The organism is Ectobacillus panaciterrae DSM 19096 (genome assembly GCF_000430785.1).
GTDB lineage: Bacteria > Bacillota > Bacilli > Bacillales > Bacillaceae_G > Ectobacillus > Ectobacillus panaciterrae.
In genome coordinates, this window is record NZ_AUMR01000014.1 from 57672 (window position 1) to 108976 (window position 51305).

The 51305-nt window shown below is 42.0% G+C and carries 45 protein-coding genes, 1 rRNA gene and 2 pseudogenes (1 of these 48 only partly in view); 33 read left to right on the forward strand and 15 right to left on the reverse strand.

Going from position 1 to position 51305, the window contains the following annotated elements:
* Together H540_RS0105785 and H540_RS0105790 are read left to right on the forward strand one after the other, a co-directional pair.
* Nucleotides 1-1554, forward strand: the 3' portion of a protein-coding gene (locus tag H540_RS0105785) for a YhgE/Pip domain-containing protein (RefSeq protein ID WP_028399828.1). The gene continues 1068 nt to the left of window position 1, outside the view; the window shows 1554 of its 2622 coding nt (coding positions 1069-2622); the start codon falls outside the window, past its left edge; the stop codon is at nucleotides 1552-1554.
* Nucleotides 1554-1814 carry a hypothetical protein gene (locus H540_RS0105790; RefSeq protein ID WP_028399829.1) on the forward strand — a complete coding sequence of 87 codons (261 nt, stop codon included), beginning with the start codon at nucleotides 1554-1556 and terminating at the stop codon, nucleotides 1812-1814. Before H540_RS0105785 ends, H540_RS0105790 begins: the two co-directional genes overlap by 1 nt.
* A gap of 38 nt (nucleotides 1815-1852) precedes the next feature.
* Here H540_RS0105790 and H540_RS0105795 read toward each other — a convergent pair whose 3' ends face one another.
* A complete protein-coding gene (locus H540_RS0105795) occupies nucleotides 1853-2467 on the reverse strand; it encodes a PH domain-containing protein (protein WP_028399830.1) in 615 nt (204 codons plus the stop codon).
* Nucleotides 2468-2703: 236 nt separating this feature from the next.
* On the opposite strand from H540_RS0105795, the gene H540_RS0105800 reads away from it, so the two are divergent.
* From H540_RS0105800 to H540_RS0105830, 7 genes are all read left to right on the forward strand, one after another.
* Entirely contained in the window at nucleotides 2704-4161 is a 1458-nt protein-coding gene (locus H540_RS0105800) for a spore germination protein (protein WP_051317006.1), read from the forward strand.
* A gap of 16 nt (nucleotides 4162-4177) precedes the next feature.
* Entirely contained in the window at nucleotides 4178-5266 is a 1089-nt protein-coding gene (locus tag H540_RS0105805; protein WP_028399832.1) for a GerAB/ArcD/ProY family transporter, read from the forward strand.
* Nucleotides 5263-6330 carry a Ger(x)C family spore germination protein gene (locus H540_RS0105810; protein WP_028399833.1) on the forward strand — a complete coding sequence of 356 codons (1068 nt, stop codon included), beginning with the start codon at nucleotides 5263-5265 and terminating at the stop codon, nucleotides 6328-6330. Before H540_RS0105805 ends, H540_RS0105810 begins: the two co-directional genes overlap by 4 nt.
* A gap of 175 nt (nucleotides 6331-6505) precedes the next feature.
* A complete protein-coding gene (locus H540_RS33995; protein ID WP_169729569.1) occupies nucleotides 6506-6664 on the forward strand; it encodes a hypothetical protein in 159 nt (52 codons plus the stop codon).
* Between the two features lie 284 nt (nucleotides 6665-6948).
* Complete coding sequence (locus H540_RS0105820) at nucleotides 6949-8880, forward strand: IucA/IucC family protein (RefSeq protein ID WP_028399834.1); 1932 nt, start codon at nucleotides 6949-6951, stop codon at nucleotides 8878-8880.
* A complete protein-coding gene (locus H540_RS0105825) occupies nucleotides 8877-10856 on the forward strand; it encodes an IucA/IucC family protein (RefSeq protein WP_028399835.1) in 1980 nt (659 codons plus the stop codon). Before H540_RS0105820 ends, H540_RS0105825 begins: the two co-directional genes overlap by 4 nt.
* Nucleotides 10853-12076 carry an MFS transporter gene (locus tag H540_RS0105830; RefSeq protein ID WP_028399836.1) on the forward strand — a complete coding sequence of 408 codons (1224 nt, stop codon included), beginning with the start codon at nucleotides 10853-10855 and terminating at the stop codon, nucleotides 12074-12076. Before H540_RS0105825 ends, H540_RS0105830 begins: the two co-directional genes overlap by 4 nt.
* A gap of 66 nt (nucleotides 12077-12142) precedes the next feature.
* On the opposite strand, the gene glsA is transcribed toward H540_RS0105830, so the two are convergent.
* Entirely contained in the window at nucleotides 12143-13072 is a 930-nt protein-coding gene (gene glsA / locus H540_RS0105835) for a glutaminase A (protein WP_028399837.1), read from the reverse strand.
* 112 nt (nucleotides 13073-13184) lie between these two features.
* Between glsA and H540_RS29060 the strand changes: the two genes are divergently transcribed.
* The 3 genes from H540_RS29060 to cstA all read left to right on the forward strand — a co-directional run bounded on the left by H540_RS29060 (nucleotide 13185) and on the right by cstA (nucleotide 17597).
* Nucleotides 13185-14915, forward strand: coding sequence for a sensor histidine kinase (locus tag H540_RS29060; protein ID WP_081415028.1), 1731 nt, complete (start codon nucleotides 13185-13187; stop codon nucleotides 14913-14915).
* Between the two features lie 11 nt (nucleotides 14916-14926).
* On the forward strand, nucleotides 14927-15667 hold the full coding sequence (locus H540_RS0105845; RefSeq protein ID WP_028399838.1) for a LytR/AlgR family response regulator transcription factor: 741 nt from the start codon (nucleotides 14927-14929) through the stop codon (nucleotides 15665-15667).
* 127 nt (nucleotides 15668-15794) lie between these two features.
* The gene (cstA, locus tag H540_RS0105850; RefSeq protein WP_034670439.1) at nucleotides 15795-17597 is read left to right on the forward strand and encodes a carbon starvation protein CstA; all 1803 of its coding nucleotides are present in this window, start codon (nucleotides 15795-15797) and stop codon (nucleotides 17595-17597) included.
* Nucleotides 17598-17644: 47 nt separating this feature from the next.
* On the opposite strand, the pseudogene pyk reads toward cstA, so the two are convergent.
* Nucleotides 17645-19054 (reverse strand): annotated as a pseudogene (pyk, locus tag H540_RS0105855) (pyruvate kinase); the annotation flags it as partial.
* Between the two features lie 176 nt (nucleotides 19055-19230).
* Between pyk and H540_RS0105860 the strand changes: the two are divergent.
* The 6 genes from H540_RS0105860 to H540_RS0105885 all read left to right on the forward strand — a co-directional run bounded on the left by H540_RS0105860 (nucleotide 19231) and on the right by H540_RS0105885 (nucleotide 26051).
* Nucleotides 19231-19626 (forward strand): hypothetical protein, encoded by a 396-nt coding sequence (locus H540_RS0105860; RefSeq protein WP_028399841.1) that lies wholly within the window; start codon nucleotides 19231-19233, stop codon nucleotides 19624-19626.
* A gap of 20 nt (nucleotides 19627-19646) precedes the next feature.
* Entirely contained in the window at nucleotides 19647-19844 is a 198-nt protein-coding gene (locus tag H540_RS0105865; protein ID WP_028399842.1) for a hypothetical protein, read from the forward strand.
* A gap of 267 nt (nucleotides 19845-20111) precedes the next feature.
* Nucleotides 20112-21140, forward strand: a complete 1029-nt coding sequence (locus tag H540_RS31330) for an N-acetylmuramoyl-L-alanine amidase (protein ID WP_051317005.1) — start codon at nucleotides 20112-20114, stop codon at nucleotides 21138-21140.
* 322 nt (nucleotides 21141-21462) lie between these two features.
* Complete coding sequence (pflB, locus tag H540_RS0105875; protein ID WP_028399843.1) at nucleotides 21463-23712, forward strand: formate C-acetyltransferase; 2250 nt, start codon at nucleotides 21463-21465, stop codon at nucleotides 23710-23712.
* 58 nt (nucleotides 23713-23770) lie between these two features.
* The gene (gene pflA / locus H540_RS0105880) at nucleotides 23771-24499 is read left to right on the forward strand and encodes a pyruvate formate-lyase-activating protein (RefSeq protein ID WP_028399844.1); all 729 of its coding nucleotides are present in this window, start codon (nucleotides 23771-23773) and stop codon (nucleotides 24497-24499) included.
* Between the two features lie 403 nt (nucleotides 24500-24902).
* A complete protein-coding gene (locus tag H540_RS0105885; RefSeq protein ID WP_028399845.1) occupies nucleotides 24903-26051 on the forward strand; it encodes a diglucosyl diacylglycerol synthase in 1149 nt (382 codons plus the stop codon).
* 614 nt (nucleotides 26052-26665) lie between these two features.
* On the opposite strand, the gene H540_RS31820 is transcribed toward H540_RS0105885, so the two are convergent.
* The 4 genes from H540_RS31820 to H540_RS0105910 form a co-directional block, all read right to left on the reverse strand.
* Complete coding sequence (locus H540_RS31820) at nucleotides 26666-26788, reverse strand: YfhE family protein (RefSeq protein WP_081415029.1); 123 nt, start codon at nucleotides 26786-26788, stop codon at nucleotides 26666-26668.
* Nucleotides 26789-26852: 64 nt separating this feature from the next.
* Nucleotides 26853-27413, reverse strand: coding sequence for a GNAT family N-acetyltransferase (locus H540_RS0105900; RefSeq protein WP_028399847.1), 561 nt, complete (start codon nucleotides 27411-27413; stop codon nucleotides 26853-26855).
* A 243-nt stretch (nucleotides 27414-27656) separates the two neighbouring features.
* Complete coding sequence (locus H540_RS0105905) at nucleotides 27657-28787, reverse strand: amidohydrolase (protein ID WP_028399848.1); 1131 nt, start codon at nucleotides 28785-28787, stop codon at nucleotides 27657-27659.
* Between the two features lie 14 nt (nucleotides 28788-28801).
* Nucleotides 28802-29695: a TIGR01777 family oxidoreductase gene (locus tag H540_RS0105910; protein ID WP_028399849.1), complete on the reverse strand. Its 894-nt coding sequence runs from the start codon at nucleotides 29693-29695 to the stop codon at nucleotides 28802-28804.
* Between the two features lie 77 nt (nucleotides 29696-29772).
* Between H540_RS0105910 and recX the strand changes: the two genes are divergently transcribed.
* Both recX and H540_RS0105920 read left to right on the forward strand, forming a co-directional pair.
* The gene (gene recX / locus H540_RS0105915; RefSeq protein ID WP_028399850.1) at nucleotides 29773-30585 is read left to right on the forward strand and encodes a recombination regulator RecX; all 813 of its coding nucleotides are present in this window, start codon (nucleotides 29773-29775) and stop codon (nucleotides 30583-30585) included.
* A 76-nt stretch (nucleotides 30586-30661) separates the two neighbouring features.
* The gene (locus H540_RS0105920; protein WP_028399851.1) at nucleotides 30662-30991 is read left to right on the forward strand and encodes a YfhH family protein; all 330 of its coding nucleotides are present in this window, start codon (nucleotides 30662-30664) and stop codon (nucleotides 30989-30991) included.
* 45 nt (nucleotides 30992-31036) lie between these two features.
* Here the strand turns inward: H540_RS0105920 and H540_RS31825 are convergent, their stop codons facing one another.
* Both H540_RS31825 and H540_RS0105930 read right to left on the reverse strand, forming a co-directional pair.
* On the reverse strand, nucleotides 31037-31189 hold the full coding sequence (locus H540_RS31825; protein ID WP_081415030.1) for a YpzG family protein: 153 nt from the start codon (nucleotides 31187-31189) through the stop codon (nucleotides 31037-31039).
* A 130-nt stretch (nucleotides 31190-31319) separates the two neighbouring features.
* Nucleotides 31320-31478: a small, acid-soluble spore protein K gene (locus tag H540_RS0105930; protein WP_028399852.1), complete on the reverse strand. Its 159-nt coding sequence runs from the start codon at nucleotides 31476-31478 to the stop codon at nucleotides 31320-31322.
* 115 nt (nucleotides 31479-31593) lie between these two features.
* Here H540_RS0105930 and H540_RS0105935 point away from each other — a divergent pair, with 115 nt between their 5' ends.
* On the forward strand, nucleotides 31594-31860 hold the full coding sequence (locus H540_RS0105935; RefSeq protein WP_028399853.1) for a YfhJ family protein: 267 nt from the start codon (nucleotides 31594-31596) through the stop codon (nucleotides 31858-31860).
* 26 nt (nucleotides 31861-31886) lie between these two features.
* Here H540_RS0105935 and H540_RS0105940 read toward each other — a convergent pair whose 3' ends face one another.
* Nucleotides 31887-32867 carry a metal-dependent hydrolase gene (locus tag H540_RS0105940; protein ID WP_028399854.1) on the reverse strand — a complete coding sequence of 327 codons (981 nt, stop codon included), beginning with the start codon at nucleotides 32865-32867 and terminating at the stop codon, nucleotides 31887-31889.
* Nucleotides 32868-33071: 204 nt separating this feature from the next.
* Between H540_RS0105940 and mutY the strand changes: the two genes are divergently transcribed.
* Nucleotides 33072-34136, forward strand: coding sequence for an A/G-specific adenine glycosylase (mutY, locus tag H540_RS0105945; protein ID WP_034670452.1), 1065 nt, complete (start codon nucleotides 33072-33074; stop codon nucleotides 34134-34136).
* A 378-nt stretch (nucleotides 34137-34514) separates the two neighbouring features.
* On the opposite strand, the gene H540_RS0105950 is transcribed toward mutY, so the two are convergent.
* Nucleotides 34515-34739, reverse strand: coding sequence for a hypothetical protein (locus H540_RS0105950; RefSeq protein WP_028399856.1), 225 nt, complete (start codon nucleotides 34737-34739; stop codon nucleotides 34515-34517).
* Between the two features lie 129 nt (nucleotides 34740-34868).
* Between H540_RS0105950 and H540_RS29070 the strand changes: the two are divergent.
* The 4 genes and pseudogenes from H540_RS29070 to H540_RS0105975 form a co-directional block, all read left to right on the forward strand.
* Nucleotides 34869-35066: pseudogene (locus H540_RS29070) on the forward strand (gamma-type small acid-soluble spore protein); the annotation flags it as partial.
* 376 nt (nucleotides 35067-35442) lie between these two features.
* Nucleotides 35443-35688, forward strand: a complete 246-nt coding sequence (locus tag H540_RS0105965) for a YgaB family protein (RefSeq protein ID WP_028399857.1) — start codon at nucleotides 35443-35445, stop codon at nucleotides 35686-35688.
* 111 nt (nucleotides 35689-35799) lie between these two features.
* On the forward strand, nucleotides 35800-36330 hold the full coding sequence (gene ntdP / locus H540_RS0105970; protein WP_028399858.1) for a nucleoside tri-diphosphate phosphatase: 531 nt from the start codon (nucleotides 35800-35802) through the stop codon (nucleotides 36328-36330).
* 376 nt (nucleotides 36331-36706) lie between these two features.
* Nucleotides 36707-38461, forward strand: a complete 1755-nt coding sequence (locus H540_RS0105975) for an ABC transporter ATP-binding protein (RefSeq protein WP_028399859.1) — start codon at nucleotides 36707-36709, stop codon at nucleotides 38459-38461.
* Between the two features lie 22 nt (nucleotides 38462-38483).
* Here the strand turns inward: H540_RS0105975 and H540_RS0105980 are convergent, their stop codons facing one another.
* The 3 genes from H540_RS0105980 to H540_RS0105990 form a co-directional block, all read right to left on the reverse strand.
* Nucleotides 38484-39572: an FUSC family protein gene (locus H540_RS0105980; protein WP_028399860.1), complete on the reverse strand. Its 1089-nt coding sequence runs from the start codon at nucleotides 39570-39572 to the stop codon at nucleotides 38484-38486.
* Nucleotides 39573-39756: 184 nt separating this feature from the next.
* Nucleotides 39757-44181, reverse strand: a complete 4425-nt coding sequence (locus tag H540_RS0105985) for a glutamate synthase-related protein (protein WP_155890954.1) — start codon at nucleotides 44179-44181, stop codon at nucleotides 39757-39759.
* Between the two features lie 249 nt (nucleotides 44182-44430).
* A complete protein-coding gene (locus H540_RS0105990; RefSeq protein ID WP_028399862.1) occupies nucleotides 44431-45738 on the reverse strand; it encodes a glutamate-1-semialdehyde 2,1-aminomutase in 1308 nt (435 codons plus the stop codon).
* Nucleotides 45739-45939: 201 nt separating this feature from the next.
* Between H540_RS0105990 and H540_RS0105995 the strand changes: the two genes are divergently transcribed.
* The 6 genes from H540_RS0105995 to perR all read left to right on the forward strand — a co-directional run bounded on the left by H540_RS0105995 (nucleotide 45940) and on the right by perR (nucleotide 50330).
* Nucleotides 45940-46953 carry an ABC transporter ATP-binding protein gene (locus H540_RS0105995; protein WP_028399863.1) on the forward strand — a complete coding sequence of 338 codons (1014 nt, stop codon included), beginning with the start codon at nucleotides 45940-45942 and terminating at the stop codon, nucleotides 46951-46953.
* Nucleotides 46946-47737, forward strand: a complete 792-nt coding sequence (locus H540_RS0106000) for an ABC transporter permease (protein WP_028399864.1) — start codon at nucleotides 46946-46948, stop codon at nucleotides 47735-47737. Before H540_RS0105995 ends, H540_RS0106000 begins: the two co-directional genes overlap by 8 nt.
* A gap of 4 nt (nucleotides 47738-47741) precedes the next feature.
* A complete protein-coding gene (locus tag H540_RS0106005) occupies nucleotides 47742-48527 on the forward strand; it encodes an ABC transporter permease (protein ID WP_028399865.1) in 786 nt (261 codons plus the stop codon).
* A gap of 46 nt (nucleotides 48528-48573) precedes the next feature.
* A complete protein-coding gene (locus H540_RS0106010; protein WP_028399866.1) occupies nucleotides 48574-48984 on the forward strand; it encodes a potassium channel family protein in 411 nt (136 codons plus the stop codon).
* 43 nt (nucleotides 48985-49027) lie between these two features.
* Complete coding sequence (gene bcp / locus H540_RS0106015) at nucleotides 49028-49492, forward strand: thioredoxin-dependent thiol peroxidase (RefSeq protein ID WP_028399867.1); 465 nt, start codon at nucleotides 49028-49030, stop codon at nucleotides 49490-49492.
* A gap of 394 nt (nucleotides 49493-49886) precedes the next feature.
* A complete protein-coding gene (perR, locus tag H540_RS0106025) occupies nucleotides 49887-50330 on the forward strand; it encodes a peroxide-responsive transcriptional repressor PerR (protein ID WP_028399868.1) in 444 nt (147 codons plus the stop codon).
* 13 nt (nucleotides 50331-50343) lie between these two features.
* Here the strand turns inward: perR and H540_RS0106030 are convergent, their stop codons facing one another.
* Entirely contained in the window at nucleotides 50344-50700 is a 357-nt protein-coding gene (locus tag H540_RS0106030) for a YgzB family protein (protein ID WP_028399869.1), read from the reverse strand.
* Nucleotides 50701-51036: 336 nt separating this feature from the next.
* Between H540_RS0106030 and H540_RS0106035 the strand changes: the two genes are divergently transcribed.
* A 16S ribosomal RNA gene (locus H540_RS0106035) occupies nucleotides 51037-51305 on the forward strand; the annotation flags it as partial.

Below are 51305 nucleotides of genomic sequence, written 5' to 3' on the forward strand. Positions count from 1 at the left end.
GCAGATTCCTTGCTCCGATTTTCAAGCCAGCTGAATGATCGATATCAGACGCACATTTTCGATAGCTCTATTGAGAGACTGCAAACTGCTCAAAAAAATTTCACGGCTTTGGACAGCAAAATCGATGAGGCTCTCGCCGTAATCGATAAAGGCGGGAAAGTACCAAAAGAGCAGCTGGATGCGATTAATCAGTCTTCTAAGGAAGCTGCAGTCGCTTTGAACCAAGTATTGTCGAGCTACGAGGGGAATCTTGCAAAATTGGAGCAATTCAAACAAAGCGGAATCAACTTAGACCAGGAAAAAGGGCAATTACATACAATTATCGATCGCTCTAATGCCGCGATTCAGTTAATTGACAGCATGATACCGGTATTGAATGACATAAATCAGCTTACAGGCGGAAATGAGGCTGATCCTGCGGTTCGTCAGCTTCTTCAAGCGAGAGGAGATTTTCAAAAAGCAAACGATTTGGCTTATGCAGCTTTAGATGCCATTAATAAAGGGAAAAAACCGGCTAAAGATATCATTGATGGCATGAATGCGATATCCAAGGAGGCTTCAAAAGCGTTAGGTGATATTTTAGCGAGATATGATTCTGAAATCGTCCCGCGTTTCAATAATGCAATTGCTCGTACAAAACAAATGTCAAAAGATGTATTCAGAATTTTAAGCAGCGCAAATGAAAGTCTGCCAACTATAAAAAAACTGCTCGATGATGCTGCAAAAGGTCTTGTATTAGGGATAGGAGAGGTCAAAAAAGTAAAAGCGGATCTTCCGGGTGTCGAGGCTAAAATCAAAGACCTTGCTGCTAAAATACGTGATTTCGAGTCAAAAGAGAATATTCGCGATGTAATTAAACTGTTAAAAAATGACGTGGAAAAAGAAAAGGATTTCTTTGCGAATCCAGTGAAGCTGAAGGAGAATAGACTGTTCCCTGTATCGAACTACGGCTCGGCGATGTCTCCGTTTTATACAGTGTTATCGTTATGGGTAGGGGCATTGCTGCTTGTTTCTTTGCTGACTGTAGACGTTCATGACGGAGCGGCTTATAAAAGCCATCACGTTTACTTTGGGCGCTTCTTAACGTTTCTGACAATCGCGCTCGTACAATCATTTATTGTGACAATGGGCGATATGTTCATACTCGGCACATATGTCGCCGATAAATTCTGGTTTGTGCTGTTCGGTTTGCTGATCAGCACAGTCTTCGTGCTCATTGTATACTCGCTCGTATCGGTCTTTGGCAATGTGGGGAAATCCATGGCGATTATTTTGCTCGTGCTTCAGGTTGCCGGCTCGGGCGGAACGTTCCCAATTCAAATGACGCCTAAGTTTTTCCAGGTCATTTACCCGTTTTTACCGTTCACCTATGCAATTAGCATCATACGTGAGACGGTTGGCGGCATACTGTGGGATATCGTTTGGAAGGATCTCTTCATTCTAAGTATGTATATCATCATCATGTTTGTAATGGCCTTGGTGCTCAAAAAGCCTATCAATAAATCGAGTGAAAAGTTTATGGAAAACGCAAAGGGAAGCAAGCTGATTCATTAATGGAAATGCATCGCTGGCTTTTACATTCATGGCAGCAAGAAAAGCAAACAATCGTTATGGTAACCCATGATTTAGATGAAGCAATTTTACTGTCCAACCGAATCTTTATCATGTCACAGCAGCCATCGACTATTATCGGTGAGGTGAAAGTGAATTTACTTCGCCCGCGCAGCATGGATATGCTGACGTCAGCAGAGTTAAAAGAAGATAAAGCGGAAATTTTGCGTATACTGATTCCTTATATGAGGAAGGAAAGCTAAAGGAAAAGCAGATGGCCTAAGCCATCTGCTTTTTCTGATTAATTATTGATATAACGCTCAAATACAAATCCAAAATCCTTCACATTATATTGCTTTCTCGCATCCATTAGCCAAGAGAAAGCAGCGCCGTTCAATTCCTTGAATTGGTCCACTACGCTGTTTTCCGGACTGGAAACGCGGCTTAGTGTGGCGGAAGCCAATTGCAAGCTTTGCTGGGCATAATTTAAAGATATTTCATTTTCATGGGAAAGTTCCTCGATTTTAATTAGGGCCTTATATAAATCCTTCAGCTCTTCCAAATGCTTTTTATGTACATCAATGGAATAGTATTCAGCACCCATATTAAATTTCAATTCAACGTCCAAATCTACTGTACCCGCGGTTTCAAGCATAACACCGGAGATTTTGTGCGTGCTGTAGCTTAGGCGACGAAGCTTGCGCTTTTTGCTTGTTGCGCTTGTACCGTCGAGGTGCACCAGTGCTTTATTTGTAAAGCAATATTCATCTGATTTTGATTTGATTAGGAAGAAAATTTTCTCATCATCTTCGTGCATGATATAATCGTCTGCATCTACTTTATCGTAATCCTTCGGCTGGATTACAGATCCCACATCACTTAATCCAAGAACGTCAGCTGCTATTTTTCCAAACATATTATCAGCCCTTTCTTCGTTTGTTTCGGGTTTATCAGTCTTTATTATAACATGGGCAGGGTATTGTTTTTGTTAAAATTTTCAATTTTCTTATTGTACATATGAACGCTAGAAAAGTAAGAGCTTTTTTATCATAGAGAAAGAAGATATTGCCAATTATAAGAATACGGTATATTGAGGAGAAGGGAGGACATCATGTGCAAGAACAACAAACGTTTGGCGCTCCTATTGAATCCATGTCTGCTTTAGTGCAAATGTTTCAAAAATCCAAGGACTTTATCCGGTTTCGCCCTAAGGACATAAATCCTCAAATTATCATTTCTTTTTTTCGCACTCTAATCAATGAAGAAACGCTGCATAGAGATGTTTTACCGTATATGCCAACAAGCGAAATTCTGTCATTCCATGATTTGAAGGCTGTGTTGCCGATAGAAGCGATGGAGATTACAGATAACGTTGAACAAATTTCCAGTAAAGTGCTAAACGGTTACGCCATGATTGAAATAGATGGGGATCATGCCTTCTGTTTATTGGTAAGCTTGTGCAATAAGGAAGGAAGACAAATTTCGGTTCCTGAAATTGAATATAATGTTGTGGGGCCGCAGGAGGCATTCGTAGAGCTGCTCGACATCAATTTAAACCTGCTGCGCCGCAGGCTTCCGACCCCGTATTTACAGGTTGAAGAACTGGAGATAGGAAGCTTGTCCCATACACGGGTGGCGGTTACCTTTATCGATGGAATCGCCAATGAAGAAAACATACAGCATGTACTGGACAAGCTGCGGAATATCGAAATTGATCATATACAAGATAGCTCTTATCTGATCCGAGCGATCGAGGATAATCCAAATTCCTTGTTTCCTCAGTCCATCAATACAGAACGTCCTGACCGGGTGGCGGGTGTATTGGCCGAAGGGAAAATTGCGATTTTTGTGAATGGTTCTCCTTTTGCCATTACGCTGCCGACAACGTTTGTGGAGTTTTTTGCTGCTGTAGATGACTATAATCTTCCATGGCTGATGGCAACCACATTCCGGCTGCTAAGAGGATTTGCCGTGTTGTTCTCCATGCTGGCAACACCTTTATATGTCGCTGTTTTAACGTATCATTATGAGTTGATTCCAAAGGAGCTCTTGAAAACTCTCATTGTATCCAGAAGCAAAATTCCCTTTCCGCCTGTGATTGAAGCGCTGTTTTTGGAAGTCGTCATCGAATTGCTCCGTGAGGCCGGTGCGCGTTTGCCTTCCAAAGTGGCACTTACGGTAGGTATCGTAGGCGGTATCGTAATTGGACAGGCAGCGGTAGCAGCAAGTCTGACCAGCAATATTTTGATTATTATCGTTGCGTTATCGGCATTGGCTTCTTTTACGACGCCTATCTACAAAATCGGCAATGCGCTTCGCTTGACTCGCTTCCCGTTTATTCTTTCAGCGCAGTTTTTGGGAATGTTCGGAATCATTTCATTTAGTTTATTTTTGCTGACGCATTTAGTACGAGCGAAATCTTTGGGACGCCCGTATTTGGCGCCTTTTTATCCGACCCGATTGGCGGATTGGAAAGATAGTATCATTCGTCTGCCGCTCTCAACATTTTCTGAGCGCCCTATCACCGCACGCGCTCGCTATCGGAATCGTTTTGACAAAGAGAAAGTAAAGCGGCAGAAAGAGAAGACAAAAAGTGATTTTGACGAATAGAAGGTAGGGATGTAGCATGAAGTCTGTTCCTGTACAATATCAAGTGTCGCCCTATCTTGTCTTTTTTCTTGTTCATTCGCTGCAGGTAGGGGTTGGGATACTCGGATTTGAGAGGATTGTAGCTAAGTTTGTCGGAAATGACGGATGGATCAGTATGCTTTTGGCCGGATTGACTGTAAACGGTGTTATATGGATTATTTATAAAATATTGAGCCGGTCTGACGATGACATTATTGCTGTTCATAAGCAAGTGTGGGGGAAATGGGCGGGAGGAGGATTCAGCTTGCTGTTTCTTGTCTACTTGTTTATTTCCGGCACGACTATTTTGCGTTCATATATAGAAGTTCTTCAGGTTTGGATGTTTTCTAATGTCCAAACGTGGGTATTTGCCATTATACTGCTGTCTTTAACCTATTATATTATCTCCGGCGGATTCCGGGTTGTGACGGGAATGTGCTTTTTCGGAGTAGTGGTGCCGGCCTTTCTCGTGTTTACATTTTTTTATCCTTTAAAATATGCGGATTTCCGTAATCTTCTGCCGATTTTCAATCATTCTCCTCAAGAAATTATGATGGGGATGCAGGGATGTCTCTTCAGCATCATGGGATTTGAATTGCTCCTCATGTATTATCCTTTTATTAAAGATGGTCAAAAATCGCAAAAATACGCACATTTTGGTGCTGTAGTAACAACGGTCATCTACACATATTTAACGGTTCTTACTTTTGCGTTTTTCAGTGAAAATCAACTGTCGCGCAGCATATGGGCCTATTTAAGCATGATTAAAATCATTGAATTTCCGTTTATAGAGCGGTTTGAATATATTCTCATTTCCTTCTGGGCTTTTGTTATTATACCTAACATCGTTTTGACTTTATGGGCAGCGAACCGAGGATTGAAGGAGCTTTTTCAGATTAAGCAAAAGTACGGACTATTGGCCCTTTTATTCATTGCGCTCGTTTGCAACATCATCATGGATGATCGCGAAAAGATTAATATGATGAACGCTTTTGTCGGAAAAGCGGGGCTGTATCTTGTATATATATACCTCCCTGTATTGCTGCTTGTTCAGACGATCAAACGGAAGATGAGGAAAAAAGCATGAAGAAATGGTTATCGCTCTATGCTGCTTTAGTATTATTAACGGCTTGCAACCAGACAAAGATACTTGATGATTTGAATTTGGTGCAGGTTCTGGGATTCGATTTGGCGGAAGGCAGGAAAATGAAAGGAATGTTTGTCGTTGCGCTGTACAGAGGAGAAAAGAAGATGCAGACAAGAATGTTTTCTTCGATTGGGAAGACTGGAAAAGAAATTAAAGCACAGGCTGATTTGAAATCCGCTCTGCCTTTAGAGATAGGGCAAGTGCGTGTGATTATGTTCAGCAAAAAATTTGCGCAGCATGGAGTCAAAGAGATTATAAATACATTGGACCGGATACCGAGAGTAGGGAATTTGGCGTTTCCAGCTGTTGCTGACGGGGATTTGGAGAATGTTTTAAAAACACAGTACCTAGAGGAAGAGGGAGTAGTAGGATATTTATCTTCTCTTATTGAACAAGAAATAAAAATGAATAAGCTTCCTAAATCTAATTTATATTTGTTCTCCAACAGCCTGTATGACAATGCGCGAGATGCCTATCTTCCCTATATTTCAAAGGAAAAAGATAATCTCAAGGTTTCCGGTCTTGCTTTATTTCGAGAGGACAAATTGCAATATATTCTTCCGGCAAAAAGCATGTTCATATTTAAAGTGCTTGTAGAAGGCTTCAGTAACGGGGTATACGGGTTTTATTTGCGAGATCAGTATGCGGCTATAGAAAATATTAAAGCACAGACACATTATTCGTTGACTAAAGATACACAGCCTGTATTGAATGTGAAAGTCAAGGTAAAGGGAAAAATGCAAGAGCTCACACAAGACAAAAATCTTGATAATCCCAAAATGGTAAAACAAGTCGAGAAAGCGATGGAGCAGGCCATTCAAAAGGAAGCAGAGGAAATGATCCACAAATTCCAAAAAAAAGGTGTAGATCCGCTAGGAATTGGAAAGGTATACCGGGCCCAAACGAGGGGATGGAATGAAGAAAAATGGAGAGATATGTATCCAAGTTTAAAAGTTCGAGTCAATGCAGAAACCAATATTGTACAATCTGGTGTAATGGAATAAAGATGATAGAAATCGACACCTTATACCTCTGTCTTTTCATAATTTGCATATTTCCACGGAAATACAACAAATTTCCGTGTCTTTTGTCAGCGTTTCCCAAAAACATGCAGCTATACTTTTTCACTCATTATCCCATACTAAAACTGCTTGATTTTCCAATAAAGGAGTGAAAAGAATGGGAAGAGGAAAAGCATTTCACCACAAGAAAAAAGGTCATGAACCGCAGCCTCCGAAACATGCAATGACGAATAAGATAGCGCCTGAAAACGATTTGGAAGAGCTTCCGGAGCTTGTGACGCTGGAGACTTATAAAAACAGCTTGAGAAAAGGATGAACATGGCTGCCTGACAAAGGCGGCTATTTTTTGTTTTGAAAAGCAACAAAATGGATAGAGCACAACATCCCATATGCTAGTAAAGCAAGATGTTTAAGGAAGGGGAGAATGAACTACAGTGGGAGAACCGCTAAAAGAGCTTTTCGAGTTTTCACGCAAGAAGTTCTTTGATAATCAAGCATATGATTTATAAAGATTTTATTTCTAAATATTATTGACAATGATAATCATTATCAATAATATAGCTTATGTAAGTAAATTTTGGAAAAAGGGGAGAGTCAAAAATGGAAAATGCTACACTTTTACTTGATTCAGAGGAGCAGAAGATATTGGAGTATTTAGATATATATCGGCCAGATATAACAGAGCTGTTCTTACGTTTTCTGCCGCAGGCAAGAAAAGGAATTTTACATAAGCTCGTTCAAGCAGTTATAAGGGAGAACGTAATTGCCGGCAAGTATATAAGTCAGGAAGGTCCTCGCATTGTCGTTGAGCTCGCAGAAGAAAATAAATTACAAGTGCTGACACGGCAAGCTTTTTCGTTTGGAAGATTTGATACAGACAAGGTTATAAAGCTGTATGCGGATGGGCACATCCAAATTCTTCAGCATCCCGCTGAGTTGCTGGAGATCTTGGAGAAAGAAGGATGGATAGAAGAAGGCCTGCAGTATGAACGTTTTCATCAAGAATTACAGAACAGTGTTGCCAACTACGCTTTGGCCCTTGCAGGTGCAGAGTTGCGCAGAGGTGCTTTGCCTTTACTTGCAAAGTCATCTATTGAGTGGGTGGAAAAGCAAATGCAGTCAGTTTCATTCAGTCCTTTATCCTTTTACGAGCAATGGGTGGTGGATGGTCATCCGCTGCATCCGGGAGCAAAAATTAAAATGGGAATGGATGTGGCGGATGTTATCCGCTATTCACCGGAATGGAGCGGTAACCCAGAAGTCAGAATTGCCGCTGTTCATAGGGATTCTTATCGAACCTTCTGTATGGATAGAAAATTTACTGAGATTTTGTACGAGGAGTATCCAGAGCTACAAGAGGTTGTAAAAAAAGAGTTGGAGCAACACGGATTGCATGAAGCAGATTATGAGCTTATCCTCCTTCACCCTTGGCAAGCTGAAAATACGATTTCCTCTCTTTGTGAGAAAGATATTGCAGAGAAACGAATGGTCTGGATTGAAGGGATTCAAATTCCAACAGCTGCGCTTATGTCGTTTCGTTCTTTGTCTCCCCGACAGGATCGAGGAGAGAAGAAACATCATATTAAAACAGCTGTAAATGTGCAAACTACTGGTGCTGTTCGGACTGTTTCGCCTCATTCTGTACAGAACGGTCCGATGCTTTCAACCGTTTTTCGCGAAATCCAAGAAAAAGAACAAGGATTTCAGCAGCGTTTTCGAATCTTGGAAGAAAAAGCAGGAGCGCACTTTGAGCCTGATGCGAATATTGATGAAGAGAAAAAGCTGCTGTTGCGAAAAAATACAGGCTCTTTGCTTAGAGAAAATCCTGAAAGCTACACAATGGAAGGTGAAATTGCTATGCCAGGCTCCGCTTTGCTTGCGCGTTCCCCATTCAGCGGTAAAACTATTGGTGAGGAATTAGTAGAGAAGTATGCAGAGCATAAGAAAATTGCTTCTGCTGAACAAGCTGTTTTATCATTTTTAAAGCAGTATGCAGAAGTGTGTCTGCCGCCGCTTTTGACGCTTATGAGTAAATACGGCGTAAGCATGGAAGGGCACTTGCAAAATAGTGTGATGGTATTTCGAAAGGGAGAACCGATGCGGCTTCTGATGCGTGATTTTGGCGGAGTCCGCATTTTGCAGGAACGGCTGGAGAAACAAGGGCTGAAGGCGGCATTTTATCCGGGATCAGCCACTATTGCTGATGATGTGGAGGATACTCGCAATAAGATGTTTTATCCTGTTCTCCAAAACCATTTTGGTGAATTGATTGCTTCTTTTGTAAGGCATTTCAACATATCAGAAGAAGAGATGTGGAAGCCTGTTGCTCAAGTATGCTTACATACCTATCGGGAGTTAAAGAAAGAGCAAGTGGTCCAACAGCAGGCTGCTGCAGATGAAAAGGCATTGTTTGCTCCTTTTATGGATTTAAAAGCGATGGTTAAGATGCGCCTGCGCGGAGATGTGACTGATTATACATTCGCCAAAGTTTCGAATCCGCTTGCAGCGGTGGTGAAGGAGGAGAAAGCATGAAGCCGGTTTCTGAATTTCCCATATCGTTTGCCGTTGATCAGTTAAATAAAGAAGAGTTGCATGTGTTGCGTATGTTAGAAGATCAAGCGCCGCACTTGCTTTCTTCGTATGCAGATAGCCTTGCGAAAGCTAGATCTGCCAGTCTTCAAAGGGTTTTGATGTGTTTGTTGAGAGAGGATGCGTGGGGAATTTTTTCGCGGGCATACGATTTACAGATAGCGGCGTCCATTGTGATTACCGATCTTCCTGATTCTTTGGAGTTTGCGGAGCAAATGATCACAGGAAATAGCTTGATTGAAGACGGCTGGTACAAAGCCGTTATTCTACAAGAGAAAGAGCTGCTTCTTATACCCATTCGCCATGCATATGCTTTTCGCCGGATAGAGACGGGAGAAAAGGCTTTTTATATACAAAAAGCTTCGATAAAAGAGATTACATCCATCTCTGATTTGCGTTTTCTGTTTTCCGAGAATGCCTCCTCTTCTAAACTGATGCAGGAGCTGGAAAATAGCAGCGCCAACTTGGCGCTATCATACGCTTATGAGAAGGAAAGAAAGAACCGCGCTACGATACAGGAGGAAAATACGATTCAATATGTTTTAGCAGAACAGAAGAGAAACGCGGCATTTCGTTCTGATTTATTTTTTGAGCAGTTGTGCACGCAAGGACATAACCTGCATCCTTGTGCAAAAACGAAAATGGATATGAAAGCTCATGATGTATTCGCTTATTCTCCAGAGTTCGAGCATCCCGTTCCTTTGCGATTCATAGCGCTGCACAAAAAAAGTGCAGAATGGAACTACAGTGAAGGCAAGGAAGAAATCTTATTTCAGGCTTTCCCTAATTTGCGAAAGTGCATGGATAGAGAGCTGCAAGAACAAGATTTAAATTCGGAAGACTATATTCCCGTACCGGTTCATCCATGGCAAATGGAACATATCCTTCCTGTTATATATGAATGTGAGCTTCAGGAGCGAATCGTTGTTCCTATTACCGATTTTTGTGAGCAATCCTATGCGACAGCTTCATTCAGAACACTTTTGACGGGTGAACTAGGAATCAAAGGTGCGATTCGTAGCCAAATGACATCGACTGTCCGCTCTATTTCTCCGCAGACAGCCAATAACGCTGCATTAGTTACAGATGTAATCAAAAAAATTATGAAGAGAGAGCCAGCGCTCAATCGTATTTTTGTACCTGTCTATGAGCTGGGAGGAGGAAGCCTCCGTTCAGAACAGGAAGATAAGAAACGAAACTTGTCTTTCGTGGTGCGTGAATCTATTTCCAAGTATGTGGGAGAAAATGAAGTAGCAGTGGTTGGTGCTGCTCTTTACAGCGATTCGCTTGTAACAGGGAAACCTGTGTTATTGGATATTATCAAAGAGTATGCGAGAGCAATAAACGTATCTTCACTTTCAGAAGCCGCATCAGTTTTCTTCTCAGAGTATGCTTCGATTTTATTGGAGGGGTGTTTAACCCTCATGGTTAAATATGGAATAGGGTTAGAAGCACATTTGCAAAATATCGTTTCCGTATTTCGAAACGGCCGTCCCGTTCGTATGCTGTTTCGAGATTGGGGAGGAGCGAGAATTTATGCGCCGCGTTTGGATTCACATAGTTTCATGCCGGATTTCTATCCAAATTCGCTTATCATCACTGATTCTGTGAAAGAGATGCATAATAAAGTGTTTTACACAGCTGTGCAAAATCACTTAGGAGAAATTATTTATTTGCTGTGCCGTCATACTGAAGTAGTGGAAGCAGATCTTTGGAAAAACGTAAAGAATATATGCGATACAATCTTTCAGAAGTGGGAACAAGAGTATAAAGAAGCTGTCGTACTTGATCGGCAGGCTTTTTACACTGAACAAACGGATTATAAGGCATTGTTGACCATGCGCTTGAACGAGGGAGAGAAAGGTTACAGCTATGCGAAAGTGGATAATCCGTTGGCGAACGCGGAGAGTCTTTTGTGACACAAGCAAATCTCTCTCCCTCTTTTTCAAATCGATTTGCTTTGCAATCGCGTTCTTTTCGCATTTTTTTGTATGGTAGTCTGGTAGCTCGTATAGGAGATTGGATGGATTTAGTGGCGCTTAATTGGGCAGTGCTTACCATTACGGACTCTCCAATTGCCTTAGGCATCATAAATGCATGCCGTCTTCTTCCAGCGTTCTTATTCAGCGTTCCCGCCGGTGTAATGGCAGATCGTTATGATCGGCGCAAGCTTCTCATTTGGATTCAATTCGGAATGATGCTGTTGACCTTCTGCCTGGCTTATGCAGTGGAGAATAAATGGAGCCTTTACGCATTTATTGCCATTGTAGTATTGCGCTCCGTTTTGGCGGCAATGGACCCGCCTGTTCGCAATGCTTTTGTGACAAATCTTGTATCAGGGCATAAGATGAAAAGTGCTGTAGCGTTAAACACGACAAGTATGAACCTTTCTCGCATCATTGGACCGGCTGCGGCAGGCTTGTTGCTCATGAAAATGGAGGTATCTCAATTATTTTGGCTGAACGGATGCAGCACGGCGGCAGCTCTTATGTCCTTTTTTCTTGTTCATTCTCATGATGATTATGCAAAAAGGGAAAGAAGCTGCGGGAAAGTCACAATCCGAGAAGCAATCGTGTATGTCCGCGAAAACTCTCTTGTTTCTTCCCTGTTGCTTCTTGCCGTAGTGCCCATGCTGTTTGGATTTCCGTATACAGCACTGCTCCCTTTGTTCGGGAAGGATATTTTGCGTTTAGGAGCAGAAGGATTCGGGTTGTTGCTTTCCGTATCGGCAGTCGGAGCTGTACTTGGATCGGGCTTTCTGTCAACAGGCAAGGAAATCAGAAAACCTGGAAGATGGCTCATGATTTCTATTATGGCATTTGGAAGCTTCCTGTTGCTTTTTATGTTTTCAAACCATGTAATCGCAGCAAGTATTATTATGTTTTTTGTCGGTTTTGCAAGCCAGTTGTATCGAACATTAAGCAGGCTTACCATTCAATTGTACGTTCCTGACCGGTTGAGGGGAAGAGTGCTGAGCATTGCACTTATGGACAGAGGATTCATTCCGCTTGGTGCTCTTCTCATTGGGATGCTTGCTGATTGGACAAGCTCTTTTTGGGCGGGAATTTTCATGGGGATAAGCTGTATTGTTTTTACGCTGCTTGTCGGTGTAAAGTACCGCCAAATATGGCATCTCTAATAAAGCAAATAGATTAGTTGTATACTTTTATGGAAAAGGGCAAGCTGAGACAGCTTGCCCAAAACTTTAAAACATGCTCCAATTTTCCTGCATAGAAAGGAGCTCCATCAGCTTCAATCCAGCTACACTGTTTCCTTTGTTGTCCAGTGCCGGACCGTAAATCCCGATTCCCACCTGGCCTTTCACGCAGGCAAGAATACCGCCCGCAACACCGCTCTTTGCAGGAATGCCGACACGAATAGCGAACTCGCCTGAAGCATTGTACATGCCGCATGTCACCATAAAGGTTTTGCAAATTTTTGCGACGTTTGGCGGAATGATTTGTTCTTTTGTATAGGGATCGAATCCATCCATTGCAAAAACAAGTCCGATGCGCGCCAAATCAATGCAATTTACTTGAATGGAGCATTGCTTTGTATATAAATCCATCAGTTCTTCCACATCACCGTCGATAATACCGTTTTGTTTCATGTAATAACAGAGAGAGCGGTTCAGATGAGCGGTTTCAAGTTCAGAAATCGCAACTTCGGCAGAATATTGGATTTTCGGATTCGCAGCAAGGTCTCGTACAAAATGTAAAATACGCGCCATTTTTTCCTCGTTTTCTTCCCCGGCAATCATGCTTGTGACAGCTAACGCGCCGGCGTTAATCATCGGATTAAGAGGTTTGGACGGATTTGATGTTTCCAGCTTAATGATAGAGTTAAAAGGATCTCCAGTCGGCTCCATGCCGACTTTGGAAAATACATAATCTGTTCCGCGGTCCATCAATGCGAGCGCCAGCGTGATGACCTTCGAAATGCTTTGCAAAGTAAAGTTAACTTCAGTATTGCCTGCGGAAATATAATGGTGTTCTTTATCATAAATCGCGATGCCTATATCATTTGCATTCGCTTCTCCGAGTGCCGGTATGTATGTCGCTACTTTTCCTTCGTTTGTACAGGGTTTCACTTGTTCAAGCAAGTCCGGCAAATTGTTGAGTTCCATGCATTGTATCATTCGTACACCTCTTCATTTCGTTATACTAATAAAATACCCTATTTCTTCTAAAGTACAAAGCAGTTTGTGCTAAGATGGAAGGGAAGCTTGAGAAAAGGATGGAAAACATATGTTTAGTTTATTGCCTCTTATGATTGAGCGCGTCGGTGTCCTTGTCATTGTTGCTTTTCTTTTGTCTCGCCTCAAATCCTTTAGGCGTATTGTGCAAAATGAGCATAGCTGGAAAGAAAAAATCGTTCTGACTGGCATTTTTGGCTTGTTTGGCATTATCAGCAACTATACGGGGATTGAAATCTATCGGGGAGAAATTGTAAATCAGAGTTGGCTGATGGGAATAGAACCGACAAATGCTATCGCGAATACACGCATCATGGGCGTGGGAATCGGCGGCTTGCTTGGAGGTCCTGTTGTAGGGCTTGGGGTAGGTATAATCGCAGGCGGGCATCGTTATGCATTGGGCGGTTTTACTGCAGGAGCGTGTGCTATATCTTCTGTTTTGGCAGGGCTTGCTGCCGGATGGATAGGCAAGAAATATAGGAGAAACGGTATGATTTCGCCGTGGCTCGCAGTCGGTGTCGGTATGATGATGGAAGCTTTACAAATGGTCATTATTTTACTCGTCACCAAACCGTTTGATTTAGCCTTAGATTTAGTGAGTACAATTGCTGTTCCGATGATTTTGATTAATGGTCTCGGAAATTTCATTTTTATGATTATCATTCAATCAATTTTGCGGGAAGAAGAAAAAACAAGAGCATTACAAACATACAAGGCGCTGTTGATTGCCGATCAAACGCTTCCTCACTTTCGACAGGGTTTGAATCCGCAATCATGCAAAGCGGCTGCTGTTGTAATCCATCGTCTGACAGAAGCGGATGCGGTTGCGATTACAGATAGCGAACACGTGCTAGCGCATGTAGGAGGGGCATCAGATCATCACATTCCGTTTCAAAGCCCGGCTACTAAACTGACGAAAACCGTGCTTGAGACAGGAGAAATTATTACAGCCAAAAAGAAAGAAGATATTAACTGTTTTGATGCAAACTGCCCGCTTCATGCTGCGGTTGTATTGCCTTTAAAGGTACATGAAAAAACAGTGGGAACGCTAAAATTATACTTTCAGCATGCTAATCGCTTGGATAAAGTAGAACAGGAGCTTGCAGAGGGCTTGGCCCGGCTGTTTTCTACACAGCTGGAGCTTGCGGAGGCAGAGCAGCAAACGAAGCTCTTGAAGGATGCAGAAATTAAAGCGCTGCAAGCACAGATCAATCCGCATTTCTTGTTTAACGCCATTAACACGATTTCTGTGCTGTGCCGGACAGATGCGGAAAAGGCGAGAAAGCTGCTGCTGCAGCTAAGTGTATTCTTCCGCAGCAATCTGCAGGGGGCAAGGCAAATGCTGATTCCGATTGAAAAAGAGCTGGAGCATGTCCAAGCTTATTTATCGCTCGAGCAAGCCCGCTTTCCCAATAAGTATAAGGTGGAATTTCATATTGAATCCGGGATAGACATGGTTATGATTCCGCCGTTTACTCTGCAGCCGCTTGTAGAAAATGCGATTCGTCATGCGTTTCAAAAGGAAAAAAAGCAAGGAAAGGTCCATATCTATATCAACTCGGATGATAAGTATGTGTATATACGGGTAGAAGATAACGGAAACGGCATCCCGCCGGAACGATTAGCTTCGCTTGGGACTGCAGTAGTTTCCTCTGAACACGGTACCGGAACTGCTTTATATAATATACGCGAACGTTTAAAGGGCTTATACGGCAAAGAGGCGCAATTTCATATTCGCAGCTGCCCTCAGGGCACAGAGGTTTCATTCAGAATTGTTAAGTAAAGGGGACTTATATGTTAAAAGTATTTGTAGTAGATGATGAGCCTTTAGCACGTGATGAATTAAAGTATTTGCTTCGGCGCAGCAAACAAGTAGAGATTGTAGGGGAAGCAGATTGTGCAGAAGATGCTATTCAGCAAATCCCACTTGTAAATCCTGATCTTATTTTTTTGGATATTCAGCTTTCTGAGGATAGCGGCCTTGATATAGCAGAGAAACTGAAAGGGTTAAAAGATGCGCCTGCTATTGTGTTTGCGACTGCATATGATGAGTATGCGCTGCGGGCATTTGAATTGAATGCCGTTGATTATGTATTGAAGCCGTTTGATGAGGAGCGCATTCAACAAACTTTGGAGAAAATTGCGAATATCAAGCAAATTGGAGAAAGAGGGGCCGTTCCTGCTGCAGAAGTCAGCCAAGCATCGCGTACAGGAAAGCTTGCGATTGCCATAGAGGACCGCATCTTGCTGATAGATGTGGAATATATCGTGTTTGTCGGGGCAGGGGAAGGACGAACTGTCATTAAAACACTGGAAGCAGAGTACAGAACAGGAGATACGCTTACTCTATTGGAAAAAAAGCTCCCTTCAAATATGTTTATGCGTGTGCATCGAGCATTTCTGATCAATGTAAATCATATCACTGAAGTCCAGCCATGGTTCAACGCCACATATAATATTATGATGAAAGACGGTTCCAAGGTGCCGGTAAGCCGCACGTATACGAAAGAACTGAAGAATTTACTTGGATTATAATTGCATTCTAAAGCCTGGCTATTGCGGTTCATCCTCCTTATTTTGCTATTCACTATGAAAATGATGTAAAAGCGCTTTCATTTTGTATGATAAAGCCATAAGAAGACGAATGGGAGGGCGCAATAAAATGAATGCGATTACAATGGTTATTGGTTCAATGTGCATTCTTATGATCGCTTATCGTTTATATGGAACTTTTATGGCAGTGAAAGTATTGAAGCTTGATGATTCCAAGCCGACTCCAGCTCATGAAATGGAGGATGGCAAGGATTATGTGCCTACTAACAAATGGGTGGCGTTCGGGCACCATTTTGCTGCGATTGCGGCAGCAGGACCTCTTGTCGGTCCGATTCTTGCGGCACAGTTCGGGTATTTGCCAGGACTTTTATGGCTGTTAATCGGTGCTGTTATCGGGGGTGCCGTTCATGATGCGGTAGTGTTATTTGCATCAATGCGTAAAAATGGGCAATCTTTATCTGAAGTTGCGAAAGAAGAGCTTGGTCCGGTGGCGGGCTTCTGTACAGGCCTTGCGATGTTATTCATTATTACAATTACAATGGCCGGTCTTTCAATGGTTGTCTTACATGCTTTGGAAAACAATCCTTGGGGTACATTCGCAGTAGGAAGCACGATTCCAATTGCGATGGGCGTGGGATTATATCATAAGAAAACAGGAAATTTAAAAGGTGCCACAACAGTAGGATTTATTCTTGTGATGGCCGCGGTGTTTTCAGGTCCGTACATTCAAAATACAGTGCTTGGCGAATGGCTGACATTCGATATAAAAACATTAGCGATTATCTTGCCGGTATACGCTTTCTTTGCGGCAGCGCTTCCGGTTTGGCTATTGCTTGCACCGCGCGATTATTTGAGCAGTTTCATGAAAATCGGCGTATTTATCGCTCTTATTATCGGCATATTCGTAGTGAATCCGGGAATTCCGTTCCCGGCAGTGACGAAATTTATAAACGGCGGCGGCCCGATTTTAGCAGGTCCGGTTTGGCCATTTATTTCTATCACAATTGCCTGCGGCGCGATTTCAGGATTCCATGCATTCGTAGGCTCTGGTACAACGCCTAAGATGCTTGACCGCTGGAGCGATATCAAAGTAGTCGGCTTCGGTGCTATGTTAGTAGAATCTTTAGTAGGGGTTATGGCCTTAATTGCCGCAACAGCTTTACATCCAGGAGATTATTTTGCGATCAATTCTACACCGGAAGTATTTAAAACTCTTGGCATGTCAGTACAGCATCTTCCGGAGCTAAGCAAAGAAATCGGTTTGAACCTAGAAGGAAGAACGGGCGGTGCGGTAACACTTGCGGTTGGTATGACGTATGTCTTTACGGCCATTCCTTGGTTTGAAAAACTTGCATCTTTCTTCTTCCAATTCGTCATCATGTTCGAAGCAGTTTTCATCTTAACAGCAATTGATGCAGGAACTCGTGTTGCACGTTATATTATTCAAGATTTCTTCGGGGAATTTTATAAACCTCTTAAACGAGTGGATTGGGTACCGGGGTCTATTTTTGCCAGCGCTTTGGCGTGCTTCATCTGGGGATACTTGCTGTTCTCAGGAGACATCAGCTCTGTATGGGCACTGTTCGGGGTATCCAATCAATTGATGGCGTCCATCGGTTTGATTATCGGTGCGACTGTAATCTTGAAGGTGGCAGATAAACGCATTTATGCCTTCACGTGCTTTATCCCGCTGGCTTACTTATATGTAACAGTAAACTATGCAGGATACTGGATGATTGCGAATGTGTACTTGAATACAGCTTCTAAAGGATATAACGTATTAAATGGAGTGCTCTCCATTACTATGCTTGTGCTTGGCATCATCATTATGATTACGGCTCTCAAGAAATGGGTAGAGCTTTGGAATAGTCCAAGATATACGTTAGATAGAAAACATACAAAAACAGCATAATCAAGTGAAAGCAGACGGCAAAATGCCGTCTGTTTCTTTTATTCGGTAACATGCACTTTCATCAGATTCGTTGTCCCTATTTCGCCGACCGGAATTCCGGCTGTAATAATGATAAGATCCCCTTTAGCTATAAGAGCAGCTTCTTCAGCTGTTTGTACCGCTTGTTTCAGCATTTCGTCCGTAGAGCTGCTTTTCTCTGCTAACAGAGGCTGCACGCCCCAGACAAGAGCGAGCTGACGGTGCACGCAATCATTGAATGTGACCGCAATAACAGGTGTCTTTGGACGGTATTTGGAAATCATTTTTGCCGTATAGCCGCTTTCAGTTGGAGCTAAGATGGCTTTTACATCCAAAGCGAGCGCCGCATAAGCAGCAGATTGTCCGATCACCTCTGTAATTTGTAGCTTTTGTTGCCGTATTCGCTCCTTCTGCAGCTCTTCGTATTTTAAAGATTGTTCAACGCGAGCGGCAATCCGGTGCATGGTCTGTACAGATTCAATCGGATAAAGACCGGCAGCTGTTTCACCAGAAAGCATAATTGCATCTGTTCCGTCAAAGACGGCATTCGCTACGTCGGATGCTTCCGCGCGGGTCGGACGAGGGTTTCGCTGCATGGAATCGAGCATTTGTGTCGCAGTGATGACCGGTTTTCCAGCAGAATTGCATTTTTTAATGAGCATTTTTTGTACAAGAGGCACTTCCTCTGCTGCTACTTCAATTCCCATGTCGCCGCGCGCTACCATGAGTCCGTCTGCGGCTTCCAAAATTTCATCGATATTATCAATGCCTTCTTGGTTTTCAATCTTAGGAATAACTCCAATATGCTTTGCGTTATGCTGAGACAAAATTTCTTTTACTTCCAGTACGTCAGCTGCTTTTCGAACGAATGATGCCGCAATATAATCGACGCCTTGTCCAATTCCAAATACAATATCCTGCAAGTCCTTTTCTGTTACCCCGGGCAGGCGTATTTTTACGTTTGGAACGTTTACTCCTTTGTGATCTTTAATAATACCGCCATGGATGACCTTTGTTTTTAATTCCTGGTTCGTTTTTTCTACTACTTCAAGCTCCATTAATCCATCATCAATGAGAAGATGAGCTCCGGCTTCTACATCATCATACAGTCCTTCATATGTAATGGAAAAGCGTTCTGCTGTTCCCAGCACTTTTTGCATCGTGACTGTGACCATTGCTCCGTCCTTTAATTCCGCTTGTCCGCCTTCAAATTCATGCGTGCGAATTTTCGGCCCTTTAATATCGAGCAAGATTGCAATTGTTTTTTCTGTTTGTTTGGCTGCTTCCCGTATCGTGTTAATGCGAACTTGGTGCTCTTCGTGTGTGCCGTGTGAAAAATTCAAACGTGCTACGTTCATGCCTGCTTCCATCAATTGAGTGAGCTTTTCTAAGCTCTCGCTTGCCGGTCCGATTGTACAGACGATTTTTGTTTTACGCATTGCTTTCCCTCCTATCCGTATTAGATTGAGGATTCTGCAGGCTCTTCATGCATAGGACAAGCAACCATTTTTATAATAATGTGTCTTTAATCCTACACCGGGCTAGTTCTAGCTGTATACATTGATAAAGTGGATTAGTCCATGCTATCAACAGATTGACAGGAGAGAGAGTCATTATGTTTTTTTTGAAGAAGTATTGGAAGACACTTGCGACTATTGTGGAGTGTCAATTGCTCAAGTTCTATAAGAAAATTTTACAGCCTGCGCTCAAGAAATTATTATCTTCTGATGAACTTGCAGCGTTTATCCAATTAAATATGAAGCAAGCCGTTCAGGAGATTCTCGTATCCGAAGAATTTCAAGAGCTCATATGCTTCATTTTAAAAGAATGCAGTCAGTCTTCGTTTAAAGGAATTGCTGAAGAGTTACTGAATCAGGAAGTAGAGATTATAACAACAGCGGGAACATTATCGGGAGTCATTGTCTTTGTCGGTGAAGACTATTTAACCTTACAAGAAACGCTAGCGGTAATGCTGCCATTTAACAGCATTATATCAGTTCGTGAAGTTTAAAGAAGAAGGGAGCAGGAAATATGTTTCGTGATGAATTGCGCACTCATGTAGGGTCGCTTGTTCAGCTTGTAACAGCAGTAGAAGTAGTGAACGGCATTTTACTTGCGGTTACAGATGATATGGCAGTAGTTCGTACATCCGGTGTTCCGTCTTACGGTTCGCCAGAGGATGTGATGGTCCGCATCCCTGTTATTTCGTATGTGAGATTGTTCAGTTAAAAGAAGGAGACAAGCAGGCATCAAGATTCTATTTTGTCTCAAAATCTGCACCGTTGTTGTCGTTTTGTATATACGTTTTTTAAAGGAAGTTATCTTTATAAAAGAAACTTCTTTTCTTTTTTTACCCATTTATATGAATTCTCTTTATTTCTATAGTGATTCTCTATTGTAAGGTGCGGAGAAGCTGTTGCCCTTGTGAAATAAGTCGATTTTGTCCCTTAGCGTTTTTCTTGGAGTATGGGAAAAAATTTAAAGGAGGAATTTTTGATGAGCTTCAACATGAAATATACTGTAACTCTTCGGTATTTAACGGCACCGAGTTTAAGACGGTCTGGAGTTGCGATGAATGATGTGGTGTTCATCGTTGCCCATGACACAGGAAATGAAAATTCAACAGCGGCACAAAATGTGCGGTATTATGAAAGCTCACGCAATGACTTGAGCGCATCGGCGCATCTATTTGTAGATGATAGAGAAATATTGGAATGTATCCCGGTTTTGACAGGATCGCCGGAGAAGGCATGGCATGTGCGCTACAATGTGCCATACGATAATGACCGATTCGGTGCAGATGCCAACGATTCCGCAGTCAGTGTGGAACTTTGCTTTTCAACAGACGGATCAATTGACAATGAAGAAGCATATAAACGCTATGTATGGGTGCTCGCTTATATTTGTTACCGTTTTGGACTGGACCCTGCGACAAGCATTGCAGGACATGAAGAGCTTGATCCAACAAGACGAGAGGATCCTTCAACGGCACTTCGTTTAACGGGAAGAACCTTTGAGGATTTAGTGCGTGACGTGGTGTTGGAATATACAAAATCAAGCAATTTTTCAGCGCCGTCTGGCGGTGCAAGTAGCGTTACAGGTACTGCATTCATTTTGGCGAACGCTTTACATGTACGTTCCGAGCCGAGCTTAAGCGGTTCTATTCTAAAAACGGTGAATCAAGGAGAGGCATATCAAGTATTTTATGAGCAAAACGGGTGGTATAATGTTGGAGGAAATGAGTGGATCAGTGCGAATGCAAATTATGTACGCTTCGTTCCAGACGGAGATATATTTCACACAACAGCTCCTTCTAGTAGCTTAAATGATGGAATAGGAACAGCTACTATTTTGGCATATGCCTTAAATGTACGATCTCAGCCAAGCTTGAACGGCACGGTAATTAAAACAGTAAGTAAGGGAGAAACATATAAGGTGTTCTATGAACAAGACGGCTGGTATAACGTAGGCGGAAATGAGTGGATTAGTGCTAGTTCGAAATATGTTAGATTTCGGGCAAAGTAATACCCAAAAGTGTACCGATATCGGTACACTTTTTTGAAAGATAAGAATAAAATTCCGCGTCTCTCCATTCTTTCCTTTCTCAGTTTTTAAGAAGCGTGTTACTTATACATAAAAAGCATGGCAGACAGAGAATAAAGAGATGCATCATCACCCGCTAGGATAGCAAGTTGTATTTAGTTTCCATTATGTGCATATTAATTTGCTCAACATTTCACAAATGTGCCACATGTGTTTGTGCCACTCTTCACAAATTGGTAGTATGCTTATTACAGACCTGTTATACCAATAGTGTTATTTCATTAATTGAATGGAGGAGATTGGAATGGCGCAAGTTCTTGAAAAAAATGTAGATGCTTGGCAAAGCTTTAAAGGGGAAACCTGGAAGAGAGAAACGAATGTTCGCGATTTTATTTTAAGTAATGTGAATGTTTATACTGGAAATGACAAGTTTTTAGCCGGAGCTACAGAAGCTACAAATAAGCTTTGGGAGCAAGTAATGGAGCTTACATATCAAGAGCGTGAAAATGGCGGCGTTCTCGACATGGATACAGAAATTGTATCTGCAATCACTTCTCATGGTCCCGGATATTTGAATAAAGACTTAGAAACGGTTGTTGGTTTTCAAACAGATAAGCCGTTTAAACGATCCTTACAGCCGTTTGGCGGTGTGCGCATGGCAGAGCAATCATGCGAAGCGTATGGCTTTCAAGTAAGCAAAGAAATAAGCCGTATTTTCCGCGATTGGCGCAAAACGCACAATCAAGGTGTGTTTGATGCATATACGGATGAAATGAAAGCGGCACGTAAATCCGGTGTTATTACTGGTCTTCCTGATGCATACGGACGCGGACGCATCATTGGTGACTATCGCCGCGTTGCATTATACGGAATAAATCGATTAATTGAAGATAAAAAGCAAGATTTAAAAGCAACAAGCACAGTAATGAGTGAAGAAGTTATCCGCCTTCGCGAAGAAATTTCAGAGCAAATCCGTGCATTGGCAGAGCTAAAAGCAATGGCTGCCTCTTACGGCTTCGATATTTCTAAGCCGGCAACAAACGCCCGCGAAGCGTTTCAATGGTTATACTTTGCCTACCTTGCAGCTGTTAAAGAGCAAAACGGTGCAGCGATGAGCTTAGGCCGCACTTCTACATTCTTAGATATTTACGTTGAACGCGATTTGCAAAACGGAACATTGACAGAAGAAGAAGCACAAGAGATTGTCGATCATTTTATTATGAAGCTTCGTCTTGTGAAATTCGCTAGAACACCAGATTATAACGAGCTATTCTCAGGAGACCCAACTTGGGTAACGGAATCCATTGGCGGTATAGCACTTGATGGCCGTCCGCTTGTAACGAAAAACTCATTCCGTTTCCTTCATACATTAGATAATTTAGGACCAGCTCCAGAGCCAAACTTAACAGTTCTTTGGTCGAAGCAATTACCGGAAGGTTTCAAAAACTATTGTGCGAAGATGTCTATTAAAACATCTGCGATTCAATATGAAAACGACGACATCATGCGTCCGGAGTATGGCGATGATTATGGTATCGCATGCTGTGTATCTGCAATGAGAATTGGTAAGCAAATGCAATTCTTCGGTGCGCGTGCAAACCTTGCGAAAACACTTCTTTACGCGATTAATGGCGGAAAAGATGAGAAATCAAAAGAGCAGATCGGTCCTGTATTTGCACCGATTACATCTGAAGTATTGGATTATGAGGAAGTAATGCAAAAGTTCGATATGACGATGGAATGGCTAGCTGGATTATACATTCAGACATTAAATATTATTCATTATATGCACGATAGATACAGCTATGAAAGAATTGAAATGGCGCTTCATGATACGGAAATCATCCGCACAATGGCAACGGGCATTGCAGGTTTATCCGTTGTGGCGGATTCCTTAAGCGCTATCAAATATGCAAAAGTAAAACCAGTTCGTGATGAAAATGGGGTTGCAGTCGATTTTGAAATTGAAGGAGACTTCCCGAAATACGGAAATAACGATGATCGCGTAGATGCACTAGCGGTAGAGCTTGTAGAACGCTTCATGAAAAAGCTGCGCAAGCATAAAACATATCGAGATTCTATTCATACAATGTCTATTTTAACTATTACATCCAACGTTGTGTACGGGAAGAAAACAGGAAATACACCAGATGGACGACGTGCAGGCGAGCCGTTCGCACCGGGGGCAAACCCAATGCACGGCCGTGACACGAAAGGTGCGCTTGCATCCTTGTTATCTGTTGCAAAATTACCTTATAAACATGCATTAGATGGTATTTCCAACACGTTCTCTGTAATTCCAAAAGCATTGGGTAAAGAAGAAGAAACACAAGTGAGGAACCTTGTATCCATGCTGGACGGCTACGCAGTGAAAGAAGGACATCATTTAAATATAAATGTGTTTAACCGCGAAACATTGCTCGATGCGATGGAGCATCCAGAAAAGTATCCGCAGCTTACGATCCGTGTATCCGGTTATGCAGTAAACTTCATTAAACTGACACGTGAGCAGCAGATTGATGTAATCAACCGCACTATGCACGAAAGCATGTAAGAGATTGTAGTCTCCCTAACTTTAGGGAGATTGCCTTTTTCAGAAGGAGGAGCTAGCAATGAAAGGTCGCATTCATTCCATAGAATCTTGCGGAACTGTAGATGGTCCCGGCATTCGTTATATTGTTTTTACACAAGGCTGCCTGCTTCGCTGCCAATATTGCCATAATGCCGATACATGGGCGATTGGTCAAGGTAAGGAAGTAACGCCAGAAGATATTATGGAGGATGTGAAATGCTATTTACCTTTCATGGAAGCCTCCGGCGGCGGAATTACAGTAAGCGGCGGCGAGCCTCTTTTACAGATCGATTTTGTACTGGCGCTTTTTAAAGAATGTAAAAAACTTGGTATTCATACAACTATTGATTCTTCCGGCGGCTGTTATTCAGAAGATGAAGAATTTCAAAGGAAGCTATCGGAGTTGATGGAGTATACAGATTTGGTGCTGCTAGATATTAAACACATCAATTCTAAAAAACATCGCAAGCTGACAGGTAAGACAAATGAGCATATTCTCTCATTTGCTCGTTACTTATCAGATAAGAAAAAGCCTGTTTGGATTAGACACGTACTCGTACCTGGAATTACAGATGGAGAAAAAGATTTGAGGGATTTAGCCTCTTTTATCGATTTGCTGGAGAACGTAGAGAAAGTAGAAATTCTTCCTTATCATAAGCTTGGCGTATATAAATGGGAAGCTCTCGGATTGAAGTATCCGTTAGAAGGAATTGAGCCGCCGACGGAGGAAAGTGTGCAATTTGCTAAAAACATACTCGTAAAAGCCTAATTCAATCCTGAATTGGGTTTTTTTATGCGTGAAACAAGGGGTAGAGAGGAAGAAGAGAAAAGAGTATACTAATGGTGGCATGCATTTTTTGTAAAGAAATGTTTTAAAGGAATTTACAGAAATGTAAAGGGAAAAATACTCATTTACAAGAATTAAGAAATAATACAGTGAGTATGATGAAGGTAGAGCCTGCCTAGTTATTGCTAAAGAACATTGGGAAACGTATAATGATAAAATATGATGATAATCGGATTAAGGGGTCCAATATATGTTTTGCATATCCACGACAGATACGCAATCAGCTTGAACAAGGGCTGAAAGGGCACATGAAAATTTTAAGATGCTGTTTTTAATTTCGTTGCCGTAACGATGTTGAAGACCGAAAAGCTAGGAGTGGATTTGTTTGATTAAAAACCCCAGAGTGTTAATTTTAACGGCACATTATGGAAATGGACATGTGCAAGTTGCAAAAACACTTGAGCAGACGTTTCGTCAAAGAGGAATCGAAAATGTAATTGTATGCGATTTATTTGCTGAATCACATCCGGTTCTTACTGATATTACGAAATATCTATATTTAAAGAGCTATACAATAGGGAAAGAGCTATACCGTTTGTTCTATTACGGGGTAGAAAAGATATATGATAAAAAAATTGCAGTGTGGTATGCAAACTTTGGAAGGAAACGGCTGAAATCTATTTTGCAAATAGAAAAGCCGGATCTTGTCATTAATACATTCCCGATTATTGCAGTACCGGAACTAAAAAAGCAAACAGGCTTTTCCATTCCGGTTTATAATGTGCTGACAGATTTTTGCCTGCATAAAATTTGGGTGCATCGCGAGGTAGATCGATATTTCGTAGCCACTGACCATATCAAGGAACTAATAGAGGAAATAGGGATTCCGCGCAATCATGTTACTGTCACAGGAATACCCATCCGGCAAAACTTTGAGAGTTCAGTTACTTCGGAATCTTTACATGCCAAGTACGGACTGTGCTCATCTAAAAAAACGCTGCTTATAGTAGCAGGCGCACACGGTGTATTAGGAGATGTGAAAGAACTGTGTCAGCTGTTTATGACGATTCCTGAGCTGCAGATTGCAGTTGTCTGCGGAAAAAACAAGATGCTGAAGGAAGAACTGCAAGAGCTTCATCAACAATCAGATGCTCTTAAAGTGTTTGGGTATGTGGAAAATATTGACGAGCTGTTCCGTATTACAACATGTATGATTACAAAGCCAGGCGGCATTACGTTAAGTGAAGTAGTAGCTTTACAGGTTCCGGTTATCCTTTACAAACCTGTGCCTGGGCAAGAAAATGAAAATGCCTTATATTTTGAAAGAAAAGGTGCCGCTGTTGTCGTACGTCAGGAAGAAGATGTCTTTTTGAAAACGAAAGCGCTGCTGCAAAATGATAAGAAGCTTCAGCAAATGAGAGAGTCTATGAAGAAAATGTATCATCCGCATGCTGCATTTCATATTGTAGATACAATACTAGAAGAAAATGCAATACAAGTGCACCCGCGTGCGCTGCTTCAGCCGGTAACTTGATAACCATCCCCTAATCCATCTTGTGGATAATGGGGATGGTTTTTTTTGTTGGCGTAGGTGTTAATATGTGGATAAGGCATGAGCAAGCGGGAAATGCAAGGAAAGCTGCTATGAACAAGCAGCACGTTTGTGTGTGTGGTACTTCCAGAGCCTTTCTTGATGTTCAGCTTCACCGGCAGCACCTCGAAGGTTCCGCTTTTTTTTTGAGATACCCACAGTTAAAGCGCTTGCAATTTACTGTATTCTTAAAATATTAACAAAATAATCCACATCATCCACAGGTTTAGTGAATGATATCCACAAAATCATGAACAAAATGCGTTACAGCTTGTCCGTGCTGTTGATAAGGTTAGCAGAGTTATTCACAATTGTAGAAAAATTGTGAATAACTTGTACACAATAAGAAAAACCGCCCGTGCTCAGTTTTATATGAATCTAATTTAGAGATTCGGCATAAGAAACGAGCATGGTGGTGTGTAAACAAAGGAAAGTATTGCTGTAGAAGTTTATAAATTCGTAGCTAACAAAAAAGACTCCTTTTTTAGAAAAAGGAGTCTTTTTTGTTAGGTTATACATAAGGAATCGTTCCTAACAGACAGGAAAAGAGAACGGGTTTAATAAATTCCGCCTGGTTTATAGCCTGCTGCACGGTCCGCTTTTTTAAATTCTTTTTGATAAAGAACTTCTTGTGTTGCTGATAGTCTGTTTCTAGACTTTTCGCGTTTTTTCTTATCCATATTATATCACCTCTGGCATCGGAATTATTACCTAGGTTTTCCAATGCTTCTAAGAGATATACGTTTATGCTTCTTTTAACTGATGCGTTGTATCGTGGAAGCCGCCTTCACGCAATGTATAAAGCGTATAGAGGTCTTTTGAAATTTCATACAGATTGTATACTTCGCCTTGCGTATTGATTTGATCGTAAACAGATTTTCTTGTTTCGTTTGCAAGCGTTACGTAAGGAAGTTTTTCTGCAGCCTTAATAGACCTTACATTTAATTTGCGAATGCGCATAAAAATCGTTTCAATGTTAAGTTCATAGAATACTTCATGGAAAAAGGCATCCTTTGCGGGCTTGTTGTAGCCTTGCCCATGGTACGGTTTACCGAGCCATGTTCCTAAAAATCCGGCATTTTCCGTCACGTCAAATAAAGTAATGGTACCGATGGCATTGCCCCATTCATCCAAAATCGTTCTTGAAATCAGTTCTCCGCGCTCTTCCGCCTCAATCGTTTGCTTCGTTAGGAACAGAAACTCCTCGTAGGAAGATGCTTTCTGACGTACAAAAGGGAAGACATCTGGGTGCACCATCATGTCATATAGAACATGGCATTCTTGCAGGTCGCGTTTTTTCAACATTCTATATCCTCCTCGCATGAGGGCAGAATGCTGGCAAAGCAAACCCACCCTCGAAATTTTTTAATAGAGCTCACAAAAAAATTTCGGGGTGGGAATCGAACCCACTAGAACCAGTCTATCTTGCTGGTGGCGCACCATTTGCCTTCCCCATCGGTCAATTTGAGATAATTAAATACGATACAAATTGATCATGGTTTCATTCATTTATATTCGTATGATACTTCATCTTGTTAAAAAAGGAAACTAGTTTTTTGTTATTTTTCTGTAAATAATTTTTCCGTCTATCATGGTTAAAACCGGCTTTGCCAGGTAGTGAAATGGATGGTGCGTCCAGAGCACAAGATCGGCATCTTTTCCTCTCTCTAAGCTGCCGATTCGACCTGCAAGCTTCAGGTTTTTTGCAGGATTTATCGTTATGCCTTCGAGTGCTGTTTGTTCATCCAAACCTTCTCGGACAGCGATTGCAGCACACACATTTAAATATTGAATAGGTGTATATGGATGATCGGTTGTAATAGAAACTTCTACACCATGGTGTACTAGAGTTTCATATGTTTTCCACGTCTTGTTCTTCAGTTCTATCTTTGATTTTCGGGTTAACGTCGGTCCGACGCATACCTTCAGGTTTCGTCCCGTCAATTCCTCTGCGATAAGATGCCCTTCCGTACAATGCTCAATTCGCAAATCAAGATGAAATTCTTCGGCAAAGCGCACCGCTGAAAGAATGTCATCAGCACGGTGAGCGTGAATGCGTACGGGAATCTCTCTATTCAATGCTTGAATAATAGGCCTCGTTCTAAAGTCTGCTTCGTTTCCGTTCTGTTTTGCTTCATAGAATGCTTCTCGCAGCATTCCCATAATTCCCATGCGCGTAATAGACTCTTTGTTGCCGTGACTATGGATGCGCTTAGGATTTTCACCGAGTGCGATTTTGAGTCCGGCCGGTTCTTGAATCATCATAGCATCAACGCTTTTCCCGGCTGTTTTTATTACACACGTCGTTCCTCCAATTACATTCTGACTTCCCGGCATCACATGTGCGGTTGTAATGCCGCTTTGAACAGCATCTTGAAATGCGATATCTAAAGGATGAATCCCATCCATCGAACGAATGTGGGGAGTCAGTACTTCAGCTGTTTCGTTTGCATCGTTTCCAGCCCAGCCTGTTCCTTCATCGTATAAACCAAGATGCGTATGCACGTCAATGAAGCCGGGAAGAAGATGAAGACCGCGTGCATCAATGACCTGCATATCTTCATTAGGCTCGATAACAGGCAAAATGGCTTGGATTTTTCCGGTGTCTACCAGTAAATCTCCTTGCAGCTTGGAAGCTGTAATTGGATAAATAGTGGCTTGCTTAAATAAAATCTTCATTGTAAACCCCTTAGCTACGTCAAGATAGTTGTTAATGCTTTTTCAAGATTATCATAAGAATGAACGTATCCATTGTGCAGTGCTTTTTCTGGAAGTACCTTTTGTCCTTCTAGAACGAGCGTGCTCATTTCGCCGAGCGCGAGTTTTAATGCAAAGGATGGAGCTGGAATCCAATGCGGCTTGTGCAGCACTTTTGCAATTGTTTTTCCGAATTCTTTCATTCTAACTGGATGAGGTGCAGTAATATTAAGCGGACCTTCGATTTGTTCATTTTCTAAAGCGAATGCAATCATCTTAGAAACGTCATCTATATGCACCCATGAAACCCATTGCTGTCCTGATCCTAACGTACCGCCGGCAAAAAACTGATATGGAAGCGTCATTTTCGGCAAAGCGCCGCCTTCGCCAAGCACAATGCCGAAACGAGTCAGCACGGTACGCATGCCAAGGTCCTTTGCCTTTTTTGCTTCATTCTCCCAACGCATGACTGTTGCTGCCAGAAAGTCCTCGCCATTTCTTGTATCATGTTCTGTGAAAGTATGGGTAAGCGAAGTACCGTAATAACCAATTGCGCTTGCATTAATGAACGTTTTTGGATATTTAGGAAGTGCAGAAAGCTGACGAAGTATACCTTGCGTGGTGAAAACACGGCTTTCAATGATTTGTGTTTTTTTCTTTTCGGTCCAGCGGCCGCTGCTAATGGATTCTCCACCCAAATTAATAAAAGCATCAATGGAAGGAATCGGGAATACAGTTTCATCGGCACTCCATTTTATATATTCAATATTAGGTTGAACGGATGGTTTGCTGCTCCGTGTTAATACATATATAGTATGTCCTTTGCTAGCAAGATGTGTACATAAAGATTGCCCGATAAAACCGGTGCCTCCGGAAATCGCAATTTTCAATGAAGATTCCTCCTTACTATATATATGAAATGAAAAGCAATTTGAGATACGTTACAATAAAAGTGAGGTGAAAAAATATGGCTATCATTACGAAAATTCAAGTGCAAAAGCAATCAAAGGAACGTTATAACGTATATATAGATAAAAGCTTAGGCGAAGAGTACGGTTTTAGTGTAGACGAGTATACGCTGGCTAAGTACGGACTCAGAAAAGGGATGGAAATAGACGAGCTGGAGCTGGCTTCTATTCTGTATGATGAAGAGGTGCGTAAAGCTTATTTGCAGGCTGTTTCCTATTTATCCTACCAAATGCGTACAAGGCAAGAAGTAGAGGACTATTTGCGCAAAAAGGAAGTCGGTTCGGCTATTATAGCTGAAGCGGTTTCCAAGCTCTTGCAAGAGGGCAATATCAATGACAGGGAATATGCATTCGCATATGTCCGTACACAAAGCAATGTAGGGCGAAAAGGGCCTCAAGTTATTCGCCGCGAATTATCCGCAAAAGGCATAGCGGAAGATGTAATCATAAACAGTTTACATGAATATCCATTCGAGAAGCAAATTAGAAATGCTGTGGAATTATGTGAGAAGAAGGGGAAAACGTATAAAAATATATCAGCTGTGCAAATGAAGAAAAAGCTGGAGGAGATGCTCGTACGCAAAGGGTACACATCTTCTGTCATCGCAATAACCCTTCAGGAAGTGAAAATAGAAAACGAATCGGATGAAGAATGGGAAGCAGTTCTGTACCAAGGGCAAAAATATCATGAAAAATATAAAAAGCATGACAACTGGACGTATGCGATGAAGATGAAGCAAAGTCTGTATCGAAAAGGGTTCAGCATGGAGTTGATTGAAAGAGTAATCAATGAGCTTCGCGAGGAAGAATAAGTTTAATTTAACCTTAGCTGTAGTAAACTTATGAAGAAGCAATTATTATAAAAGACAATGTATGGGAGAGAAAAAGATGCGCATTCAAAGACGATATAGTGACATGACAAAGTTTGAACTTCAAGAAGAAATCCGCATGCTGAAGGAAAAGGCCGTCAAAGCGGAACAGCTTGGTATGGTAAACGAATATGAAGTGCTTACGCGCAAGATGGCGATGGCAAAAGCATATATGATGGATATCAATGAATTTCAAGTGGGAAAGACATATCATCTTACAGAAGAGCCGGGCGTGAATTTTACCATTACATATTTTAACGGTGTGTTTGCATGGGGCTATCGTGAAGATCATAAGAACGAGGAAATCGGCATTCCAATTTCATTATTGGAAAAACCAGAGAAGCGATAACATCTCTGGTTTTTCTATCGGTCTATTTAGACGTTAATATAGGGCTTACCACTTGTGCGCTTTTGCGTTGCTTTTTAAGATGATGGTTTGTTGTGTTATTTGTGTTTGACCGTTCACTTGCGAGTTTTGATGTTTTGGACGCGCCCATGTAGGATTAAACAATTTAGAGTGTGGATCTAAATTCTCACGGTAGCTCATATGGTCACCTCTCGCTCGATTTTATCGCGTTCTAACCGTCCGTAAAGCAAGAAGGAATAACGGACGCTAAGAACCCGATTGGTTCAACTAACATCAGCGAAGAAAAGCATTTCGCTGATGAAGTTTCACTTTATGCTTTTTCGTGATTAGAAGCACGCATGCGTTCTTGCGGATGTGTGTTAATCGTGCCGTCAGCCCGTTTAGAAGCAAAGCGAGCCTCTGCTTTTGGCTGACCATCAATTTTGCTGTGATTCCGTTTTTCTGTAAATCGTTGGCTATTTGTACCCAAGAGGAAAACCCCCCTCATACGGAATTGATACTGAAGTATCAGTTATAGAATGCGTAAAGGAAGCGGGGAATATGTAATGAACCAGGCCGTAAAATTTGCCATAGGAGTGAAGAATATGAACGATATTTTTGAGAAGTTAACCAATCGGTTGCTTGAAAAAAATGAAAGCCTTTCGTACGCACAAGCCCGTTCGTGGGTAGAGCTGCTTTGGGAGGATACGGAAGCGACATATGCGAAATCAGGACGCTATAACGGAGCAGAAGTAACGGAAAACCTCGTGTCAACTTGGATTGAGCGCCATGGCGGACAGCTTCATTTAATTCAATCTGACAACCCGAAATACAAGCATCTTTTGAACAGAGATGATCATTTGAAACACTAAAGAGCAGCCGTGACGGCCGCTCTTTTTTAGTGCGGAATCAGCTGCAATTTCTTGCGCAGCTTTTCTTCGCTGAAAATCCATCCTGTATAGGAGCTTACGATGTTGAGTTGTTTATCGATTTGTACAATGGCCACGAATGGATAATAATTCTTGCTTCGGTAGCGCAGGTCAATAAAACGAACTTCGTAGTGATCATCGAACTCAAACAAATCCCAGCGATATACTGGTGAAAACGAAAGAAAGGCAGAAATGTTCTCATCCTTCAAAGCTGTTTGAATTACAGGATTTTCCGGAAGCGGAATGCGTTCAAACTTGTCGTGTGTCATGATACTCCCGCGATGAAAGCGCGCTACATAAAAATATTTATCGGTGACGATGGCGAGGTGATAATGGTAAAAACGATAGGTCGGTGAAATAACCACCTGCTCTACATTATCAAAACGCTTTCGTACGATGCTCTCAATGTTTCGTCTCATCGCAATGCGCCCCATATAATAAATGACCGTTAAAATATAAGCGGAAAGAGCCGTAAAGCCTTTATTAGCGCCGATTGCAATTACAGCGACAGCCAAGCTGTGAATCAAGAAGATAACTACATCAAAGGTGTTGATAACGCCCAGGGCAACCCATTTCTTCGTAAAGGGACGAAGAGCTTGTGTACCGTAAGCGTTAAAAATATCAACGAATACATGGAGAAAGACAGCGATAAAGGACCAAAGCAGGATATGAAGATAAGGCGAAGTTGGAAAAATTAAAAATGCGAGTCCGCTCACCAATAACGTCCAAAGAATAACAGCAGGAATGGAATGGGTAATGCCGCGGTGATTTCGTATATACTTTGCGTTGTTGCGCAGCTTCAAGACTGTATCGATGTCTGGGATATTAGACCCGATAATAGAGGTAAGCATAACTGCTTGCGATCCTATATCACTTTGGGCGATTACCGGATCAAGCGTAGCCATTCCGCCAAGCGTAATGCCCATTACTAAATGAGTGGCCGTATCCATAACAAAACCTCCTCAAACGCACTTTTTTATAATGTAACGTGTTTTCTTTCGTGCAGGCAAGGCTTTTGCCTGCAATTTCCTATGGCAAAACATTTAGGTATTTCAACGATTTTCTTTATAATAGTAATTATATGCAAAAACGTATCTTTTCATAGGAGGTAGCATTTGAAAACGCATCTTGAAACATTAAAAGGATTTGACACAATGCAATTTCAGAACGATTTAATTGACTGGTTTGAGCGCGAGCAGCGCGATTTGCCTTGGCGCATCAATAAAGATCCATATCGTGTATGGGTATCGGAGATTATGCTGCAGCAAACGCGGGTAGAAGCGGTAAAGCCATACTATAAAAATTTCATGGAAAAGTTTCCAGCACTTGAAGACTTGGCAAACGCAAATGAAGATGAAGTGCTCAAGGCGTGGGAAGGACTCGGTTATTATTCCCGTGTCCGCAATTTGCATGCCGCTGTGAAAGAAGTGAAGGAAAATTACGGGAGCAAGGTACCGGATACACCGGAAGAAATTGGAAAATTAAAAGGAGTTGGCCCGTATACAAAAGGAGCAATCCTAAGCATTGCTTATGGTATACCGGAGCCGGCTGTAGACGGAAATGTAATGCGTGTTATGTCCCGTATCTTATCTATTTGGGACGATATTGCGAAGCCGAAAACACGAAAGCTGTTTGAAGATATCATTCGCGAAGTCATTTCACACGAAAATCCATCCTATTTTAATCAAGGACTAATGGAATTAGGGGCGTTAATTTGTATTCCGAAAAATCCGGCTTGCCTTCTTTGTCCAGTGCGTCAGCATTGCCGTGCCTTTCATGAGAGTGTCCAAAAGGAGCTGCCTGTGAAAAGTAAAGCGAAAGATCCGAAGATTGTCCCGATTGCAGCAGGCGTATTTCGTACAAAAGACGGCAAGTACCTTGTCAATAAGCGTCCGAGTACAGGTCTCTTGGCGAACATGTGGGAGTTTCCGAACGTGGAAGTACAAGAGGGCGTCAGCAGTCATAAGCAGCAGCTGGCTTATTATTTGAAGGAACAGTTCGGTATTTCCATTAGGGTAGGAGAATATGCGGCCGCTGTCCAGCATGGCTTCACACATCGCACATGGGACATTTTCGTATTTTACGGAACGATTGAAGAGGATATAGCAGAGACGGATACATTAAAGCTTCTTTCGAAAGAAGAATTTGAACAGTATACGTTTTCTCGTTCGCATAAAAAGATTTTTGAAGAGTGTGTGCTGCAGTCCAGTCTATTGTAATAGGCTGGATTTTTTGTAATGATAAGTGTACTATGTCAATCACTTTCCTTCGTTTGAAACCCATGATGTTCCTAATATACGAGCTCCAAAAGAATAAACCTGCATTTAAACAAAGGGGAGGATATCTTAAAGGTCTTGACCGGTACTATACTTGGGAGGCGCACTATTGTATAAAAAATTTTATTCAATCAATGACGAAAGGGAACGCTCTGTGCGCCCCCTTTTTTACAGAATAAGAAAGTATAAAGTTCTGGGAGTATGTCCAGCTCCATCGGCTAGGCGCTGCCACCAGAGAACCTCCCCCACACAAAGGCAAAAAGCGCCTTTGAGGGGTGAGAACCTCTGGTTCTGCGCCTGAACGAGCCGATTCCGCTTTTCTTAATCGTATGTAATTCTTGTTCCGTGCGTCCAATCTGCTTCGCCGCGCTGCATGCCGCCTCTTTCTTCCACTTCCTTGATGATCTCCTTATAAATAGTTTGCCCTTCTGCATTCAAATAAGGCATCATTTGCTGAAGCGAATGATGGAAGTATGCCAATTCGTCCTTGTTCCATTGATTTTTTGGCAGCATGGAAAGTTCAGCCATGTCACGTCCTACATACATGCGATAGCCCCCTCTTCACCGAGTTCCACATTAGTTTGAGTGGAAGGGTTATTTTATATTCTAATTTTGATACTATTTTTTAATTTTTTGTCGGCATATTCAAAAAGAGGATTGGTTACATTATCTTTTGTGGAGGTGATAATGATGAACAACAAACAACAAGCAAACAAAACAGCTAGCGGAACAAGCATCCAACACGTAAAACAACAAAACGCTAGCTACGGTGCTGAGTTCTCTACAGAAACTGACGCACAAAGCGTAAACCAGGCTAATGCTAAAGCTGAAGCTAAAAAAGCGCAAGCTTCTGGCAATTTCCAAAGTCAAAACCCTCAACAATAATGAATGAAAGCACTCCCCTTAATCTGGGGAGTGTTTTTTTGCGAATAAAATCCAACCCCGCTGGCATAGGATGTAAGGTTGCTTCTAGGGGGTGTTCCTTTTGAAGCTGAACGAGCCGGCGTCGCTTTTGGTGGTGTCCAGCTCCATCGGCTAGGCGCTGCCACCAGAGAACCTCCGCCACACAAAGGCAAAAAGCGCCTTTGAGGGGTGAGAACCTCTGGTTCTGCACCTGAACGAGCCGGCGTCGCTTTTCTAGAAAAACGACAGAACTTCCGATAGGTCTACAAATGTAGTCAAAGGGGAATGTTGGTAGAGTGCGAATTATTTGTCTATGACAAAATGTTTTGAAAAAGGGGAGAGGCACATGTCAGAATTCGATCGGCTTGTAGGGACGCAATTGAAGACAATGGATCAACTTTTGGATTTACAGACGAAGCTTGAGCGATATCAAATGATGCAGCGCAGTTTGAAAGATGGAGCGGAGCATCAAGAGATACAGGAGCGCATTCAACAAACGCAGCAGGAGCTGAGAGGCGTGCAAGAGATGTTTGAACAGCAAACGAAGCAAATCATCGATTCGTTTCAGAAGGAAAAGTTCATACATAATTGAAGAGTCACTCAAACTGAGTTGGCTCTTTAGTTTTAAAATCGCTCTATAACCGTTATAATATAGAATAAGACTATTAAAGGAGTAGCGTCCAGAACGAAAGAAGGGAGAAACATGAGCTTTCCCAAAGAAGGAGAAAAGATACAAATACATAGTTATAAACATAACGGCTTCATTCATAGAATTTGGGAGGAAACGACCGTCTTGAAGGGGACGCAAAGCTTAGTAATCGGAGCGAACGATCGAACTCTTGTGACAGAGTCGGACGGCAGAACGTGGATTACGAGAGAGCCTGCCATTTGTTATTTTCATGGCAGCCAATGGTTCAATATTATCGGAATGCTGAGACAAGATGGCATTTACTATTACTGCAATGTAAGTTCTCCGTTTGCTTATGATGAAGAAGCTCTGAAGTATATTGATTATGATTTGGATATTAAAGTGTATCCGGATATGACATACGTTCTTCTAGATGAGGACGAGTATGACAAGCATCGGAAGCTTATGAATTATCCTGACGTTATCGATACGATTCTAAAGCGCAACGTGGAGTGCTTAAAAGAATGGATTCACCAGCGTAAAGGTCCCTTTGCTCCGGATTTTATCGACATATGGTACGAACGCTATCTTATGTATAAAGACTAGGAAAACCTGCTGATGCATATTCAGCAGGTTTTCTTAGTACCATCTATATATAACTGAATAAAAAAATCGTCTTTTTATAGTGGGGCGAGAGCATCCGGCGACGTGCAGAAGCGGTCAAACCCTTGTAGTGGCCCATGCAAGGGTAAACCAGAGAGAGGAAGTAAGTGCCAATGCCGTTTTGTTCGAAATAGCAAATGAAAACGTCGAAATTATAAATCATTTATATATATATTTGATAGTGGGGCGAGAGCATCCGGCGACGCGCGGAAGCGGTTAAACCTTTGGTTCATGCAAGGGTAAACCAGAGAGAAGAAGCATACACATGGAAATGTCGAAATTATAATTCACTCATATATAGGAAGAGGGGGAAAGTAAATTGAACAGTATAAAAAGATATTTGCAATTTGTAAAGCCCTATAAATGGCAAATCACTGTTACGATTGTTATTGGGTTTATTAAGTTTGGCATTCCTTTAATTTTACCGCTTCTTTTGAAATATCTCATTGATGACGTCATTCACAGCAGTGATTCACTGCAAGACAAAACGAAACATCTGTTTACTGCGATGGGAATCGCTTTGTTCATATTTGCAGTTTTGCGCCCTCCCATTGAATACTACCGTCAATATTACGCGCAGCGCATTGCCAATACCGTCTTATATGATTTACGCAAACATATTTTTTCACATTTACAGAAGCTGAGCTTGCGTTATTATTCCAATACAAAAACAGGAGAAGTTATTTCGCGTGTAATTAATGACGTGGAGCAAACGAAGGATTTTGTCATTACCGGACTGATGAATGTATGGCTGGACACGGCGACAATCTTAATTGCGATCGCTGTGATGTTTTCTATGAGCGCAAAGCTTACATTTGTTGCGCTGCTTGTTCTTCCTGTTTATGCAGTGGCGGTCAAGTATTTTTTCACTCGTTTGCGCCAGCTGACCAGAGCGCGTTCCCAAGCGCTTGCGTCTATGCAGGGATACTTGCACGAGCGCATTCAAGGCATTCAAGTTACAAGAAGCTTTGCGTTGGAGAAATATGAGGAGGAGCAATTTGCCGGGAAAAATGGTGAATTTTTGAATAAGGCACTCAATCATACAAACTGGACAGCTAAAACATTTTCATCTGTAAATACGTTAACAGATTTAGGTCCTCTCGTTGTTATTGGTTTTACAGCATATCTTGTGCTTCACGGACAGCTGACTTTAGGAACGATGGTTGCGTTTGTCGGTTATATGGACAGTTTGTATAATCCGTTACGCCGTCTTGTTAACTCTTCTACAACGCTTACACAATCATTTGCATCCATGGATCGCGTATTTGATCTGCTGGATGAATCGTATGAAATTGTAGATCGCCCCAATGCGGTAGTACGAAAAGATTTATATGGAAAAATTTCATTTCAAGATGTTTCATTTCGGTATAATAAGAAGGATGCGGATGTATTGAAGCATGTTTCGCTTCATATTGAGCCTGGGGAAAAGGTAGCGCTTGTGGGACTTAGCGGCGGCGGAAAATCGTCTCTTGTCGGATTGATTCCACGCTTTTACGATGTAACAGAAGGTAAGATTACAATTGATGATGTAGACGTGCGCGATTATCAAATCCGGAATTTGCGCAGTCATATCGGCATTGTACTGCAGGATAATATTTTATTCAGCGATACAATTATGTCTAATATTTTATACGGCAGACCGGACGCTTCTGAAGAAGAAGTAATAGAAGCAGCAAAAGCGGCGCATGCTCATGACTTTATCGTTGGTCTCCCGGACGGCTACGATACGGTAGTAGGGGAGAGGGGAGTAAAGCTTTCGGGCGGACAGCGTCAGCGCATTGCTATTGCACGCGTGTTTTTAAAAAATCCCTCTTTGTTAATTTTAGACGAAGCGACATCTGCACTTGATTTAGAAAATGAAAAATATATTCAAGAAGCCTTGCAGACATTAGCGAGTGACCGAACAACGCTCATTATCGCGCATCGCCTTTCTACCATTACACATGTAGATAAGATTGTGTATGTACAAGACGGAGAAATTAAAGAAATGGGTACGCACGGAGAATTGATGGAGAAACAAGGTTATTATTATGATTTATATCACATTCAAAACCTGGAGTATGTAAAACAATAACCCTCTGCATAGCAGAGGGTTATTATTCATCTTCGCGCTGTTCTGTAATGTGAAGTTCATCTTCAGGTTTATGATACGTATAGAAGCTGCCAATCAATTTGTCTAAGTGCTCAGCCTGCTCACCATAATCAATGATGGCAGAAATGAGCGGAAACAAGTGCAGCCATGTTTTATATTCATCTTCGTGCTCCGGGTTATGATGACTCATAAAGGAGCGGAGCAGTTTATTTCTCCCCGTACATACAGCATCCAGCATTTCTAACGGCTGATGCGTTTTTGTTTTTCCGATAAATTTTAAAAGCACTTGCTCGTGGTAGTTTACCAAGCAGTCCAGTTCATTTTGAATAAGTTCCCGCACTTGGTCCGGCATATGCAGCAGCTCATTTTCCAGCCGGTGCAAATACTTCAATGTCTCCAGCGCACGATTTGTCGTCGTAAGCATTTGCCGAAACAGGACAAGCTTGCGGGATTGTGCGTATCGAGCCTTTTTCGTATAGCTTCGCTCTTCTTTATACAAAAGATAAAAATGATTCATTCTTATCATTTTTTCTTTCATGCGGTCAATGTCTGATTTTAAAGTAACAAAATCAGAAGCTTGACGAATATTCATTCGAATCCACTTCAAAATTTCCTCTGTGTTGTCTGTAATTTTATGATATAGCTTCGTTTCATATTTTGGCGGCATAAACACAAGGTTTACAATGGACGCGGAAAGAACTCCGACCATAACCGTAACAAATCGCAGCAGAGCAAAGTTGAAGAAGTTTGGGCCTTGGTACTCCATGATGGCGATAACCGTTACAATCGCGACGGAAATTGTATTTTCCAACCGCAGCTGCCGCGTCAAGATAATCACTAAAACAGCCGTTAAACCGATAATAAATGGATTATTTCCGAAGATTAAAACGAAAACAATTGCACCAATTGCACCAATTACATTTGCTTGCAGCTGCTCCAATACGGTTAAATAAGAGCGATAAACAGAAGGCTGAATTGCAAAGACAGCAGAGATTCCAGCAAATACTGGAGACGGCAGTCCGAGCAGTGTAGAAGCATACAGAGCCAGTGTAATGGCAATACCCGTTTTTAAAATCCGAGCACCTAGTTTCATACCTGATAAAAATTCCTTTCTTTATCTCATAATCGATGCACAGTATGTTACTATACATGGATTAGTTTCTGTTAGCAAGAGATTTTTTAAAGGAGATAGAATGAAAAACCTGCTGAATTTTCAGCAGGTTTTTTGTTTGTTCATTAGCTTACTATGAGGCTAAAAAAAGGTCAAATGATATGAATCATTCTGTAGAAACGGATGGATCTGCCTGCTCTTTTGCCGGAATGACTTCAAGGAAGCTGTTCTTTACATCATCAAGCAGGGAAGAAATAATACTTACTTCTTCATATTGTTCATGGTCTGTTAAAATCCGGATATAATCAAGAAGCAATTCCGTTACGTCTGCCATGCCTTTTTGGCTGAGCTGCTTCACTGTAACGTTTGCGCCTTTGGCGATGCGGCGGTGGAGTGCTTCTTCGGTTAAGCCCATTTCCGGCTGATGACGAAGGTATACGACTCCTCCTGTCATGCCCGCGCAAATCCATGGACCAGGGTCTCCTAATACAAGACCGCGTCCGTTTGTCATATATTCAAATGCAAAACCTTTAATGTTAGCGTGTACGCTAAGGTTGCCATATTCCTTTGCAGGAATCGGCTGCGTCAACCGTCCGCCGATTATCATGTCCGCTCCGGATAGACGAATTCCTGCACGGGCATCTGCATTGCCTTGCACGTATAGAGAGCCTTTTTGCGCGCCGTAGCCAAAGCCTTTTCCGACAGAACCGTTATAGAAGCGGCTGTCTTTTCCTTTTGCTTTCATGATATAGATGCCGCCGCCAAGCGATGTTTTACCGATGCCGTCTTGTGCGCCGCCGCTTACGTGAATAAAGATGTTGTCACTGTTGTATGCTCCTAAGCCGTTTCCTGGGATACCGTCTTTATATTTTAATGTAATCGGCTCTAAATTCCCGCCTGCAAGCTTTGTGCGCACGCGATAGCAGGATTCCAATCCGCCCATAACGCGCTGGTCAACGCCAACTGCTACAAGCTCTTTTGATTCAACAGTAAAGCTTCCTTCCGCTTGCTGGTCTGATGTTTGGGCTACGACTGTGAATGGCGTTTCCGTTTCCATGACCTCTAACATATGCGATAAATCTAAGAGATCTAATCCGCGAGCCTGCACTAATAAGTCAGATCGCCCTACAATTTCTTGTAAGTTTGCATAGCCAAGCTGTCCTGTTAATCTCTTCAATTCCATGCCGAATGTTGTAAACAAGTTCAGCAATCCTTGCACGGCTCTGTCAAACTCACGAGGAACAAAGCGGCGCAGACCATGTTCTTTCGCTTGCGCTTCGGATTCAATTTGCGTTGCAATTCCTACATGGCATGTATCCAAATGGCAGCCGCGGCAAGTTGTACACCCGATGGCAACCATGGACAGTGTGCCGAAGCCGATTCGGTTTGCACCGAGCAGCATAATTTTCAGCGCATCTGCTACGCTGCGAATGCCGCCGTCTGCCCAAATTTCCACCCCTTGACGCATGCCCGCTTCAATTAAAGCGTTGTGAGCTGCTTTTACCCCGATTTCAACAGGTAATCCTACATGATGCAGTGCGTGAATTCTCGCAGCACCTGTACCGCCGTCAAAGCCGCTGATATTAATGAAATCCGCACCTGCTTTTGCGATACCAACTGCGATTGTTCCGATGTTCGGCACGACAGGAACTTTAACAGCAACCTTAGCTTGGTTGTTAGCCGTTTTAATTTCCGTAATCATTTGTGCCAAGTCTTCAATCGAGTAAATATCATGATTGTTAGAAGGAGAAATCAAGTCAGATCCGATTGTCGCATTGCGTGCTTCTGCGATTTTCGCTGTTACTTTAGAGCCCGGCAAGTGACCGCCTTCTCCCGGCTTTGCGCCTTGCCCGATTTTGATTTCAATCAGGTTGGAGGAATTCAAAAGTTCGGCTGTTACGCCAAATCGTCCGGATGCTACTTGCTGTCCGCGTGTTTTTGGATACTTGCCGATCATATCTTTAATTTCTCCGCCTTCACCATTCAGGCTGATCATATTCAGACGGTCTGCTGCTTCTGCATAAGCGCGGAAGGCTACTTCATTTTGAGAACCGAATGACATGGAACTGATGATGAACGGCAAATCATGATTGCCTGCCTGAATGCTTACTTTTTCAGTTGCGACCGGTTCTTCTGCCGCTTTGAAGTCAGATAAGTGCCGGATTGCAATAGGTGTTTTTTGTTCAAGCTCTCCCAGCTTTTCTCGGTAATCATCATACGCGTTGCCCTTTGCCACATCGCCGATGGCTTTCCAAATGCGCGGGAAGATATGGAACGTTTTGCGCATTCTCGCTCCTTCTTTTGTGAAATCTTCAGCACGCTTCAAAGCATCCTGCTTCATATTTTCAAAGTTGAATGCCAATGTATCGGAACCAAGGAAGTTTACGATATTAAGCGTGTCTGCCACTTCTTTATGCAAGCCGATGGAAGAGAACAGTCGGCTGTATCCGCGCAGCTCATGAATACCGATTGTAGAAATTACCTTTTCTAATCCTTTATTCAATGCGTTATATAAGTTAACAGACGATTTTATGCTTCCGTCGCTTACAGTGGCGAATGCCAAATATGGGCTTACGGCATCAGCGCCTAATCCATATACCGTTACGAGGTCATGTAAGGAACGGATTGCGCCTGAGCGAAGCAATAAGGAGCATTCACGTCGTAAATGCGCTTTTACAAGTGATTGTTGCAATTTTCCGACAATCAAATGCGGATCAATCCACAAGTTGCCGTCTTGATGTGCATTCCTATCATCCACAATGAGAAGAGATGCGCCTTTACGCACTGCAGTTACAGCTTCATTTGCTAAACGGTCTAACGCGTCTGTTAGCGTTTCTCCCTGTGAGTACGTTATAGATAGCTTATAAAGTGTATCGTGTGCTGCAAACAGATGAACGAGCTCTTCGTAAGTGAGCTGGCCTGTTTGCTCCGCTGCTTTTTGTCCGGCCTCTCCCTCTAATAAAACAGGGGATGGAAGCTCTACAATAAATGGTTTTTCCTGCTTTTCAAATAAAGAAGGACGTTTGCCGATAATTGTGCGGGTAGAGAAGTGCTCTACTTCACGGTCGCGGTCAATTGCAGGGTTTGTTACGACTGCAACACTTTCTTTAATAAAGTCTGCAATGTTGCGTCTGTCCGGATCCAATGCAGCAAGAGGAGCATCGTGTCCGAGAGAGCGAATCGGCTCTGCGCCTTTTTCTGCCATTTGCTCTAACAGCTGAATATTTTCACGGTCCCATCCGAAAGCAACGTATTGCTGATCTTCTACTTTGAAGTCCGGTATCGCTCCATTTATTTGCTCCGGCTTCGGCGGAACAAGATGAGAACGGAAATCTTTCATATTTACCCGCTGGCTGAAGCGTTTATATACTTCCTCTTGGTATGTTTCATACTCATATACAACCATTTCACCCTGTTCATTCCATTTCAGTCCGACCTTCTCTCCAGGAGCCAAGGATTTTGGCTCTGCAGCATATTCACTTGGCGGTACAACACCAGGCTCGGATGAGAAAACAAAGGAAGTTTCCGTTTCCACCTTCCAAAGCGGACGAAGTCCCAGTGCATCTACGCTGAATACTGCCTCGTCCTTATAGCGAGAGATGATGCCTGCGGGACCTTGTGCAAAATGGCCCCATGCTTCGCGCATGTACGTATATAAATCTTGTAAATGTTCTTTATATAATTTAATTTCGTTCACAATCGGAGGGAACAGCAAGTCGACTGCTTCAAACAAACTATAGTTATAGCGGGCAAGAAGAGTGTCGATAGTACGGTTTAAGTCTTGGGAGTCGCTTCCTCCTGCCGTAAGCGGAACCTGCATCATGTCCGCTTGATCGCGAAGCTTTGCAATCGTATTGATTTCACCGTTATGACCTAATACGCTGAACGGCTGCACGCGAAAAAAGTTAGATAATGTATTCGTAGAGTAGCGGTTATGTCCGAGCGTCATGGCAGATGCGATAAGCGGGTTGGTCAAATCTTGATAATAGCTTACAAGCGTATCGCCTGCTCCCATCACTTTATAAACGGCATGATAGGCGCTTAATGATGCAACGTGAACTGCTTCATTTTGCTCCAATACAATTGTTAAGTTGAACAAATCAAGTTCTAAATTCGGTTTCGTTTCGTTCGTTACAAAAGCGGTCTGCCAAAACACAGGCTCTTCTTTTTGGGCAAGCGGACCGAGTGCGTTGGAATTCACTACATGATCCGTCTCAAAAATCAGTTCTAATCCTTCTCTTGCAAAAGCTTCTCTCATTTCTTCGCGAAGTAGAAGAGTGTCTATTTTTTGATCGAGAAAAAAGTGTCCCACAATAAAGTCCGGGCGTTCCGTTAAGGAAGAGTCAATACCGGAGAGCGCAAGTTTTTCTTTCCAAAGTGTTTTTGGAAGGTCGATATGAATACCAATACCGTCGCCTTCGCCGTTAATAAATCCGGCGCGGTGATTCATCTTTACTAATGATTGTATACATAAATCAATATTCTCTTTTGTGGGGATGTGTTTCTTCTCCATAACGGAAACGATACCACAAGCATCGTGCTCCGCATTTCTAAATTCACGAAACATGGCAGGGGTCCATTTGTTTGTCATCGTGTTGGCCATGAGGCCATTCACCTCCATCCAGAATATTTATGAAATAAAACTATTCATAATTGTTAGAAAATTAAAGGCGTATTTTGCCTATTAGGGGGATGAGTAAGAAAGGAAAATCATTGACAGGGGATGCCGGATGATTCCTTCTCATTCTATAATTATGAATAATTATACTATTTAACTTGAATTCATGAAATAGGGTAAGAGAAAAAATAGGGGGCTTGCCTCCTATTTTTTCTCTCGCCATTAAGAATTTACGATGTGCTTCGCTAATTCTCGGAATGCATTTCCAACAGCTTGGATTGTATATTCGATATCTTCCTTCGTATGTTCTGTTGTCAAGAACCAAGCTTCATATTTAGAAGGAGCTAAGTTTACACCTTGTTTCAGCATCAGCTTAAAGAACTTGCCGAACATTTCGCCGTCTGTATTTTGAGCGTCGTCGTAGTTCTCAATCGTTTTCGTTGTAAAGAATACAGTCAATGCGCCTTTTAAGCGGTTAATTGTAATCGGAACGCTATGCTCTTTTGCTTTTGCCAGAATGCCTTCCTCGAGCAATGCCCCAAGCTCATCCAATTGGTCATATACGCCTTCTTGCTTCAATACCTCAAGACAAGCGATGCCTGCTGCCATAGATGCCGGATTTCCTGCCATCGTTCCTGCCTGATATGCAGGACCAAGCGGTGCAACTTGCGCCATAATTTCTTTCTTGCCGCCATATGCTCCGATAGGAAGTCCGCCGCCGATAATTTTGCCTAAGGCAGTTAAGTCAGGAGTTACGCCGAGCAGGTTTTGTGCACCTCCGTACATGAAACGGAATGCGGTAATTACTTCGTCATAAATCACCAAAGCTCCTGCTTTATGTGTTAATTCATTAACCTTTTCCAAAAATCCTTCTTTTGGCGACACAATTCCAAAATTCCCAACAATCGGTTCGACAAGAACTGCAGCTACCTCATGTCCCCATTTGTCTAATGCTGCCGCAAATGTTTCGACATCATTGAAAGGAACCGTAATTACTTCCTTTGCGATGCTTTGCGGTACGCCTGCGGAATCCGGTGTGCCGAGCGTAGAGGGACCGGAACCTGCGGCCACAAGCACTAAATCGGAATGGCCGTGGTAGCAGCCGGCAAACTTCATAATCTTTGTTCTGCCTGTATACGCACGAGCTACACGAATGGTTGTCATAACCGCTTCTGTACCGGAGTTTACGAATCGGACTTTATCCATAGACGGCATTGCTTCTTTTAGCATTTTGGCAAATGTAACCTCAAGAGAAGTCGGTGTTCCGTACAGCACGCCTTTTTCTGCCGCTTCTTGGATGGCTTTTGTCACGTGAGGATGGGCATGGCCTGTAATGATTGGGCCGTACGCCGCCAAATAATCGATGTATTTGTTGCCGTCTACGTCCCAGAAATATGCGCCCTTTGCGCGTTCCATTGCTACAGGAGCGCCTCCTCCAACTGCTTTATAGGAGCGAGACGGACTATTCACGCCTCCGACAATATGCTCTAGCGCTTCACTATGTAATTGCTCTGAGTTAGTAAAATTCACGAGTCTTCCTCTCCTTTAACTTCATTTACTTTATAGGGAGCATGATACATCTTTCTATTGTAACACGATTTTTTTATAAAGTAAGAAAGTATAAAAACTCACGTCTTTCAGTTTTTCTTACATGGACATAAGACATATTATTTGTGATGCGCGGGGCTGTTGGGTAAACTATTCGTTGTTATATAGAAAAGGGGGCGCATCATGGAAAACGTCATCGAGGTAAAGGATCTGCGAAAAGAATTCGTCTCTTACTCCAGCCGTTCTGGATTAAAGGGCGCGTTTCGCGATTTGTTTACCCGTAATTATAAAATCGTTCCGGCTGTCAATGATATTTCCTTTCACGTAAAGCAAGGAGAAATGATTGGTTATATAGGAGAAAATGGGGCAGGTAAATCAACAACAATCAAAATGCTGACTGGGATTTTGACACCTACATCGGGACATATTCTCGTGAACGGTATGAATCCTCATAAGGAGAGAGAAAAGTTCGTACGCACCATCGGCGTAGTATTCGGTCAGCGTTCGCAGCTTTGGTGGGATATTGCGGTTCAAGAGTCATTTCGCTTGCTGAAAAAGGTATATGGTGTATCGGATCAGCAATATAAAGAACACATGGAACACGTCATTGAAACGCTGGATATCGGGCCTCTTTTAGATAAGCCTGTCCGGAAGCTGTCGCTTGGTCAGCGGATGCGGTGCGAACTGGCTGCCGCATTGATTCATAATCCACCGCTGTTATTTTTAGATGAACCGACAATTGGATTAGACGTTCTTGTAAAACTGAAAATCCGTGAGTTTTTGAAAGAAATTAATGAAAAATATAAAACGACCATTCTCCTTACAACACACGATATCTCAGACATTGAGGCATTATGTGACCGCGTCGTGATGCTTGACGAAGGAAAAATTATATACGACGGGTTATTAGAAGAACTCCGTTCGCAATGGGGAGACGAAAAAGAAATCAACTTCCAGTTTTCTTCTCCGGTTTCGCTGCCTCAACTTGCTTCGCTTATGCCGGATAACGGTGTCATATGGTCGCAAGGGAGCGGTCAAAATATATGGACTGCCAAAATTCCAAACGAGGAAATTATCATTTCTACATTAATCGCAAAGGTTGTACAAACATACAAAATTAAAGACATTAAAATTAATGAGGTATCAACAGAAGAAATCATCCGCAATATTTATGAAGAGGGCGTTCGGCATGGATAAATATCTTGAGATGATTCGCATTCGCTTTTTAATGATGCTGGCGTATCGTACGAATTACTACAGCGGAATTTTAATTTATACGATTAATATCGGTGCATATTATTTTTTATGGAACGCAATTTATGGCGGAAAAGAAAGCATTCAAGGCTTGTCTGTAGCACAAATGACAACATATGTAGCGGTCGCATGGATGGCCCGTGCTTTTTATTTCAATAATATCGACCGCGAAATCGCAATGGAAATTCGGGAAGGGCGCGTAGCGGTAGAACTCATTCGTCCCTATAACTACTTAGGAATGAAAGTCATGCAGGGATTAGGGGAAGGGATTTTCCGATTTGTTTTTTTCTCAATTCCGGGCATGTTCATCGTTGCATTATTATTCTCTCTTACAATTACAACGAATGTGCAAACATGGGTGTACTTTTTTATCTCTCTCATATTTAGTTTCATTATTAACACACAAATTAATTTGATTACGGGCATGATGACATTCTTCTTATTTAACAATGACGGACTTATGTATGCAAAGCGCGTAATGATTGATTTATTTTCAGGACTCCTATTGCCGATCAGCTTTTATCCTCTTTGGGCGCAAACGGTCATGAAGTTCTTTCCGTTTCAAGCTATCAGTTATATCCCGAGTATGATTTTCTCTGAGGGCATTAAAGGAGAAGCGGTATGGAATGCTATTATGTTCCAAGTTATTTGGTCTGTCGTTCTTATCCTTCCGATTGCTGTCATGTGGAATATGGCGAAAAAACGATTGATCGTACAGGGAGGATAAGCGTATGTTATATTTTCAACTGTTCTTGCAGTATGCAAGTCAATATATGAAAACAAAGCTGCAATACCGCGGCGATCTTGTTGTCGGGATGTTTTCCGATTTACTTATGCAAGCTGTAAACCTTATTTTTATTCTTGTCGTGTTTGGCCATACGCAAATGCTGAAAGGATGGCTGCGTGAAGAAATCATTTTCATATATGGCTTCTTCCTTGTCCCGTTTGCGATTTTCTCTTCTTTCTTTAATATATGGGATTTTAATGATCGATATATCGTAAAGGGAGAAATGGATCGAATTCTGACGCGTCCCATCCATAGTTTGTTTCAAATTGTGCTTGAGCGCATGGATTTGGAGTCTTTGGTAGGGGGTATTACAGGAATCATCATTATGGCGTACGCAGCGGCAGAACTGCACTTATCCTTCCATTGGTATGATCTCTTTCTGTTTATTATTATGGTGATGGGAGGAGCGCTTGTATATGGTGGTATTTTCGTTTCGCTCGCAAGCATTGGGTTTTGGTCAGATGCGAGAAGCTCTATCATGCCGCTCATGTATAACATTGGGAACTACGGCCGTTATCCAATCAATATATATAATGGTATCATTCGTTTTGTATTAACATGGATTTTGCCGTTTGCGTTTGTAGGGGTATATCCGGCCTCTTACTTTCTGCACCGCAGCGAATGGTACACATATGCTTTTTTAACTCCTGTAATGGGACTGTTATGTTTCTCCATTGCGGTATTTATCTGGAATAAAGGTGTAAAAAAATATAGAGGCGCCGGCAACTGATATAATTTGTCCACCCTGCTCATACATATGAAATGAGGTGGGGGACATGGTATGGTTTGCTTTGTTAACAATAGCTGCAATTGCAGTTTTTAAAAGTGTACGCATTCTTTTAGCATCCGCGCGCATGCCGGGACGTTTTTTTTCATTTCATAACCTGCTTTTGCTGTGCTCCATTTACACGACAGTGCTGATTGCGTTCGGCATCAGCTATCTTATGCTGGAGGAGATGGGACTGCCTGTATTAGAAGAAGACGGGAAAGACTTAAATATACATTCATTTCAAATGATAGAGGTATGTATGTATTTTAGCGCCATTACCCTGCTTTCAGTCGGATACGGAGATATTACACCCGTCGGCATCGGCAGATGGATTGCGATTGTAGAGGCGCTAGTCGGATATACAATGCCTGCAGCTTTCCTTGTGCATACAGTTATAGAAAATGAAAAACGGAATTAGTTTTGCTATAGTTGTGGTAACCGACTATAAAGGAGGAACCTCAATGATTGAAACAGGAAAGAAAGCACCGGATTTTACATTGCCTGCAAGCAACGGGGAGCAGGTAAAATTGTCTGATTTTCATGGGAAAAACGTTGTTTTATATTTTTATCCAAAGGATATGACCCCCGGCTGCACGACACAAGCGTGTGATTTTCGTGATGCATATGATTTGTTCCAAGAACAAAATACAGTGATTCTCGGCGTCAGCCCAGATCCGCTAAGCAAGCATGCAAAGTTTATTGAAAAGCATAGCTTATCATTTTTGTTATTGGCAGACGAACAGCATGAAGCTGCTGGATTATATGAGGTTTGGAAGCTCAAGAAGAATTTCGGGAAAGAATATATGGGAATTGAGCGCTCCACTTTTCTTATTGATAAAGATGGAGCGCTTGTGAAGGAATGGCGTAAAGTGAAAGTAAAGAATCATGCTGAAGAAGTGCTTTCTTTTATAAAAGAAAACATGTAGGAGAAATATTTATGAATGATTTTTTATAGAAACCGGGGCATTCGTCTATACAATTTTCCATATGGGTCATATCCTACAGTATAGGGCATACCTCCTCTAATGATATTTACAGTGCGAGAGATTTCTCGCACTTTTTTCATTTGTTTTCATTTCCAGTCATAAATAGGACAAGGTTTAGCATAAAAAGGAAATAGAATGTGTAATAAAGTTTGGAAAAGATAATGATGTATAGTCAGTTTTATCAAAAGAGTAGGCGAGAAAACCCCTTCCTTAAGGAGTGGGTAATTCAAAGAAAAGCAATAGAGAAACAGGAGAAATATTGACAGAACGAATAAAAACGCTGTACACTGTTTATAAAAATTATAAAATAATAATTCATTTAGAAATGAGGTGCATGGCGTTGGTTAAAGAAGAATTAAAGGAAGCGCTGGAACTTTTAAAAGGTACGGGTGTACGGATTACTCCACAGCGTCATGCCATTTTAGAGTATCTTGTGGCATCAATGGCGCACCCGACCGCTGATGAAATTTACAAAGCGCTTGAAGGCAAATTTCCAAACATGAGTGTTGCAACTGTATATAATAACTTGCGAGTATTTAAAGAAGTGGGGCTCGTTAAGGAATTGACATACGGGGATGCATCCAGCAGATTTGATTACGTTACAAGTCATCACTATCACGTAATTTGTGAAAGCTGCGGAAAGATAGTTGATTTCCCTTATACAGGATTAGAGCAGCTGGAACAAAAGGCTGCTGAAGAAACAGGGTTTATAATTAAAAATCATCGCATGGAACTATACGGCACCTGTCCAGACTGCAGCCGTTCCATGCATAACTAAGGCTGACGTCATGTCAGCCTTTATATTTTTTCTGATTGTATTTTTCATCAAACTCTTTTCCATCTAAATCCGGGTCAAGGGTAATCGGCTGTTTGCAATACATACAAGCATCAACCCGCCCAAGCATTTTTGTTGTTCTTCCGCATTCCGGACAGACAACTTGCACAGTTTTTGTTGAAAGCATACCGATCCAGAAGTATACAACAGTACTTGCGATAATCGCTAAAAAACCTACTATAATGAATAAAGACATGATAAGCGGTGATTTTCGAAAGAATACCCCTAAGTAAGAAATAAATAATCCTCCGAATACAAGCCCCAGTGCGAACGTGCGAATCTTATTTATTTTGCTTGAATATTTAGGTTCCATTCAAATCATCCTCCTCTATTGAATACTATAGCACATGTTGAACAGCGTCATTATATAAAAGATGTGTATGCTCTATTTGAAATGAGCTAAGTTCTTCTTGCGAAAACACGATGTGAAATTTTTTTAGAAAAAGTGTTGACCTTGATTAAGGGGAATGGTATATTAATAAACGTCGCTGATGCACAACAGCATGAAGCGGAAATGAAATAAAGAAAGTTGTTGACATAGAAAAAACAAAATGTTAACATGAAGAAGTCGCTTTAAGCGATGAACAGTTCTTTGAAAACTAAACAAAATGTGAAACGTCAATTTTTATTTTAAAGCTAGACAAACACTTTTATGGAGAGTTTGATCCTGGCTCAGGATGAACGCTGGCGGCGTGCCTAATACATGCAAGTCGAGCGAACCTCTTCGGAGGTTAGCGGCGGACGGGTGAGTAACACGTGGGTAACCTGCCTGTAAGACTGGGATAACTTCGGGAAACCGAAGCTAATACCGGATACTTTTTTGAGTCGCATGACTCGAAATGGAAAGGCGGCTTCGGCTGTCACTTACAGATGGACCTGCGTCGCATTAGCTAGTTGGTGAGGTAATGGCTCACCAAG

Bases quoted from the DNA above. Each gene is read 5' to 3' on its own strand.
- H540_RS0105795 (WP_028399830.1), bottom strand. From the start codon at position 2,467: ATGTTTGGAAAAATAGCAGCTGACGTTCTTGGATTAAGTGATGTGGGA.
- H540_RS0105790 (WP_028399829.1), top strand. From the start codon at position 1,554: ATGGAAATGCATCGCTGGCTTTTACATTCATGGCAGCAAGAAAAGCAA.
- H540_RS0105800 (WP_051317006.1), top strand. From the start codon at position 2,704: ATGTCTGCTTTAGTGCAAATGTTTCAAAAATCCAAGGACTTTATCCGG.
- H540_RS31820 (WP_081415029.1), bottom strand. From the start codon at position 26,788: ATGGATAAGAAAAAACGCGAAAAGTCTAGAAACAGACTATCAGCAACA.
- H540_RS0105805 (WP_028399832.1), top strand. From the start codon at position 4,178: ATGAAGTCTGTTCCTGTACAATATCAAGTGTCGCCCTATCTTGTCTTT.
- pflA (WP_028399844.1), top strand. From the start codon at position 23,771: ATGAAAGGTCGCATTCATTCCATAGAATCTTGCGGAACTGTAGATGGT.
- H540_RS0105995 (WP_028399863.1), top strand. From the start codon at position 45,940: ATGGAAAACGTCATCGAGGTAAAGGATCTGCGAAAAGAATTCGTCTCT.
- H540_RS0106030 (WP_028399869.1), bottom strand. From the start codon at position 50,700: ATGGAACCTAAATATTCAAGCAAAATAAATAAGATTCGCACGTTCGCA.
- H540_RS0106000 (WP_028399864.1), top strand. From the start codon at position 46,946: ATGGATAAATATCTTGAGATGATTCGCATTCGCTTTTTAATGATGCTG.
- H540_RS0105935 (WP_028399853.1), top strand. From the start codon at position 31,594: ATGAACGATATTTTTGAGAAGTTAACCAATCGGTTGCTTGAAAAAAAT.
- H540_RS0105845 (WP_028399838.1), top strand. From the start codon at position 14,927: ATGTTAAAAGTATTTGTAGTAGATGATGAGCCTTTAGCACGTGATGAA.
- H540_RS0105950 (WP_028399856.1), bottom strand. From the start codon at position 34,739: ATGTATGTAGGACGTGACATGGCTGAACTTTCCATGCTGCCAAAAAAT.
- ntdP (WP_028399858.1), top strand. From the start codon at position 35,800: ATGAGCTTTCCCAAAGAAGGAGAAAAGATACAAATACATAGTTATAAA.
- H540_RS33995 (WP_169729569.1), top strand. From the start codon at position 6,506: ATGGGAAGAGGAAAAGCATTTCACCACAAGAAAAAAGGTCATGAACCG.
- H540_RS0105905 (WP_028399848.1), bottom strand. From the start codon at position 28,787: ATGAAGATTTTATTTAAGCAAGCCACTATTTATCCAATTACAGCTTCC.
- pflB (WP_028399843.1), top strand. From the start codon at position 21,463: ATGGCGCAAGTTCTTGAAAAAAATGTAGATGCTTGGCAAAGCTTTAAA.
- H540_RS31825 (WP_081415030.1), bottom strand. From the start codon at position 31,189: ATGAGCTACCGTGAGAATTTAGATCCACACTCTAAATTGTTTAATCCT.
- H540_RS0105980 (WP_028399860.1), bottom strand. From the start codon at position 39,572: ATGAAACTAGGTGCTCGGATTTTAAAAACGGGTATTGCCATTACACTG.
- H540_RS0105810 (WP_028399833.1), top strand. From the start codon at position 5,263: ATGAAGAAATGGTTATCGCTCTATGCTGCTTTAGTATTATTAACGGCT.
- H540_RS0105820 (WP_028399834.1), top strand. From the start codon at position 6,949: ATGGAAAATGCTACACTTTTACTTGATTCAGAGGAGCAGAAGATATTG.
- H540_RS0105865 (WP_028399842.1), top strand. From the start codon at position 19,647: ATGTTTCGTGATGAATTGCGCACTCATGTAGGGTCGCTTGTTCAGCTT.
- H540_RS0105920 (WP_028399851.1), top strand. From the start codon at position 30,662: ATGCGCATTCAAAGACGATATAGTGACATGACAAAGTTTGAACTTCAA.
- perR (WP_028399868.1), top strand. From the start codon at position 49,887: ATGGCGTTGGTTAAAGAAGAATTAAAGGAAGCGCTGGAACTTTTAAAA.
- H540_RS31330 (WP_051317005.1), top strand. From the start codon at position 20,112: ATGAGCTTCAACATGAAATATACTGTAACTCTTCGGTATTTAACGGCA.
- H540_RS0105965 (WP_028399857.1), top strand. From the start codon at position 35,443: ATGTCAGAATTCGATCGGCTTGTAGGGACGCAATTGAAGACAATGGAT.
- H540_RS0105860 (WP_028399841.1), top strand. From the start codon at position 19,231: ATGTTTTTTTTGAAGAAGTATTGGAAGACACTTGCGACTATTGTGGAG.
- H540_RS0105940 (WP_028399854.1), bottom strand. From the start codon at position 32,867: ATGGATACGGCCACTCATTTAGTAATGGGCATTACGCTTGGCGGAATG.
- H540_RS29060 (WP_081415028.1), top strand. From the start codon at position 13,185: ATGTTTAGTTTATTGCCTCTTATGATTGAGCGCGTCGGTGTCCTTGTC.
- H540_RS0106005 (WP_028399865.1), top strand. From the start codon at position 47,742: ATGTTATATTTTCAACTGTTCTTGCAGTATGCAAGTCAATATATGAAA.
- bcp (WP_028399867.1), top strand. From the start codon at position 49,028: ATGATTGAAACAGGAAAGAAAGCACCGGATTTTACATTGCCTGCAAGC.
- H540_RS0105900 (WP_028399847.1), bottom strand. From the start codon at position 27,413: ATGTTGAAAAAACGCGACCTGCAAGAATGCCATGTTCTATATGACATG.
- H540_RS0106010 (WP_028399866.1), top strand. From the start codon at position 48,574: ATGGTATGGTTTGCTTTGTTAACAATAGCTGCAATTGCAGTTTTTAAA.
- mutY (WP_034670452.1), top strand. From the start codon at position 33,072: ATGCAATTTCAGAACGATTTAATTGACTGGTTTGAGCGCGAGCAGCGC.
- H540_RS0105985 (WP_155890954.1), bottom strand. From the start codon at position 44,181: ATGACAAACAAATGGACCCCTGCCATGTTTCGTGAATTTAGAAATGCG.
- recX (WP_028399850.1), top strand. From the start codon at position 29,773: ATGGCTATCATTACGAAAATTCAAGTGCAAAAGCAATCAAAGGAACGT.
- cstA (WP_034670439.1), top strand. From the start codon at position 15,795: ATGAATGCGATTACAATGGTTATTGGTTCAATGTGCATTCTTATGATC.
- H540_RS0105825 (WP_028399835.1), top strand. From the start codon at position 8,877: ATGAAGCCGGTTTCTGAATTTCCCATATCGTTTGCCGTTGATCAGTTA.